The sequence below is a fragment of the Providencia alcalifaciens DSM 30120 genome, assembly GCF_000173415.1.
GTDB lineage: Bacteria > Pseudomonadota > Gammaproteobacteria > Enterobacterales > Enterobacteriaceae > Providencia > Providencia alcalifaciens.
In genome coordinates, this window is the sequence record NZ_ABXW01000047.1 from 1 (window position 1) to 57,671 (window position 57,671).

At 42.5% G+C, this 57,671-nt stretch carries 56 protein-coding genes and 1 pseudogene (1 of these 57 running past the window's edge); 33 read left to right on the plus strand and 24 right to left on the minus strand.

Annotated features, from left to right (window positions below; translation table 11 throughout):
- Positions 1-630: 630 nt before the first annotated feature.
- From PROVALCAL_RS09395 to aspA, 3 genes are all read right to left on the minus strand, one after another.
- On the minus strand, positions 631-969 hold the full coding sequence (locus tag PROVALCAL_RS09395; protein WP_117584513.1) for a helix-turn-helix domain-containing protein: 339 nt from the start codon (positions 967-969) through the stop codon (positions 631-633).
- Positions 970-1,718: 749 nt separating this feature from the next.
- The gene (locus PROVALCAL_RS09400) at positions 1,719-3,041 is read right to left on the minus strand and encodes an anaerobic C4-dicarboxylate transporter (protein ID WP_006658987.1); all 1,323 of its coding nucleotides are present in this window, start codon (positions 3,039-3,041) and stop codon (positions 1,719-1,721) included.
- A gap of 139 nt (positions 3,042-3,180) precedes the next feature.
- Entirely contained in the window at positions 3,181-4,605 is a 1,425-nt protein-coding gene (gene aspA / locus PROVALCAL_RS09405; protein WP_006658988.1) for an aspartate ammonia-lyase, read from the minus strand.
- Between the two features lie 402 nt (positions 4,606-5,007).
- Between aspA and PROVALCAL_RS09410 the strand changes: the two genes are divergently transcribed.
- The 4 genes from PROVALCAL_RS09410 to PROVALCAL_RS09425 all read left to right on the plus strand — a co-directional run bounded on the left by PROVALCAL_RS09410 (position 5,008) and on the right by PROVALCAL_RS09425 (position 8,417).
- Complete coding sequence (locus PROVALCAL_RS09410) at positions 5,008-5,532, plus strand: FxsA family protein (RefSeq protein WP_006662856.1); 525 nt, start codon at positions 5,008-5,010, stop codon at positions 5,530-5,532.
- Positions 5,533-5,691: 159 nt separating this feature from the next.
- A complete protein-coding gene (locus tag PROVALCAL_RS09415) occupies positions 5,692-5,982 on the plus strand; it encodes a co-chaperone GroES (protein ID WP_006658991.1) in 291 nt (96 codons plus the stop codon).
- 53 nt (positions 5,983-6,035) lie between these two features.
- On the plus strand, positions 6,036-7,679 hold the full coding sequence (gene groL, locus PROVALCAL_RS09420) for a chaperonin GroEL (protein ID WP_006658992.1): 1,644 nt from the start codon (positions 6,036-6,038) through the stop codon (positions 7,677-7,679).
- Positions 7,680-8,072: 393 nt separating this feature from the next.
- Entirely contained in the window at positions 8,073-8,417 is a 345-nt protein-coding gene (locus PROVALCAL_RS09425) for a DUF4156 domain-containing protein (RefSeq protein WP_006662858.1), read from the plus strand.
- A 58-nt stretch (positions 8,418-8,475) separates the two neighbouring features.
- Here the strand turns inward: PROVALCAL_RS09425 and epmB are convergent, their stop codons facing one another.
- Positions 8,476-9,504 (minus strand): EF-P beta-lysylation protein EpmB, encoded by a 1,029-nt coding sequence (gene epmB, locus PROVALCAL_RS09430; RefSeq protein ID WP_006658995.1) that lies wholly within the window; start codon positions 9,502-9,504, stop codon positions 8,476-8,478.
- 42 nt (positions 9,505-9,546) lie between these two features.
- Here epmB and efp point away from each other — a divergent pair, with 42 nt between their 5' ends.
- Complete coding sequence (gene efp, locus PROVALCAL_RS09435) at positions 9,547-10,113, plus strand: elongation factor P (RefSeq protein WP_006658996.1); 567 nt, start codon at positions 9,547-9,549, stop codon at positions 10,111-10,113.
- Positions 10,114-10,231: 118 nt separating this feature from the next.
- Here the strand turns inward: efp and PROVALCAL_RS09440 are convergent, their stop codons facing one another.
- The 3 genes from PROVALCAL_RS09440 to PROVALCAL_RS09450 all read right to left on the minus strand — a co-directional run bounded on the left by PROVALCAL_RS09440 (position 10,232) and on the right by PROVALCAL_RS09450 (position 14,048).
- A complete protein-coding gene (locus tag PROVALCAL_RS09440; protein ID WP_006658997.1) occupies positions 10,232-10,435 on the minus strand; it encodes a YbdD/YjiX family protein in 204 nt (67 codons plus the stop codon).
- 265 nt (positions 10,436-10,700) lie between these two features.
- Positions 10,701-12,794, minus strand: coding sequence for a pyruvate/proton symporter CstA (gene cstA, locus PROVALCAL_RS09445; RefSeq protein ID WP_006658998.1), 2,094 nt, complete (start codon positions 12,792-12,794; stop codon positions 10,701-10,703).
- 348 nt (positions 12,795-13,142) lie between these two features.
- The gene (locus PROVALCAL_RS09450) at positions 13,143-14,048 is read right to left on the minus strand and encodes an EamA family transporter (protein WP_006658999.1); all 906 of its coding nucleotides are present in this window, start codon (positions 14,046-14,048) and stop codon (positions 13,143-13,145) included.
- 268 nt (positions 14,049-14,316) lie between these two features.
- Here PROVALCAL_RS09450 and sugE point away from each other — a divergent pair, with 268 nt between their 5' ends.
- Positions 14,317-14,631 carry a quaternary ammonium compound efflux SMR transporter SugE gene (gene sugE / locus PROVALCAL_RS09455; RefSeq protein WP_006659000.1) on the plus strand — a complete coding sequence of 105 codons (315 nt, stop codon included), beginning with the start codon at positions 14,317-14,319 and terminating at the stop codon, positions 14,629-14,631.
- A 116-nt stretch (positions 14,632-14,747) separates the two neighbouring features.
- On the opposite strand, the pseudogene PROVALCAL_RS09460 reads toward sugE, so the two are convergent.
- A pseudogene (locus PROVALCAL_RS09460) lies at positions 14,748-14,891 on the minus strand (helix-turn-helix domain-containing protein); the annotation flags it as partial.
- 220 nt (positions 14,892-15,111) lie between these two features.
- Between PROVALCAL_RS09460 and PROVALCAL_RS19475 the strand changes: the two are divergent.
- From PROVALCAL_RS19475 to PROVALCAL_RS09480, 6 genes are all read left to right on the plus strand, one after another.
- Entirely contained in the window at positions 15,112-15,399 is a 288-nt protein-coding gene (locus tag PROVALCAL_RS19475; protein ID WP_006659002.1) for a hypothetical protein, read from the plus strand.
- Positions 15,400-15,503: 104 nt separating this feature from the next.
- Complete coding sequence (locus tag PROVALCAL_RS19480; RefSeq protein ID WP_006659003.1) at positions 15,504-15,866, plus strand: hypothetical protein; 363 nt, start codon at positions 15,504-15,506, stop codon at positions 15,864-15,866.
- A 44-nt stretch (positions 15,867-15,910) separates the two neighbouring features.
- Entirely contained in the window at positions 15,911-17,086 is a 1,176-nt protein-coding gene (locus PROVALCAL_RS09470) for an MFS transporter (protein ID WP_006659004.1), read from the plus strand.
- 27 nt (positions 17,087-17,113) lie between these two features.
- Complete coding sequence (locus PROVALCAL_RS20205) at positions 17,114-17,395, plus strand: hypothetical protein (RefSeq protein WP_006659005.1); 282 nt, start codon at positions 17,114-17,116, stop codon at positions 17,393-17,395.
- Complete coding sequence (locus PROVALCAL_RS20210) at positions 17,392-17,877, plus strand: hypothetical protein (protein ID WP_006659006.1); 486 nt, start codon at positions 17,392-17,394, stop codon at positions 17,875-17,877. Before PROVALCAL_RS20205 ends, PROVALCAL_RS20210 begins: the two co-directional genes overlap by 4 nt.
- Before the next feature lie 51 nt (positions 17,878-17,928).
- Complete coding sequence (locus PROVALCAL_RS09480; protein WP_006659007.1) at positions 17,929-19,122, plus strand: MFS transporter; 1,194 nt, start codon at positions 17,929-17,931, stop codon at positions 19,120-19,122.
- 39 nt (positions 19,123-19,161) lie between these two features.
- Here the strand turns inward: PROVALCAL_RS09480 and PROVALCAL_RS09485 are convergent, their stop codons facing one another.
- The 5 genes from PROVALCAL_RS09485 to frdA form a co-directional block, all read right to left on the minus strand.
- Positions 19,162-19,362, minus strand: coding sequence for a hypothetical protein (locus PROVALCAL_RS09485; RefSeq protein ID WP_006659008.1), 201 nt, complete (start codon positions 19,360-19,362; stop codon positions 19,162-19,164).
- 169 nt (positions 19,363-19,531) lie between these two features.
- Positions 19,532-19,885, minus strand: coding sequence for a fumarate reductase subunit FrdD (gene frdD, locus PROVALCAL_RS09490; protein WP_006659009.1), 354 nt, complete (start codon positions 19,883-19,885; stop codon positions 19,532-19,534).
- A 15-nt stretch (positions 19,886-19,900) separates the two neighbouring features.
- On the minus strand, positions 19,901-20,296 hold the full coding sequence (frdC, locus tag PROVALCAL_RS09495; protein WP_006659010.1) for a fumarate reductase subunit FrdC: 396 nt from the start codon (positions 20,294-20,296) through the stop codon (positions 19,901-19,903).
- 14 nt (positions 20,297-20,310) lie between these two features.
- Entirely contained in the window at positions 20,311-21,045 is a 735-nt protein-coding gene (locus PROVALCAL_RS09500) for a succinate dehydrogenase/fumarate reductase iron-sulfur subunit (RefSeq protein ID WP_006659011.1), read from the minus strand.
- Complete coding sequence (gene frdA / locus PROVALCAL_RS09505) at positions 21,038-22,834, minus strand: fumarate reductase (quinol) flavoprotein subunit (protein ID WP_006659012.1); 1,797 nt, start codon at positions 22,832-22,834, stop codon at positions 21,038-21,040. The genes PROVALCAL_RS09500 and frdA overlap by 8 nt, the downstream gene beginning before the upstream one ends.
- 784 nt (positions 22,835-23,618) lie before the next feature.
- Between frdA and epmA the strand changes: the two genes are divergently transcribed.
- Both epmA and PROVALCAL_RS19770 read left to right on the plus strand, forming a co-directional pair.
- The gene (gene epmA / locus PROVALCAL_RS09510; protein WP_006659013.1) at positions 23,619-24,596 is read left to right on the plus strand and encodes an elongation factor P--(R)-beta-lysine ligase; all 978 of its coding nucleotides are present in this window, start codon (positions 23,619-23,621) and stop codon (positions 24,594-24,596) included.
- 377 nt (positions 24,597-24,973) lie between these two features.
- Positions 24,974-25,129: a hypothetical protein gene (locus PROVALCAL_RS19770; RefSeq protein ID WP_006659014.1), complete on the plus strand. Its 156-nt coding sequence runs from the start codon at positions 24,974-24,976 to the stop codon at positions 25,127-25,129.
- 85 nt (positions 25,130-25,214) lie between these two features.
- Here PROVALCAL_RS19770 and glpQ read toward each other — a convergent pair whose 3' ends face one another.
- Together glpQ and glpT are read right to left on the minus strand one after the other, a co-directional pair.
- Positions 25,215-26,288 carry a glycerophosphodiester phosphodiesterase gene (gene glpQ / locus PROVALCAL_RS09515; RefSeq protein WP_006659015.1) on the minus strand — a complete coding sequence of 358 codons (1,074 nt, stop codon included), beginning with the start codon at positions 26,286-26,288 and terminating at the stop codon, positions 25,215-25,217.
- Positions 26,289-26,503: 215 nt separating this feature from the next.
- Positions 26,504-27,853, minus strand: coding sequence for a glycerol-3-phosphate transporter (gene glpT / locus PROVALCAL_RS09520; RefSeq protein ID WP_036955981.1), 1,350 nt, complete (start codon positions 27,851-27,853; stop codon positions 26,504-26,506).
- A gap of 434 nt (positions 27,854-28,287) precedes the next feature.
- Between glpT and glpA the strand changes: the two genes are divergently transcribed.
- From glpA to glpC, 3 genes are read left to right on the plus strand one after another with little or no spacing between them, the layout of a single operon-like run.
- Positions 28,288-29,943, plus strand: a complete 1,656-nt coding sequence (glpA, locus tag PROVALCAL_RS09525) for an anaerobic glycerol-3-phosphate dehydrogenase subunit A (protein ID WP_006659017.1) — start codon at positions 28,288-28,290, stop codon at positions 29,941-29,943.
- Positions 29,933-31,228: a glycerol-3-phosphate dehydrogenase subunit GlpB gene (glpB, locus tag PROVALCAL_RS09530; protein ID WP_006659018.1), complete on the plus strand. Its 1,296-nt coding sequence runs from the start codon at positions 29,933-29,935 to the stop codon at positions 31,226-31,228. The genes glpA and glpB overlap by 11 nt, the downstream gene beginning before the upstream one ends.
- A complete protein-coding gene (glpC, locus tag PROVALCAL_RS09535) occupies positions 31,225-32,421 on the plus strand; it encodes an anaerobic glycerol-3-phosphate dehydrogenase subunit GlpC (RefSeq protein WP_006659019.1) in 1,197 nt (398 codons plus the stop codon). The genes glpB and glpC overlap by 4 nt, the downstream gene beginning before the upstream one ends.
- A gap of 93 nt (positions 32,422-32,514) precedes the next feature.
- Here glpC and PROVALCAL_RS09540 read toward each other — a convergent pair whose 3' ends face one another.
- Complete coding sequence (locus tag PROVALCAL_RS09540; protein WP_006659020.1) at positions 32,515-33,183, minus strand: 7-cyano-7-deazaguanine/7-aminomethyl-7-deazaguanine transporter; 669 nt, start codon at positions 33,181-33,183, stop codon at positions 32,515-32,517.
- 161 nt (positions 33,184-33,344) lie between these two features.
- Here PROVALCAL_RS09540 and tusA point away from each other — a divergent pair, with 161 nt between their 5' ends.
- The gene (gene tusA, locus PROVALCAL_RS09545) at positions 33,345-33,599 is read left to right on the plus strand and encodes a sulfurtransferase TusA (protein ID WP_006659021.1); all 255 of its coding nucleotides are present in this window, start codon (positions 33,345-33,347) and stop codon (positions 33,597-33,599) included.
- Positions 33,600-33,663: 64 nt separating this feature from the next.
- On the opposite strand, the gene PROVALCAL_RS09550 is transcribed toward tusA, so the two are convergent.
- From PROVALCAL_RS09550 to PROVALCAL_RS09560, 3 genes are all read right to left on the minus strand, one after another.
- Positions 33,664-34,602: an Rpn family recombination-promoting nuclease/putative transposase gene (locus PROVALCAL_RS09550; protein WP_039861837.1), complete on the minus strand. Its 939-nt coding sequence runs from the start codon at positions 34,600-34,602 to the stop codon at positions 33,664-33,666.
- A gap of 198 nt (positions 34,603-34,800) precedes the next feature.
- Positions 34,801-37,134 (minus strand): zinc/cadmium/mercury/lead-transporting ATPase, encoded by a 2,334-nt coding sequence (locus tag PROVALCAL_RS09555; protein ID WP_039861838.1) that lies wholly within the window; start codon positions 37,132-37,134, stop codon positions 34,801-34,803.
- A gap of 148 nt (positions 37,135-37,282) precedes the next feature.
- The gene (locus PROVALCAL_RS09560) at positions 37,283-37,912 is read right to left on the minus strand and encodes a lysoplasmalogenase (RefSeq protein WP_006659025.1); all 630 of its coding nucleotides are present in this window, start codon (positions 37,910-37,912) and stop codon (positions 37,283-37,285) included.
- Positions 37,913-38,074: 162 nt separating this feature from the next.
- On the opposite strand from PROVALCAL_RS09560, the gene PROVALCAL_RS09565 reads away from it, so the two are divergent.
- On the plus strand, positions 38,075-38,428 hold the full coding sequence (locus PROVALCAL_RS09565; protein ID WP_006659026.1) for a DUF2500 domain-containing protein: 354 nt from the start codon (positions 38,075-38,077) through the stop codon (positions 38,426-38,428).
- 3 nt (positions 38,429-38,431) lie between these two features.
- Here the strand turns inward: PROVALCAL_RS09565 and PROVALCAL_RS09570 are convergent, their stop codons facing one another.
- Together PROVALCAL_RS09570 and rsmD are read right to left on the minus strand one after the other, a co-directional pair.
- A complete protein-coding gene (locus PROVALCAL_RS09570) occupies positions 38,432-38,716 on the minus strand; it encodes a DUF1145 family protein (protein ID WP_006659027.1) in 285 nt (94 codons plus the stop codon).
- Entirely contained in the window at positions 38,706-39,323 is a 618-nt protein-coding gene (gene rsmD, locus PROVALCAL_RS09575) for a 16S rRNA (guanine(966)-N(2))-methyltransferase (RefSeq protein WP_006659028.1), read from the minus strand. Before rsmD ends, PROVALCAL_RS09570 begins: the two co-directional genes overlap by 11 nt.
- A 217-nt stretch (positions 39,324-39,540) precedes the next feature.
- Here rsmD and ftsY point away from each other — a divergent pair, with 217 nt between their 5' ends.
- From ftsY to rpoH, 4 genes are all read left to right on the plus strand, one after another.
- Complete coding sequence (gene ftsY, locus PROVALCAL_RS09580) at positions 39,541-41,346, plus strand: signal recognition particle-docking protein FtsY (RefSeq protein WP_006659029.1); 1,806 nt, start codon at positions 39,541-39,543, stop codon at positions 41,344-41,346.
- Positions 41,347-41,352: 6 nt separating this feature from the next.
- Positions 41,353-42,018, plus strand: a complete 666-nt coding sequence (gene ftsE, locus PROVALCAL_RS09585) for a cell division ATP-binding protein FtsE (RefSeq protein WP_006659030.1) — start codon at positions 41,353-41,355, stop codon at positions 42,016-42,018.
- On the plus strand, positions 42,011-42,988 hold the full coding sequence (ftsX, locus tag PROVALCAL_RS09590; protein WP_006659031.1) for a permease-like cell division protein FtsX: 978 nt from the start codon (positions 42,011-42,013) through the stop codon (positions 42,986-42,988). The genes ftsE and ftsX overlap by 8 nt, the downstream gene beginning before the upstream one ends.
- A 202-nt stretch (positions 42,989-43,190) precedes the next feature.
- Entirely contained in the window at positions 43,191-44,066 is an 876-nt protein-coding gene (gene rpoH / locus PROVALCAL_RS09595) for an RNA polymerase sigma factor RpoH (protein ID WP_006659032.1), read from the plus strand.
- A 109-nt stretch (positions 44,067-44,175) separates the two neighbouring features.
- Here the strand turns inward: rpoH and gloA2 are convergent, their stop codons facing one another.
- Positions 44,176-44,565 carry an SMU1112c/YaeR family gloxylase I-like metalloprotein gene (gene gloA2 / locus PROVALCAL_RS09600; RefSeq protein WP_006659033.1) on the minus strand — a complete coding sequence of 130 codons (390 nt, stop codon included), beginning with the start codon at positions 44,563-44,565 and terminating at the stop codon, positions 44,176-44,178.
- Entirely contained in the window at positions 44,562-44,978 is a 417-nt protein-coding gene (gene panM, locus PROVALCAL_RS09605) for an aspartate 1-decarboxylase autocleavage activator PanM (RefSeq protein ID WP_006659034.1), read from the minus strand. The genes gloA2 and panM overlap by 4 nt, the downstream gene beginning before the upstream one ends.
- Before the next feature lie 391 nt (positions 44,979-45,369).
- On the opposite strand from panM, the gene PROVALCAL_RS09610 reads away from it, so the two are divergent.
- The 5 genes from PROVALCAL_RS09610 (at position 45,370) to livF (ending at position 50,255) form a co-directional block, all read left to right on the plus strand.
- A complete protein-coding gene (locus PROVALCAL_RS09610) occupies positions 45,370-46,479 on the plus strand; it encodes a branched-chain amino acid ABC transporter substrate-binding protein (protein WP_006659035.1) in 1,110 nt (369 codons plus the stop codon).
- A gap of 110 nt (positions 46,480-46,589) precedes the next feature.
- Positions 46,590-47,516, plus strand: coding sequence for a high-affinity branched-chain amino acid ABC transporter permease LivH (gene livH, locus PROVALCAL_RS09615; protein ID WP_006659036.1), 927 nt, complete (start codon positions 46,590-46,592; stop codon positions 47,514-47,516).
- The gene (locus tag PROVALCAL_RS09620) at positions 47,513-48,781 is read left to right on the plus strand and encodes a high-affinity branched-chain amino acid ABC transporter permease LivM (RefSeq protein WP_006659037.1); all 1,269 of its coding nucleotides are present in this window, start codon (positions 47,513-47,515) and stop codon (positions 48,779-48,781) included. The genes livH and PROVALCAL_RS09620 overlap by 4 nt, the downstream gene beginning before the upstream one ends.
- Positions 48,778-49,554, plus strand: a complete 777-nt coding sequence (gene livG, locus PROVALCAL_RS09625) for a high-affinity branched-chain amino acid ABC transporter ATP-binding protein LivG (RefSeq protein ID WP_006659038.1) — start codon at positions 48,778-48,780, stop codon at positions 49,552-49,554. Before PROVALCAL_RS09620 ends, livG begins: the two co-directional genes overlap by 4 nt.
- Positions 49,554-50,255: a high-affinity branched-chain amino acid ABC transporter ATP-binding protein LivF gene (gene livF / locus PROVALCAL_RS09630; protein WP_006659039.1), complete on the plus strand. Its 702-nt coding sequence runs from the start codon at positions 49,554-49,556 to the stop codon at positions 50,253-50,255. The genes livG and livF overlap by 1 nt, the downstream gene beginning before the upstream one ends.
- Positions 50,256-50,327: 72 nt before the next feature.
- Here livF and PROVALCAL_RS09635 read toward each other — a convergent pair whose 3' ends face one another.
- Entirely contained in the window at positions 50,328-51,146 is an 819-nt protein-coding gene (locus tag PROVALCAL_RS09635) for a hypothetical protein (protein ID WP_006659040.1), read from the minus strand.
- A gap of 594 nt (positions 51,147-51,740) precedes the next feature.
- Between PROVALCAL_RS09635 and hutU the strand changes: the two genes are divergently transcribed.
- The 5 genes from hutU to PROVALCAL_RS09660 form a co-directional block, all read left to right on the plus strand.
- Positions 51,741-53,408 carry a urocanate hydratase gene (gene hutU / locus PROVALCAL_RS09640; protein ID WP_006659041.1) on the plus strand — a complete coding sequence of 556 codons (1,668 nt, stop codon included), beginning with the start codon at positions 51,741-51,743 and terminating at the stop codon, positions 53,406-53,408.
- A gap of 57 nt (positions 53,409-53,465) precedes the next feature.
- The gene (locus tag PROVALCAL_RS09645; RefSeq protein ID WP_039861839.1) at positions 53,466-54,647 is read left to right on the plus strand and encodes a CaiB/BaiF CoA transferase family protein; all 1,182 of its coding nucleotides are present in this window, start codon (positions 53,466-53,468) and stop codon (positions 54,645-54,647) included.
- Positions 54,644-55,780 carry an acyl-CoA dehydrogenase family protein gene (locus PROVALCAL_RS09650; RefSeq protein ID WP_006659043.1) on the plus strand — a complete coding sequence of 379 codons (1,137 nt, stop codon included), beginning with the start codon at positions 54,644-54,646 and terminating at the stop codon, positions 55,778-55,780. Before PROVALCAL_RS09645 ends, PROVALCAL_RS09650 begins: the two co-directional genes overlap by 4 nt.
- 267 nt (positions 55,781-56,047) lie before the next feature.
- On the plus strand, positions 56,048-57,487 hold the full coding sequence (locus PROVALCAL_RS09655; RefSeq protein WP_006659044.1) for a purine-cytosine permease family protein: 1,440 nt from the start codon (positions 56,048-56,050) through the stop codon (positions 57,485-57,487).
- 152 nt (positions 57,488-57,639) lie between these two features.
- Positions 57,640-57,671 carry the beginning of an electron transfer flavoprotein subunit beta/FixA family protein gene (locus PROVALCAL_RS09660; RefSeq protein ID WP_006659045.1) on the plus strand. Its footprint extends 724 nt past the window's final position, so only the first 32 of its 756 coding nucleotides appear in the window; its start codon is at positions 57,640-57,642; its stop codon lies beyond the right edge, outside the window.

Below are 57,671 nucleotides of genomic sequence, written 5' to 3' on the forward strand. Positions count from 1 at the left end.
ACCGCAGACAGACCCATAAATAATGCAGTAGAAAGTACCGTTGTTTTAAATGACATAATTAAGATTCCTATTTGTCCAAAGTTAAATAATCAAATTGATGATATAAAGGTCATATTCCATGTCGCAGTTTTACTATAGATATATACGTATAGAGCACGATATTATCTATTTACCTAGACTAAATTCGGGTTACATCAGTTATAAACATTCAATTTAAAGCTAGTTAATTTCCTTTACTCTATTCCTTAGATATAAAGGGGATACTCTCTCTGTTATAAAGAGAATATTACCTTTACCCTAAGTTAATAATTTAGGGTGTTATTAATTTTATTTTTTTGAAAATGTAATCCACCCTATTATTAAATTTAAAGTTTATTAATTTGAATGGATTACATTAGTGTTTTTTATATGAATTTTCGGTTAATATTCATTTGTGGTTCAATAGGTGTAAGTAACTATATTTATAAATCATCTAGATAAGATGAAATATCACCATTATTTTAGATAGTATTAAATATTTTATTTATGTGTGTTTAATATAAAAATCAAGAAAAGTATTTATTTTTTATATTAAATCAATGCACTAGATGCAATTTGAATGTAGTGTGTAATAAATAAAAGGTGTTATTGTTATTTTACAAAGTTATTTTTTAACAATGAGATATCTTTGCTACCAATACTGTTTAGTTTAAATTTCATTATGGAAACTCGAATGATTGCACGGTCTAAAAAATCTTGAATAGGCATTTTTAGTACATTTAAAACCTGTATTAACATATCTATCGTGATGTTACAGATACCGCGTTCATAACGAGAAACTTGTTGTTGAGAAATATTCAGTAAATTAGCTAATTCTTTTCCGCTGAGTAAACGGCGCTTGCGTAATAAGTAAATTTCATAACCAACTGCTTTTGTATAAATAGTTATTCCCTTCTTAGAAGAAGGGTTTTTATCATCTATTTCTATCATTGTATGCATTCCTTCCAAACAGCATCACTTAATAAGAATCGTATTTAGGTGAATACGAAGGATTGAAGAAAACATTGTATGAGAAAATAATTCCCCCCTGTTTTCTTCCAACTAATTTACGTGACGTTGTTTATAAAATCAAATAACGCAAATATAGAGTGATAGACAAAAATATTAATTTAAACTCCCTATGAGAGTAATACAAAATAATAAAGCTAGCAGTGAGCGGGTTTAAGGGGAGTAAGCTCTTTGAGACCATCGTTATTGGTTGGTGATTTATTCTTTTAAAATTAATTATTGATTAGCAAAAAAGAATATAATTCTGAATTTTACATTTATTAACAACTGGTAATCAAGCAGATCACGATTCAGCCTATTGGAGTCATAAAATCATCTTTTTTAATTTATTATGCCTTATTTTTCAGTTTGTTATGAATTGATTTTTAGTGATTTTATTTGATTTTTGGTGTGTCAAAATGTTTCATTTTATTTAAATGAAAATGAACGCTCTATTTTTGATAAGTTTAACTACTTAGTTAAAATTGCTTATTCTCTCTTTATATTACAAATTTATTTCAGATATTATCTATTTTTGACTTTCCAATTAAGTGAGAGTTTTGTTAGATATTTATTTAAAAGGTAATTCATCAGGTTCAGTTTGCCTATAGGGAGTATCAAGATGCAGATAATAAAAAAACCGTGACTCGAAAGCCACGGTTTTTTTGCATTTACTGATTGTAAATTGACGACTACAAGACCATACCGCCGAACAGGAAGCCGAAGGTAACAGCTAATGCGACAGCGATAGTACCCGGAATGAAGAATGGGTGGTTGAAGACGAATTTACCGATGCGAGTTGTACCGGTGTCATCCATTTGTACCGCCGCAACCAGAGTTGGGTAAGTAGGCAGAATGAACAGACCAGATACTGCTGAGAATGAAGCGATAGCGGTTAATGGGCTAACGTTCAGTGCCAGTGCCATTGGCATCAACGCTTTTGCTGTGGCTGCTTGAGAGTACAGAAGTGCAGAACAGAAGAAGAAGATAACCGCTAGCATCCATGAATGTTCGTGGATTAAGTCGCCCGCAGTTTCTTTGATCCAATCAATGTTGTGCTGTACGAAAGTATCACCTAACCAAGCAACACCTAAGATACAGATACAGGCGCTCATACCTGCTTTGAAGGTACTTGAGTTCAGGATTGCATCTGTGTTTACACGGCACAGAACAGTGATTAACGTTGCGACAGTCAGCATGATAATCAGGATAGCGTTCGTGGTGTTCATCAGTGGAGTTGTCACAATGCCTAAACTTGGGCTGTTGATAATTGCGTAGCAAACTACGCCAACAACGCCGAGTAAAAACAGCAGAACAGACGCTTTAGCACCCGGCTTGATCTCTTTAACTTGGCTACCACGTAGTTCAACTAAGCCTTCTGCTAAACGTTTTTGGTAGATTGGGTCATCAGACAATTTAGAGTTAAATGTCCAAGAGATAATGAAAGACATCAGGATGATAGCTAAGAACGTTGCGGGTAATAAAATACCTAACAGCGTGATATAGCTAACGGTGTTACCTGCGCCAACCATGGCTGGGTTTTCCATGACTGATGCCATGTAAACAACCGCCGCAGAAATTGGAGAAGCTGTAATACCTATCTGTGCTGCAACAACCGCCGTAGACAGTGGACGACATGGTTTCACGCCTTGTTCTTTCGCAACTTCTGCGATAACTGGCAGAGTAGCTAATGAGATATTACCTGTACCTGCGAACAGAGTTAGGAAATAGGTCACGATAGGAGCAAGGATAGTGATGTATTTTGGATTGCGGCGCAGTAATTTTTCTGTTTGAGCAACCAAGTAATCTAAACCACCTGCAATTTGCATTGCAGAGATGGCGGCAATAACAGCCATGATGATAGAGATTACGTCAAAAGGAATGGTTCCTGGTTTCACGCCAATTGCAGCAAGTACCAGAACACCTAGGCCACCGGCAAAACCGATACCTATCCCTCCAAGACGGGCCCCTAAAAAAATGGCCAGCAGAACAATGACAAATTCTACGGCTAACATAGTGTTTACTCCTCAAAAAAATGAAAATTATGAAACTGTTATGTTAATTATTTGTGTGTGTATTCATGAAAAAAGGCACGCTATCCGGTGGAAAGTCGTGCCCTTATTCTTAAGAATTATTTATGCTAAACATAAACAATTAGTCGTCAAATCTTTTTGCTTTATATTCTGGATGTTTTAGGTTCTCAACAGAGAAGATATCATCCAGCTCAGCTTCGGTCAGAAGTCCACGTTCTAGGACAACTTCACGTACGCTCTTACCAGTTTCCGCACAGATTTTACCCACGATATCACCGTTATGGTGACCGATGAATGGGTTCAGGTAAGTCACGATACCGATAGAGTTGAATACGAACGCTTCACAGATTTCTTTGTTCACTGTGATGCCGTTTACGCATTTCTCGACTAAGTTACGACATGCATTGCTCATCAGAGAAATGGATTCGAACATAGCTTGACCAATTGCGGGTTCCATTACGTTTAATTGTAATTGACCAGCTTCAGCAGCCATAGTTACACAGATATCATTACCGATAACTTTGAAGCATGCTTGGTTAACAACTTCAGGGATTACTGGGTTAACTTTTGCTGGCATGATAGAAGAACCTGCTTGTAATTCAGGCAGATTAATTTCTTTCAGACCGGCACGAGGACCAGAGGAAAGTAAACGTAAGTCATTACAGATTTTAGACAGTTTCATCGCCAGACGTTTTAGACCAGCGTGAACAGTGATGTAAGCACCACAGTCAGAGGTTGCTTCGATCAAGTCTTCAGCAGGAACACATGCTAAACCTGTCACTTCAGCTAATTTTTTAACTGCCAGTTCTGAATAACCTGGCGCTGTATTCAAACCAGTACCGATAGCAGTTGCACCTAAGTTAACTTCGAGCAGTAAATCGATGCTACGTTTTAAGTTTTTCTCTTCTTCTTTTAAAAGAGTTGCGAAAGCATGGAATTCCTGACCAACAGTCATTGGTACTGCGTCTTGTAACTGAGTACGACCCATTTTCAGGATGTCTTTGTACTCTTCTGCTTTTCTCTCAAAGCCTTCTTTCAGGTAAACAACAGAGTCGATTAATTTGAGGACTGAGTTGTAAACTGCGATACGGAAACCAGTAGGGTATGCATCGTTAGTAGATTGGCTTTTGTTCAGATGGTCATTTGGGTTTAAGAATTCATATTCACCTTTTTTATGACCCATCAGTTCAAGACCGATGTTTGCCAGAACTTCGTTGGTATTCATGTTCAGTGATGTGCCCGCACCACCTTGGAATACGTCAACTGGGAACTGATCCATGCATTTACCTTCGTTCAAAACAACGTCACATGCTTTGATGATGGTGTCTGCAATATTACGAGGGATAGTGTGCAGTTCTTTGTTAGCTAGAGCGGCTGCTTTTTTAACCATTACCATGCCGCGAATAAATTCTGGGACATCGTTAATGGTGCGGTCGCTGATATAAAAGTTTTCAATCGCACGCAGAGTATGAACACCATAATAGGCATCAGCTGGAACTTCTTTTTTACCTAACAGGTCTTCTTCGATACGAGTATTGTTTGACATGAGAACCTTCTTAATTAGATTACAGTTACTGTCCGTTTATGCGCTTTAAAAAATATATCCTAAAACTAAACTTCTAGGTGGTTACCACCTATTACTCCTTTATCAGTATTATGTTCTACTGACTTATGGGGTGATCATATGCCTTTTATCACCCTATACCTTGAACCTAGATCATTTTATGGATTGATTAGTGCAATAGAATTTATATTGTGTGATTTGAATCACAGATAAGCATCGTTAATGATCTTAATCCATGAGTTGAAAATCACGATAAGAGACCCAATTATTATGGCTATACTAATGAAAAAAGCGAATATGAATAGTAGTCTCTTAGAGATAGTTCACAAAGGTTTTCATTTCCCCCCGCAAAATGCAGTAGCTTATTGATATAAAGGAGTACTTGTGCGCTGGTTACCACTAATTCTGATATGTATTTTGGTGTATATAGAGTCGGTCATTTTTGTCCGAGTCGCGGCTGAAATTGGTGTATTAATGACATTAATTTTAGTGGTGCTCACATCCTGTTTAGGGGTTTCTCTTGTGAAGAACCAAGGGATGAAAAATGTCATGCAAATACAACAAAAATTAATGAGTGGTGAAAGTCCTGCCGCTGAAATGATTAAAAGTGTGGCGTTAGTGTTAGCAGGATTTTTACTTATTGTTCCTGGGTTCTTTACGGACTTTATTGGGCTACTTTTATTACTACCACCAGTACAAAAATTATTTGTGATGCGTTTAATTCCACACATTAAATTTTATCAACCAGGAAGTGGTTTTCAGGGGGGAGGTTATCAAAACGGTAATACCTTTGAGGGGGAGTACCAGCGTAAACAAGACGACCCTTCTTATACTATTGATGGTGAAAGCCATCGAGTCCCAGAAGATAAATCTTCAGATTCTGACAAAGATAATCCGCACAAGTCTTAATTCCTTTTAGTTTGTAGGGAGATAAATAATAAAAAAATTTATCTCCCACCCCTTGAAGTCTGACTCACCCACCCCAATCTCCTGAAACATGGTACTGGTGAAGATCACCTTGGTATCGACCTTTTACCCGTATGGACTTTATTTGTAGGAGAACTATTAATGAAAATTCGTCCATTGCATGACCGTGTTATCGTTAAACGTAAAGAAATCGAATCTAAATCTGCTGGTGGTATCGTGTTGACTGGCAGTGCTGCGGGGAAATCAACTCGTGGTGAAGTTATCGCTGTAGGCCAAGGCCGCATCCTAGAAAATGGCGATGTGAAAGCGCTGGATGTGAAAATTGGCGATATCGTAATTTTTAACGACGGTTATGGCGTAAAAGCTGAAAAAATCGACAACGAAGAAGTGCTAATCATGTCCGAAAGCGACATTTTAGCAATCGTTGAATAAGAATTTTCACTTAAAACTTTCATCAAACGAAAAGAATTTAAAGGAAAGAGATAATGGCAGCTAAAGACGTTAGATTTGGTAATGACGCTCGTACAAAAATGCTTCGTGGTGTCAATGTTCTTGCGGATGCAGTTAAAGTAACTTTAGGTCCTAAAGGCCGTAACGTTGTTTTAGACAAATCTTTTGGATCACCAGTTATCACCAAAGACGGTGTTTCTGTTGCGCGTGAAATCGAATTAGAAGATAAATTCGAAAACATGGGTGCACAAATGGTGAAAGAAGTTGCTTCTAAAGCTAACGATGCAGCGGGTGACGGTACAACAACCGCAACCGTTTTAGCTCAAGCAATTATCACTGAAGGTTTGAAAGCCGTTGCTGCTGGTATGAACCCAATGGATCTGAAACGTGGTATCGACAAAGCCGTTGTTGCTGCTGTCGAAGAACTGAAAACTCTGTCAGTTCCATGTTCAGATACTAAATCAATCGCACAGGTTGGTACTATTTCTGCAAACTCCGACGAAACTGTTGGTAAATTAATTGCAGAAGCAATGGAGAAAGTCGGTAAAGAAGGCGTTATCACCGTTGAAGAAGGTACTGGTCTGGAAGACGAATTAGACGTGGTTGAAGGTATGCAGTTTGACCGCGGTTATTTATCTCCTTATTTCATCAACAAACCAGAAACAGGTGTTGTTGAACTGGAAAACCCATTCATTCTGTTAGTCGACAAAAAAGTGTCTAACATTCGTGAATTACTGCCAGTATTAGAAGGCGTTGCGAAAGCGAACAAACCTCTGCTGATCATCGCTGAAGATGTTGAAGGTGAAGCACTGGCAACATTAGTTGTGAACACTATGCGTGGTATCGTGAAAGTGGCTGCGGTTAAAGCACCTGGTTTCGGTGACCGTCGTAAAGCAATGCTGCAAGATATCGCTATCCTGACTAACGGTACTGTTATCTCTGAAGAGATCGGTATGGAGCTGGAAAAAGCAACGTTAGAAGATTTAGGTCAAGCTAAACGTATCGTGATCAACAAAGACACTACTATCATCATCGATGGTATTGGTGACGAAGCGGCTATCGCGGGTCGTGTTTCTCAAATCCGTCAGCAAATCGAAGAATCTTCTTCTGACTACGACCGTGAAAAACTGCAAGAGCGTGTAGCTAAATTAGCTGGCGGTGTTGCAGTAATCAAAGTGGGCGCAGCAACTGAAGTTGAGATGAAAGAAAAACGTGCTCGCGTTGACGATGCTCTGCACGCAACTCGCGCAGCGGTAGAAGAAGGTGTTGTTGCTGGTGGTGGTACTGCGTTAGTTCGCGTTGCGGCTAAACTGGAAGCACTGAAAGGCGATAACGAAGAACAAAACGTAGGTATCCGTGTTGCTCTGCGTGCGATGGAAGCGCCAATGCGTCAAATCGTCACTAACGCAGGTGAAGAAGCTTCTGTTGTTGTAAACAATGTGAAAGCAGCGACAGGCAACGATGGTTACAATGCGGCGACAGATACTTATGGCGACATGATCGAAATGGGTATTCTGGATCCAACTAAAGTAACGCGTTCTGCTCTGCAATTCGCAGCATCAATCGCGGGTCTGATGATCACGACTGAAGCGATGATTACTGACATGCCAAAACAAGATGCGCCTGATTTAGGTGCTGCTGGTATGGGTGGTATGGGCGGAATGGGCGGTATGATGTAAGCCAACAGGCACACATCATGCGCCAGTAGCCGATAATTAACGGCTACCAGCCAAAATAAGACCGGCACCATGCATTATTGAGTGGTGCCGGTTTTTTATTGGTGCTAAAAAACGTTTTTTCGCTTTGAATTTATTAGGTCTATTACTTAGTTTTGCGTTAAGGTGACCCATCGGGTTATATTTAAGCCAAGGTAAAAAATAGTTTAAATAAGTAAAGAACATCACAAGCGTATTGATTATTTTGTGATAAACTCTGAACGATTGGCAATATTTGAAAAGTTTACAGGTATATTGGGTAAGCTAATTTACTGCCATAAAACAGAATTTTGAGTGATTGGAGCGACAAAGGTTCGACGACCAGCTGCAAAAACACAATGAAAAATGAGGGAAAACATGCGAATTAAAGTCTTGCTTGGTGCTGCTGCATTACTAACTTTAGCAGGTTGTACATCAACCAATGATCTGACTGCGGCAGGCTCACAAGTTCGTTTTGTTGAAAATCAACCAGGAAGCGAATGCCAACTTCTTGGTCAAGTCACTGGAACTCAAAGCAACTGGTTGAGCGGCGTTAATAATGAATCTAGCTCTATGCGCGGCGCGGCAAATGATTTACGCAACAAAGCTGCAGCAATGGGTGGTAACGTGATTTTTGGCGCATCAAGCCCAAGCGAAACTGTCCTGTCTAGCTTTGTTCCTGTTGATAGCAAGATGATTGGTCAAGTTTATAAGTGCCAATAATCATATATCAAGAAAACCCGCTTAATTAAGCGGGTTTTTTTATACTGATTCACTTTAGCTAGCTTTGGCGTAAGTTTAAATCAAGCAAGGTTTTGCTGGGTTCCCCACCTATTTCTCTTGCCAGTTTTGGCACTAAATATCCTGAAACTTGGCTTAGTAACTCGCGAATTAATTGCCTAGCTTCCAGATCACTCACTAAGAAATGCGCTGCGCCTTGAACTTTATCAAGCACATGTAAGTAATACGGTAAAATTCCTACATCAAATAACGCATTGCTCAGGTTGGCTAATGCAGTGACATTATCATTAACTTGGCGGAGCAATACGCTTTGGTTGAGTAGGGTGACTCCCGAACGTTTTAATTTCAGCATTGCTTGTGCAAACTCATCATCAATCTCATTCGCGTGATTAACATGGGTGACCATAATCACGTGTAAGCGGGATTGAGTTAAGCGCTGGCAAAGGGTATCTGTAATTCTTTCTGGGATTACCACCGGTAAGCGAGAATGAATTCGCAAGCGTGTAATGTGTGGAATTTCCTCAAGTTGGCTAATTAACCAGTCGAGCTCATGGTCTTTCGCCATTAATGGATCACCACCAGAGAAGATGATTTCATTGAGTTCACTGTGGTTTTTTATATAATCCACAGCCATCAACCAGTTATTTTTATTTCCTTTGTTATCTTCATAAGGAAAATGCCGGCGAAAGCAGTATCGACAGTTCACCGCACAACCGCCTTTAACCAGCATCAATGCTCGGTTGCGGTATTTGTGAAGTAAACTTGGGATCGCATTATCCTGCTCTTCTAGTGGATCAGTAGAAAAACCTGGATGTATATCGAACTCTGCTTTTGCGGTTAATACTTGCAATAACAGGGGGTCTAGTGGATCACCTTTTTTCATTCGCGAAATAAAAGGGTGCGGAACGCGTAAGGGGAATAACTTACGTGCTTCATGACCTTCTCGCGATGGCTGATGGTCTTCTAAGTTTAGTAATTGCAGCAATTCATCCGGATTAGTGACTGCTTCAGCAAGTTGTTGTATCCAGACTTCTCTGGATGAGGTATTTTGAGTTATAATATCGACCATTTTTTGGCTATGCCATTTTTAGTTTATAAATAGAGGATCTCCATGGCTACTTATAGTACCAATGAATTCCGCTCAGGTCTTAAAATCATGTTAGATGGTGAGCCGTGTGCAATTCTTGAAAGTGAATTCGTTAAACCGGGTAAAGGTCAAGCGTTCGCACGCGTTCGTCTGCGTAAACTGATTTCTAACAAACTGTTGGAAAAAACTTTTAAATCTACTGATTCTGTTGAAGGCGCAGATGTCATGGATATGAACTTAACTTACCTGTATAACGACGGTGAGTTCTGGCACTTCATGAACAACGAAACTTTCGAACAACTGGCAGCAGATGCGAAAGCTATCGGTGACAACGAAAAATGGCTGATCGACCAAGCAGATTGTATTTTAACGCTGTGGAACGGTCGTCCAATCGCGGTTACTCCGCCGAACTTCGTTGAGTTAGAAGTTGTTGAAACAGATCCAGGTCTGAAAGGCGATACAGCAGGTACTGGTGGCAAGCCAGCAACATTAAGCACTGGTGCAGTGGTTAAAGTTCCTCTGTTCGTTCAGATTGGCGAAGTGATCAAAGTTGACACTCGTTCAGGCGAATACGTTTCACGTGTGAAATAATTGTCGCACAGATCAAGCCCGTCATTATAGTGAGTGACGAAGTGAGATCAAGAAGAGCCGAATACAGTTTTGTACTGTATTCGGCTTTTTTATTTGTGGAGTTCAGACAGAGCAATGATTAACAACATTTAAACCCGCCTTTACCCTTACCACCGTAGCGAGCATCCTGCCGCTCTTTGAAAAACTCCTCATAAGTCATCGGCGTTTGGTCAGGATGAGTACGTTGCATGTGGGCGACGTAGTTATCGTAGTCGGGGACGCCGACCATCATTTTGGCAGCTTGTCCTAAGTAACGGGCCGCTTTCCCTAAGTTTCCAAACATAAATCCTCGTCATATTTTGCGCTGTAGCTGTGTTGTCTTCGTTAGTTAAACCCAAGTCACATACTTATGTATGCTCCTCGGGTTTATCAAACTCGTCGCCTTGCTACAACACAAACTATTTAGAGGATTGCATCGTAGCTAGCGATTTTGGAGAAAGAGAGTGAGTTTTGAAAAACATCTAAATCAAAAATCTAAAATACAAAACTGAAGTAAAAAGGTTAATAGATTCTCAATTCTCAATTCTCAGCTCTCAATCTCTGGTGTATTAATGATGGCGGGTGTTTGCCACAATCTCTTCGTAGTTGGCTGGCATTGGCTCGTAAGGCACTTCGTTGGCGGTCGGTTCCTTAGATTTCAATGCTTTTAACGCGGTACGGATAGAGAATAGGGCGAGAACCACAACCACAATCATAAAGAAAATCGTTAAGCCAGCATCTAAACGGTTATTGAAAACCAACTGAGTTAACTGTGATTCCGTATATTGCGGTGGCAAGTTGCCGCTATCTAACATCGCTTGAAACTTATTCGCGACGGCTAAGAAACCAACGCGGGCATCTTCACTGAAGGTCTTTTCCCAGCCAGCGGTCATCGTACACACCAATAACCACGAAGTTGGTAATAGCGCGACCCATGCGTAAGCTTGGCGCTTCATCTTGAACAGAACGACCGCACACAGCATCAACGCCATACCTGCTAGCATTTGGTTGGCGATACCAAACAGTGGCCATAAGGTGTTAATACCACCGAGTGGGTCAACGACGCCTTGATGTAAGAAATAACCCCAAGCCAGCACACACAATGCAGTGGCTATCAGGTTAGCGGGCAGAGAATCCGTTCTTTTCAATGATGGTGAAACCACACCCAGCAAATCTTGCAGCATAAAGCGTGCCGCACGGGTTCCGGCATCCACCGCAGTCAGGATAAACAGCGCTTCAAACAGGATGGCAAAGTGGTACCAAAAGGCAACATTCATCAACCCGCCTAGCGCGCCATGAAGAATATATGCCATACCGACTGCCAGTGTTGGAGCACCCCCGGCACGGGAAATAATGCTGGTTTCCCCAACCTCGTTGGCAATTTGCGTCAATTGTTCAGGGGTAATCTGGAAGCCCCAGCTGCTGACAACTTGTGCTGCAGAAGCCACAACATCTGTCGTGCCAGCTGGTGCTAACATCGCCATTGGGCTGTTCATCGCGAAATAAACGCCTGGGTCAATCACACAAGCTGCGACTAACGCCATGATAGCTACGAATGACTCCATCAACATCCCGCCATAACCGATAAAACAAGCTTGGTTTTCGTTGGCGAGCATTTTCGGCGTGGTACCAGAAGAGATTAAGGCGTGGAAACCGGAAACGGCACCACAAGCAATAGTGATAAACAAGAATGGGAATAAATCACCCGCCCAAACAGGACCCGTTCCATCGATATATTTGGTTAACGACGGCATCTGAAGATTTGGATTTAAAATTAAAATACCAATCGCCAGACCAATAATCGTACCGATTTTCAGGAAGGTAGACAGGTAGTCTCGTGGCGCTAACAGTAACCATACTGGCAACACCGCAGCCACAAAACCATACCCAACCAACATCCATGTTAGCTGGACGCCGGTGTAGTCAAAGTAAGGAGCCCAAGTTTCACTCTCTGCGACCCAACCACCAGAAATGATCGCAAAAACTAAGAAAATCAAACCAATAACTGAAACTTCACCAATGCGACCTGGGCGAATATAGCGAGTATAAATTCCCATAAAAATAGCCAGCGGGATGGTGAAGGCAACGGTATAGGTTCCCCACGGGCTGTGTGTTAACGCTTTCACGACAATCATCGCGAGCACAGCAAGGATGATCACCATGATCATAAAGCAAGCAATCAGCGCAATGACCCCAGCAGTATTGCCCATTTCCTCTTTAACCAGTTCACCCAAAGAGCGACCATCGCGGCGAGTGGAAACGAACAGCACCATAAAATCTTGTACCGCCCCTGCCAGTACTACCCCTGCGAGCAGCCAGAGCATTCCGGGCAAATAGCCCATTTGTGCCGCAAGTACAGGACCGACTAAAGGACCAGCACCTGCAATAGCGGCAAAGTGGTGACCAAATAACACTTTTTTGTCGGTTGGAACATAATCCAGACCATCGTTGTGACGAATGGCTGGCGTCATACGTGTAGAGTCCACTTGCAGGACTTTTTTTGCAATAAACAGTCCATAGTAACGATATGCGATCAAATAAATACAGACCGCGGCGACCACGATCCACAGGGCGTTGATCTGTTCACCTCGGTTTAATGCAATATAACCGAGTGAAAATGCGCCGAGCAGAGCGAGAACAATCCAAATCAATTGTTTACCCATAGCCTTTCCCCATCCATTCCGTTAACGAGCTTTATTAGTTATTTATGTAAGTAAAAACTCAGGCAGGTATAGCGAAAGTTAAGTGAAAGAAAAAGTAGCTAAATCGAGACACTTAATTGAAATTGTAGATAAATTGCAATATTGCAATTGGTATCACTAAAATTGAAGCGAATATTGGATTTTATCTTGTTTTGGTCTAGCGATAATCTTTGGTTTGGTTTTATCTATTATGTAGGTGTTGATTGTTGGATTATAATTCTGAATTTTTCTAAGGGTGTTTTTCTTAGGTCTTATGAGGCGCACAAAAAATACCGGAATAAAGTTTCCGGTATTTGAAGGGGTTGGCGATTATGTTCTGATCATTTGGATGATTTTTTTACCGAATAACGTCGTAATAAGTCCGAACATAATTAAAATTAATCCAGCGATTTGTACGCCATTAATATGCTCACCAAGGAATAACGCACTACTACTTAGTCCAAAGACGGGTACCAATAAAGAGAATGGGGCGACTCGCCAAGCCTCATAGCGTCCTAGCAATACTCCCCATAAGCCGTACCCAATGAAAGTAGAAAGGTAGGCAAGATATAAAATAACGCCGAGTACCGACCAGTCAAAACCAGCTAGACCTTGCACAATGGCATCTTCACCTTCAAAAATCCAAGAGCTTAATAAGAAGGGAATTATGGGGATAAGCGCACTCCAACTCACTAAAGAAAGGGCGCTACATTTTTCCTCACCTTGGTGTTGCATAATAATACGGTTAGTGATGTTACCGCATGCCCAAGATAACCCTGCAACCAAAATAAAGATCAAGCCTAACAGAGGGATATCATCGATGCCTCCAGAGGTTGCGCCATTAGCTAAAATCCCCAACCCCGCGATGGCGATAAACATGCCAAGAAAATGGGTTGGCTGTAGGGATTCTTTCAAAATAACCGCGCCGAGTAATAAGGTGAAAAAGGCTTGTGACTGTAAAATAACAGAGGCAATCCCCGCAGGCATACCGACTCGCAACGCACAGAATAGAAACGCAAATTGCCCAAAGCTAATGGTTAAACCATAAATCAATAGTAGCTTTAAAGGGATCTTGGGGCGCTTAAATAGGAAGATGGCAGGGAATGCCACAAACACAAAACGTAAGGCACCGAGGAGTAATGGGGGTAAGGCGGTTACGCCAAGTTTAATGATCACAAAGTTGACGCCCCAAATAATCACGACACACAGGGCAAGTAATATATCTTTGATACGCATGGTGTTTTCTCGGTACAGAATTGGCGGAGGATCTCTACTTTACCTGTGCTTTGGGATTTGTGCGACGAGATTGCATCTCATGACTCAAATTCAGCATGAATAGGATAAATGTGGGTGTTAATTTAGTGTTAATTATTATTTTAAGTGACTTGAGTCTCTTAAATTGAACGTTTATAATACGGTTTCATTTCGCGTATTCAGGACGACCTGAAATCATCACGTTTAAGTAATGGGGACGACCCCGAGAAGTTGACGGAGTACATCCACCATGGCTTGGATCATCTTATTATTCGCAGGTTTATTAGAAGTTGTTTGGGCAGTGGGTTTAAAATATACCCATGGTTTTACGCGCCTGACACCAAGTATCATCACTATCACCGCCATTATCGCCAGTATGGGCTTACTCGCTTATGCGATGCGTGACCTGCCTGCAGGAACCGCTTATGCAATTTGGACAGGAATTGGCGCTATCGGTACTGCAATTTTCGGGATTATTTTCCTTGGTGAGTCTGCCAATATGTTCCGGTTATTAAGCCTTGGCTTGATTGTGATGGGACTAATTGGGTTAAAACTTTCTAGTTAAGTCTCTGAGAATAAGAACGGGTGAGCGATGGCTTACCCGTTTTAGTAATTTCAGCATAATAGAATTCAAATAACATAATAATTATATTATCTTTTTTTCTTAATCAATAGAGCTGGCTTCTCTCCTTTAGGCCAGCGGCGTGACAATGCATTATTCAATGTTGAGGGATTTAATCCGACAGATCTGGATATGGCGGATAATGTGGTTCCTCTTTTTCGAATGGCGGCAATAATGTCCGCAGGATGCCAATCTTCTTTCATGTCATCTCCAATAATTATTAAATAATTAATCTTTAAATTTAATTAAATGCTTTTTAATTAAATTCACTATATGGTTTATTTGAAATGTTAAATTAGAGGGGTAAATTATCTTTTTAAATATCAATTAAATTAATCTTTGAAATAGAAAGTTTCTATGTTAAAGATATGTCGTTAATTTTCTATTGGTATATTTTAAATTTAATTTTTTCAGAGGTATACAATGAATGTAGAAAGCATTGAAATGGAAGTTCTGAGTAGAAATATGAAAAAGGATTTATTTTATTGTTTTGATTGGAATATTTTTGATGTTCATTATACTGTAGTAGATGTTGATAATAAAAAAATATATGCGCTATCAAGTGATTATGAATGGCAACTAACTTATTGGCATGAAGATATGGATTTGAAATTAGATGAAAGATTGCATGCAGGAATTCAATACTGGGAGAATTATTCGGATTCTTATAGAAAAATATTATCAAAGTTGAATTTTAAAAATAAAAAATAGATTTTTGTAGTCGATATAATAATGTATTTGAAATACTTTCAATTAATTCTTTTGATACAGTACCATCCTTGGATTTACTATCATTATGTAAGTGGCGAACAGTAATGGCGAGTTACGCTTATGAAAAATGGAATGCTCATGAGTATACTTCAATACCAATTAGGCAGGAAATAAATATAATTAAAAATGAAAATTCACTTAAAGGCATGAAAGAAATATCTGATTATATTCGATTTGGTAATCTCTCTTTTTCAAATAAAGAGATTTTAACTATTAAATTATTACTTTCTCATAGAAGTATAAAAGAGATCAGTCAAATTCAAGGGTGCACAGAAGCCACTGAAAATCTAAGAGTAGAAAAAATTAAGTGGAAATTGAAATATGAAGGTGAAGTTAATAATAAATTTTTCAATGCAATGGAGGAACACTGTATTACATTGAACAGTCTGGGGGGAATTGAATTGTAATAAATAGATTTAATTGAATCTCTATAGGGAAAAGGAGTTAACTTATGAAATGGAAATTAAGATTTGGTGCAGTGGCAGGTAATGCTTTAGAGTTTTATGACCTTGCTATTTTTGCTGCGATTTCATCATATTTAAGTGCAGAATTGACCCGACTTGGTTATCAACAAGCCACGGAAATGGTTTGGGGAATTTTTGCATTGCGTTTTATTATGCGTCCAATTGGCGGATATGTTATAGGACGATATGCAGATAAAGTAGGCAAAAAATCTGCGTTAATTTTGGTGAGTATTATTACAGGTAGTGCAACACTAACGATGGGTCTACTTCCAATTCATTTACTTGGAACATATGCGCCATTAGTGATTTTAATACTTCAAATGGCATTATCTTTTAGCTATGCAGGTGAGGCCCCATCATTATCGGCTTACTTATATAAAGATTCTCAACCGCATGAGCGAGGGCGCATATCCGGTTTATTGACAGGAAGCGCAGTGGTCGGTGTGATTGGTTCATTAGCGATTGTCTTATTATTAGAACGTATTTTAGATGTCGAATCCATGCAAAAATTTGGCTGGCGAATTCCATTGTTATTAGGATTAGCAAATATACTCATCTGTTTTTGGTTTAGATACTGGCTTCCGAATCAGCCGATAGAAAAAGTGAAAGATAAGATAGACTGGTTTAAAGCACTTAATATTTTTCTGATTGTTATTCCTGGTTCGGTTATTTTCTATACATTAAACTTTTCTTCATCATTTATAATTAAAGAAATAAATATAGAAGGATTTAGAAGTATATATGCGATTATGTCGTCTATATTTTTATTAATATTTATTGCTATTATTGGTTTTTTAACGGATAAATATAGCTATTCTGAGAGAGTTTTTAAATACGGCGTTAAACTGGCGTTTGTATTTTCTACCCCGATCTATTTTTTTATATCTAATCATGGTTTGGTTGCATCAATTCTATCCCAACTAGTTATGCTCATTATTTCCGCAATGGTTTTATGTAATTGGAATTACGCAATGACAAAGCCAGCGGGTGGGCATGTGACCACATTCAGTATGGGATACAATATTGCATCAGTTATTATCGGAGGGGTAACGCCTATGATTATCAGTAATTTGGTGAGTATTCATGTTTCTTTAGTGGGTGTTTTTGTCATGATGAGTACATTGGCCTTGTTTCTTTCTTTCATTCTTTCTAAGAAGAAATAATTTTTTAAAAAACTTAAGGGGTGATATATGGATGTAGAAAACAAAAGTCTTGAATCTTCTTGTACTGAATTTAATCGTAAATTTCTTAATTATTTTGATTGGAATGAGGTGGATGTTAATTATAGCCGAATAGATCTAAGTAATAATATGGTTAAAACCCTTTCAAATCATTATGAATGGGTTTTAATTTGTTGGGATGATGACTTAGATAAAAAGGTTAAGGAAAGGCTGGTGAGCGGTGTTCAATATTGGGATAATTATTCTGATTTTTTCAAAAAACATTATCTAAAAGTCATAAGAGTGAAATGAAAGTGGATTTTTGCACAAAATATGGCAATGTTTATGAAATTATTTCTGTAAATTCAAATAAAAAACTGGAGAGTAAGGATTTGCTAGAGATTTATAAATTAAGAGCCGTAGTCTCTGATTACGCACATAATTTATGGAAGGATAATGAAGAAATTATTTTACCACTTAGAGCGGATCTTAATACATTGATAAAGTCAGAGAATCCTAAAAGAGAAATATTAGATACTCACCAATATATGCGTTTTGGTAATATTCGTTTTACTCGCAAAGAAATGATCACCATTCGTTTATTACTTTCCCACTGCAAAGTAAAAGAAATTAGTTATATCCAAGGTTGTGCAGAAGCCAATGAGCACAAACGAATTCAACGTATTAAAGAAAAATTAGGATGTCCTCATGTTTCTTCCAGTGGTTTATTTACGGTTCTAAAAGAACATGGAATTACATTGGCGTGTTTAGAAACCCTAGTGAGCTATCCGTAATTTCCCGACATTATTTATTTAGGATAAAATTTTTACAACAAGGATGATGCAATGAAATGGAAATATCGCATTGGTGCAGCCGTAGGAAATGCGTTGGAATATTATAATATTGCCATTTTTGCTGCAATATCAGTTTATTTGAGTACAGAGTTGGAAAAATTGGGTTACTCACAGTCCACGATAATGGTATGGGGGATTTTTGCGCTGCGTTTTTTAATTCGACCTATTGGCGGGGTTGTTATCGGGCGTTATGCAGATATTGCAGGGAAAAAAGCGGCGTTAGTCTTGACGAGCTTTATTACTGGCGTTGCAACATTATGCATGGCGTTATTGCCTATCCAATTACTAGGAATTTATACCCCAATCGCTATTTTAATACTTCAGCTTGCTCTTGCTTTTAGCTTTGGCGGTGAGTACCCATCGGTAGTGGCTTACTTATTCTCTGATACGAAAAATAACGAGCAGGCCAGAATTGCGGCGTTAATCTCTGGAAGTGTAGTGGCAGGGGTTATTCTTTCTGTAGGATTAGTCGTGTTTTTACAGAAAGTTCTTGATAAAGAAACGATGCACAGTATTGGTTGGCGGATCCCATTATTTGTAGGTTTGCTTAATATAGGGATCAGTTTTTGGTTTCGTGCGAGATTACCAGAAAAGCAGGAAAATAAAGCAGAAAGGCGAACGTTTAATTGGCAAGGGATCGTTTATCTTTTTTTGTTAACCGCACCTGCCTCAGTGGCTTTTTATTCACAAAACCTTTCTGGAACAATTATTGTTAACCATTTGAAGCATGATGTATTAAAGGATGTTTTTCCATTAATCTCTTCAGGGCTTTTGTTAGTACTGATTATTTTAACTTGCTGGTTAACAACGAAATACAGCACACCATCGAAAGTTTACCGGATGGGGGTTACTGCGCTAGTGCTCTTATCCGTCCCTGTTTATTTTACGCTTCAGCTCGATAGCCTCATGCTAGTTGGTCTTGCTCAATTTGTCATTGCAGGGTGTTCTGCAATGATCCTTGCAAATTTACCGGCCGTTCTGGCAAGTGCGGTACATGGCAATACCGCAATGCTAGGCGCTGGCTATAATGGGGCTTCTGTGTGCATTGGGGGGATAACGCCGCTAGCCATTACCTACTTGAGCGATTTTCATTTAGGTTATGCAGGCTGCTTTATTGCATTTTGCGGGACATTATTTTTCTTGATTCGTTGGTTGCCAAAATCAAAAGCACTAGAATTTAATTAACTGATTAACCCCATAGTCAATCTATGGGGCAATTTTTTTTTAGCCCAGTAATTTTAAAAAACGCCCATACAGCAATCCACCCAAATTGCTTTGGTTGTATTCACTGGTTGTGGCGAGGTTATCCACTGCCGCATGCCAAGCTTGCTGCTGCTCACCGAGAAATAAAATCTGTTTAATTTGCTCAACGGCATGTTGTTCGTGGCTGTTAGTATGCCAGTGATATTCGTCGTGAAATAGCATGTCGTGGAGGGGCTGTTTCTCAACATGTGGTGAGGGCGATAAAACAACAGTAATAACATTATTGTTCTGTTTACCCTCGCTGGTGGTAGAATTTGAAACCCAAAAAAATACCTCATCACGCAGTGCATTGATGAGGTATTTATTAGCAATTTATATTATTAATCAGCAATTACAGAGTGAATACACCGATAATTGCGATAACGCTAATGATTGCAGAGCTGCCGTAGAACACCCATTTTGTTGCAGGGACATGCACTTTAAAATCGTGCAGGGTGTGGTGAATACGGTGCATACCACACCATACTGGCAGAATAATCATCAGTAATAAGAAAATGCGTCCAATAAAGCTTTGGCTAAATGCCATGATGCGCTCATAGCTCAGCATTTCTGGTGCGACACCTAATGGGATTAAAATACCCAGTAAAAGGATGATTGCAGGACCAATAACGGCGCTCCACATACCACCTGCACCAAATAATCCCCAGAAAATCGGCTCATCGGAACGTTTAGGCGTTAGATTCATCAGATTCTCCTTAGATTAAAATAGTAATGCGATTGCTAAAATAGCCGCAGTCACGACTATAGTGAGAGCCCAGAAGCCTTTTACGATAGGCTCATCTGGCAGTTTCTTATCTTTAACAATGATAGCCACAGCTTTTGGTGCTAGCTTGAACCATGTTGTGGTATGCAGCAGCGTTGCCGCTAATGTCACAATGTTAATGATCAGAATAATTGGATTACTTAAGAACCCAACAAAGCCCGCCCAAGATTCAGGGCCATTTTTCAGTGCAAATACGCCGTACAGGACTAAAATGCTGAACCAAACCTGAAGCACAGAAGTACTTTCACGCATGATGTAAAAGCGGTAGAAACCCAGCTTTTGCCACCAGTCGCCTTTCATTTCCCTGACATAGGGTTTACGTTTAGTTGTCATGACTTCAATTCTCCTTATCGTGGCTTCAGCATGGCGATAACAAAGTCTTGCGCACTCGCAACTTTACCTTGTTGGATAGCCGCCGCCGGGTCGACATGCTTAGGACAGACTTCAGAGCAGTAACCTACAAACGTACAGCTCCATACACCGTTGTCACCATTTAATAGTGGCATACGCTCTTTCGCGCCGTGGTCACGGTTATCGAGGTTGTAGCGCTCTGCTAAGGTAATTGCCGCAGGGCCTAAGAACTCAGGGTTCAGACCAAACTGTGGACACGCTGCATAGCACAGACCGCAGTTAATACAGCCAGAGAACTGATGGTATTTCTCCATCTGAGCTGGAGTTTGCTTGTTCGGACCGTCAGAAGGTTTGCGATCATTACCGATAATGTACGGTTTAATCGCTTCTAAACGCTCGATAAAGCTTGTCATATCAACAACAAGGTCACGCTCGATAGGGAAGTTACCCAGTGGCTCGATTTTAATTCCTTGTGGATAGTCACGCAGGAATGTTTTACAAGCCAGTTTAGGTACATTGTCCACCATCATGCCGCAAGAACCGCAGATAGCCATACGGCAAGACCAACGGTAAGACAGGTCTGGCGCGAGGTTATCTTTGATGTAGCCCAAAGCATCTAACAAAGAGGTTTGCTCGTCATAAGGGACATCATAAGTCACTAAATGGGGTTCATTATCCGTTTCTGGATTGAAACGCATGATCTCCATTTTTAAGTGTTTCATATCATCCATTAGCTTGCTCCTTATTCGCCTTATCTTGAGCTGCCCCTTCAGCACCATACACACGTTTCGCTGGTTGTGATTTAGTGATTTTCACATCAGAGTACTCAAGGCGTGGTGCACCTTCTGGGTTATAGAACGCCAGAGTATGTTTCAGGAAGTTGACGTCATCACGCTCAGTGCAACCTTCGTCAAGACGTTGGTGCGCACCGCGAGACTCTTTACGGTTAATCGCCGAGTGAGCCATACATTCCGCCACGTCTAAGCCGAAGCCTAACTCGATGGTGTACAGTAAGTCAGTGTTGAAGACGCTGCTATGGTCAGTGATTTCAACATGCTTGAAGCGCTCTTTCAGCTCTGCCAGTTTATCAACAGTTTTCTGCATTAATTCAGGTGTACGGTAGATACCGCAACCTTCTTCCATCGAAATACCCATTTCATCACGGATTTTAGACCAGCTCTCTTTACCTTTTTGGTTCAGAAGTTTTTGCAGGTCATTTTCGATATCACGAGTACGTGCTTCGATAGCGCTTGCATTTGCAGGGGTAGCTTCAGCAGCATGACGTGCCGCTTCTTCACCCGCTAAACGACCAAATACCACTAATTCTGCCAGTGAGTTAGACCCTAAACGGTTTGCGCCGTGTAAGCCAACAGACGAACATTCGCCTACTGCAAACAGACCTTTAATACGGGTTTCTGTGCGCTGATCCGTTTCAATACCACCCATGGTGTAGTGTGCAGTTGGGCGAACAGGAATTGGTTCGTTCACTGGGTCAACACCCACGTAAGCTTTTGCTAGCTCACAAATAAATGGTAGACGCTCATGCAGTTTTTCAGCACCTAAGTGACGTAAGTCTAGGTACACAACATCACCGCGGTGAGTGCTGATAGTGCGACCTGCGCGCCATTCGTGCCAGAATGCTTGTGAAACTTTGTCACGCGGACCCAGTTCCATATATTTGTTTTCTGGTTTGCCCAGTGGAGTTTCTGGACCCATACCGTAGTCTTGCAGATAGCGATAGCCATCTTTGTTGACCAAGATACCGCCTTCACCACGGCAACCTTCAGTCATCAGAATACCGGAGCCTGGTAGACCTGTTGGGTGATACTGAACGAATTCCATATCACGCAGTGGTACGCCATGGCGCAGCGCCATACCCATACCATCACCTGTTACGATACCGCCGTTGGTGTTATAACGATAAACACGACCTGCACCACCTGTTGCCATAACGATAGCATTAGCACGAATTTGAACTTTCGTACCTTCCATCATGTTCAGAGCAACCAAACCACGTACTTGACCTTCATCCACAATAATATCGAGAACAAAGTGTTCATCGAAACGCTGAATTTGAGGGTATTTTAATGACGTTTGGAACAGGGTATGCAGCATGTGGAAGCCGGTCTTATCGGCTGCAAACCATGTACGTTCAATTTTCATTCCACCGAAACGGCGAACGTTAACTGAACCATCTGGTTTACGGCTCCAAGGGCATCCCCATTGTTCCAGTTGGGTCATTTCTGTTGGGCAGTGTTCGACGAAGTAATCGACGACATCTTGCTCACACAGCCAGTCACCACCAGAAACGGTATCATTAAAATGATAGTCAAAGGAATCATGGGCTTGAGTAACTGCGGCTGATCCCCCCTCTGCGGCCACGGTATGGCTACGCATTGGGTAAACTTTTGAGACCAGAGCAATCTTGATATTGGGATTTGCTTCAGCAGCAGCAATTGCTGCACGTAAGCCTGCGCCCCCGGCCCCGATAATCGCTAAATCGGCATTGAAGGTTTGCACTGCGCTTCTCCATTGTTCAAGTGTAAAGTGTTAAATTAATAAATTCTTTTAAATACTTTTAGTGCTTAGCTATTTCAGTTTCAGCTCACCTTTAGGCAAATCTGCAAAGAATATTTTTTTAATCGTAAATATATAATAGCTAATAACGACTTATTATGTTGGGAATTATAACGAATAGTGCCGAGGATAAATTTGATATAGAAAGGTGTTTTGGGTGATATTACCCCCAAAATGTGATCTGCGTCGTCTTTTTGCAAATTGTTTTTGGGTGCAAAGAAATTCCAGCGAAATTGGAAATAATAAAAAGGAATTTCAAATAATTATCATTAATTTTAACAGAATTATCAGAATTTAAAACCAACTAAAATCGTCAAGTTTTCCTTGCTTACAGTGGATAATCTGGTGTGCCATGAGGAAATTCTAAAATCATATCGAAGATAAAATTGCGAATGAGTTCACTGTTTCTCAGTCTGCTTCATTTTTAATGTCAAAAAAGGATTTGAAATAGCATAAAGAGGATAAGCAAAGAAAGGTAATTTTAACATTTGAATTACAAGCAATAAGAAAAAATCATGTTTCTGTTTTTTTTAACCAAATGTTAAAAGTTAATAAGAAAGCTTTTTGCCTAATCGTATAAAGCAGGAGATAATCACATCATCTTTTTTCGCCTTGAATCATATCCCCTATCGATACTCATATAGAGCATAATTTCCACAATAATCCATTGTGTGTTAGGGGGGAGGTGAGTACACTGCACAACTAAGTTTATTTTGGAGTTATTTTAATGAGTGAAGTAGCGAATTGGCTGCCTACAGCCCCCATCGCTAACCTGTTACAGCGCGCAAAAATTGTTGCGGAAATCAGACGTTTTTTCGCTGATCGCTGTGTACTTGAGGTAGACACACCCGCAATGAGTCAGGCGACAGTGACTGACATTCATCTTGTTCCATTTGAGACACGCTTTGTGGGACCCGGTGCTGCTCAGGGCATTAATTTATATCTAATGACCAGCCCTGAATACCATATGAAGCGCTTATTGGCTGCGGGAAGTGGACCTATCTATCAAATGTGCCGCAGTTTCCGTAATGAAGAAGCGGGAAGACACCATAACCCTGAATTTACGATGCTGGAATGGTACCGTCCACACTTTGATATGTATCGCTTAATCAATGAAGTGGACGACCTTCTGCAACAAGTGCTGGAATGTGAAAGCGCTGAGCTTCTCTCTTACCAACAAGCATTTTTACGTCACTTAGATATCGATCCTTTATCTGCGGAAAAAAGTGAATTACGCGAAGTGGCTGCCCGTTTGGATTTAAGCAATGTTGCGGATCAAGAAGAAGACAGAGATACGTTACTACAATTGCTATTTACGATGGGGGTTGAACCACATATTGGTAAAGAAAAACCTGCGGTGGTGTACCATTTCCCAGCGACTCAAGCGTCATTAGCCGTTATCAGCACGGAAGATCACCGCGTTGCTGAACGTTTTGAGGTTTACTATAAAGGCATGGAGCTGGCAAATGGTTTCCATGAGCTGACCGATGTGAGCGAACAACGCCAACGTTTCGAACAGGATAACCGCAAGCGTGCCGCGATGGGATTACCCGTTCAGCCAATAGATGAAAACTTACTTGCCGCGCTTGAGCATGGTTTACCGGCATGTTCCGGTGTGGCTGTTGGTGTTGACCGCTTAATCATGCTGGCACTGAATGCCGAACGAATTAGCGATGTGATTGCGTTCCCAGTGACGATTGCTTAAAACTCAGTTTCTATCTATGACATTAAAAAGCACCTTGAACGTTGATCATTGATTGACGAAGGTGCTTTTTCTTTCCTGCCCGTTCTACCAAAAACGGATTAAATGCTTTCGGATAATTCTTCTATAAGTCCCATTCTTGAAGATTATGGTTGATTTCAAGTTCATTTGCTGGTCTTCTGTTTGACTTAAGCTAAATAAAATGAATTTAGGTTGGTGACCTTTCTGCCTTTGCTTCTATTACTACTGGTTGACACGGAACAAGCCGAAAAGGAAGGCATTGCATTATCGTCATTACTACCCAATAAAGATAATGTGTTGGCGCTAAGATCTTTAAAATCGCGTTCGTCATAGGAAAAGCAAGAAATAGCGGTGCGAAATTGTCAGTACAACTTTATGATATTGATGCTATTTTAGGTAAGAGCGGAATGGCTCATCATGTAGTCGCGCTGTCGCTTGTGTGTGAATATCCACACCCCAGCCTTATTACTCAGCAAAATGAAGCGCAGCTTTTATTGCATCAAATTCAGGCTTAAAGTCTAAATAAGAGAGTCGTTATTCTGATTAAAAAGACTCTCTCGAGTCATTGACGTGCAATTGACTCGAGAGAGTGAGGGAGAGTTACTTCTGCTTTTGCTGCTCTAGAAACTTAACCCCTAAATCTGGGAAGTCAGTGAAGGCGCCATCAACGTCCGCTTGGTTATAAATAATGTCATATAACTGCTGACCATCTTTCGCGTACTTAGGCAGTTTGTCCACACGGATAGTAAATGGATGTACCGCCATATGGTTAGCGTGAGCTTCTTTTACCATACCGTTTACTTTGATGTTCGTTGGTGTGGAATCTTCGCTAATGAGCATATGATAGTCAGGGCCGATACCGTCTGCGTAGGTTGCAATCTCTTTCATCGCACCCGGCTTCATCATCCAATCATAGTTATAGTTCACCCAAGTACCGTCTGGCTTCTGCTCTTGAGTCTCTTCCCAATCGGTGTAAGCAATCAGTTGGATCAGTTTTAAATCCATCCCCATTTCTGGCATCAGTTTCGTTTTGATGCGTTTTAAGTCAATCGGGTCGAAAGATTGCAGATAAACGTTAGAATCTTTGTTGGTATAGCCATACTCTTTCAGGACTTCTAAGGTTTTCTTGGTGATATCCTTGCCTTCTTGTTGATGGAACCAAGGGGCTTTAATTTCAGGGTAGATACCGATATTTTTACCCGTAGATTTGTTCAAACCTTGAATAAATTCAATCTCTTCTTGGAAGGTGTGAACACGGAAATCAGATTTACCCATAGGGAAACGGTTCGGATAGCTTTGGACTTTTTTGCCATCAACAATGTCAAAGCCTTCCGTGAATTTCAGGGATTTAATTTCTGGCAGCGTAAAGTCGATGGCGTAGTAGCGACCATCTTTACGTGCGCGATTTGGAAACTTATCCGCTACGTCAGTGACGCGATCCAGATAATGGTCATGAAGTACAACCAGCTCATTATCTTTGGTCATCACTAAATCTTGTTCGAGGAAATCCGCGCCTTGCGCATACGCCATCGCTTTCGCTGGAAGGGTATGTTCAGGTAAATAACCACTTGCACCACGATGGGCAATCACCACTTTACCTGCCGTTTCGGCAGCCGCAGAGACTGACATCACTAAGACCATACTTGCGACTAATGTTTTTAATTGAAAATTCATCAGTAAATCTCCTTGGTACTCATTGTTTGTAGGTAAAAAACTTGTAGGTAAAAAGCTTTATAGGTAAACAGTTTTTTAGGTAAATAAATTTATAAGTAAATACTTTTACAGATAAAAAATGGTGCCGATAACAAATTTTGGGTAAAAAAATGGGCTATATCCTTTTCTTGATATAACCCATCAATCTAGCGAATCAACTCAACATAAGCGGTGGCTTATTGGTTTTTAGCGAGTTCGCGTTTATGTTTACTTTCGCTCAGCATAACGATGAACAGTAAAACAACGGCCAGTGCAGAACCACCGATCATCACAGCAAAACCGCCGTTCCAACCGAAGTAGTCCACGGTATAACCGACGATAGCACTTGCGGCAACAGAACCACCAAGATAACCGAATAAACCGGTGAAGCCTGCGGCGGTACCCGCTGCTTTCTTAGGTGCAAGCTCAAGAGCGTGCAGACCAATCAGCATGACAGGGCCATAGATTAAGAAACCGATAATCAACATACATGCCATATCAACGCCTGGGTTACCCGCTGGGTTCATCCAGAAGACGATAGTTGCAATAGTCACTAAGGTCATGAAGAACACGCCTGTCGCACCACGGTTACCACGGAAGACTTTATCCGACATCCAACCGCACAGCAGTGTTCCTGGAATACCCGCATATTCATACAGGAAGTAAGCCCATGAAGATTTATCCATTGTGAAGTGTTTAACTTCGCGCAGGTAAGTTGGTGACCAGTCCAGAACACCGTAACGCAGTAAGTATACGAACACGTTAGCGATAGCAATCATCCACAGAAGTTTGTTAGGGAATACATACTTCATGAAGATAGCTTTAGCTGTTAATTCTTCTTCATCAGAGGCTTTATAGTCTGTTGGATAGTCGTTTTTGTACTCTTCAATTGGTGGCAGACCACAAGATTGCGGAGTATCACGCATTAATGCGAAGGCAATCATTGCCACTAAAATAGCGGCGAATGCTGGCATATACAGCGCAGCTTTCCAGTCGTTAAACCATGCCATACCTAACAGGAACAGTAATGGAGGCAGACCACCGCCGACGTTATGCGCACAGTTCCAAACGGAGACGATACCGCCACGTTCTTTTTGTGACCACCAGTGAACCATGGTACGTCCACAAGGAGGCCAACCCATACCTTGGAACCAACCACATAAGAATAACAACACGAACATAATCATGATGCTAGACGTTGCCCATGGTACGAAGCCCATGAATATCATGACAAGTGAAGCGAGGATCAAACCTGCCGGTAAGAAGTACCGGGGGTTAGCACGGTCAGAAAATGAGCCCATGATAAATTTGGAGAAACCATAGGCGATTGAAATCCCAGATAATGCGAAACCAAGGTCACCTTTAGAGAAACCTTGTTCAACGAGATAAGGCATTGCGAGGGCGAAGTTCTTTCTAACTAAGTAGTATGCTGCGTAACCGAAGAAAATCCCCAGGAAAATCTGCCAACGTAATTTACGATAGACGGGATCTATCTTATCCGCTGGCAGCCTCTCGATATGAGCGGCGGGTTTAAACATGCGTAACATAAAGCCTCCGATGGCATGTCAGTAGTTATATGCTCTTCATTTCACCTATGTTGTGAAGTTGTTGAGCGTTTATTATGGGAGAAGTAACAAAAACGAAAACAATCGAGTTTCTTTAGGCGCTTTTATTTTCTAATTGCGCTAAATCTTAATCGTTAAAAAACATTTTATCTGTAATCTAACGCACAATTATTGATTTTGTTTATCTGGCTGCATAGTTAATGCGATTTGTGAATGGAATGGAACTAAAATTGTGAATTATTTTGTGAAGGTAGTCACGGTTTTGCGCTTTTTCGTACCTGAAATGTAACTATGGCTTTCGTTTTTGTTCCTTATCAAACATTCGACTCATTTTTGAGCTTATATTAACTATAGACTATAAAAATAGAAACTATACTTATCGAATAGTGAAGATTGATTAACGTGAGGAATGCGACATGAATGGCTCATCTGTGACTGAAACGGATGTCATCATTATCGGTGGTGGCGCAACAGGCGCAGGGGTCGCTCGTGACTGCGCTCGCCGTGGATTAAAGGCAGTTTTGCTGGAACGGCATGATATTGCGACAGGTGCAACAGGGCGTAACCATGGCTTATTACACAGCGGTGCTCGCTATGCTGTTACTGACAGTGAATCGGCAAGAGAGTGTATAGAAGAAAATAAAATACTGAAACGTATCGCTCATCATTGTATTGAAAAAACCGATGGGCTTTTTATTACCCTGCCAGAAGATAGTCTTGAATACCAACAGCAATTTATTACTGCATGTCAATCAGCTGGCATTGATGCTCAAGCGATTGATCCCGCGGAAGCTATTCGTTTAGAGCCTTCAGTCAACCCGCGTTTAATTGGTGCGGTTCGCGTACCGGATGGCACCGTCGATCCCTTTCGTTTGACTGCTGCCAATATGTTAGATGCTCGCGAGCACGGCGCTAAAGTTCTGACTTACCATGAAGTGATTGGCTTGATCCGCCAAGGGGATAAAGTGCGTGGTGTCACCGTTTATGATCATCAAGCGAAAAGACAGTACGATATTCATGCGCAAATTGTCGTCAATGCTGGTGGAATTTGGGGACAGAAAATTGCCGAATACGCGGATCTGAAAATCAAAATGTTCCCAGCGAAAGGCGCATTACTTATTTTAGGTCACCGTCTTAACAACATGGTGATCAACCGTTGCCGTAAACCAGCGGATGCGGACATTCTGGTTCCGGGAGATACCATTTCTCTGATTGGTACTACGTCAACGCATATCGAATATGACCAAATCGATAATATGTATGTGACACCAGAAGAAGTGGATATTTTGATCCGCGAAGGTTCTATGTTATCCCCTGCGTTAGCGACAACGCGCATTTTACGCGCATATGCGGGTGTTCGCCCATTAGTGGCGAGTGATGATGACCCTTCTGGCCGTAACGTCAGCCGCGGTATTGTGTTACTCGACCACGCAAAACGCGATGGTTTAGACGGTTTCATTACCATTACGGGCGGCAAGTTAATGACTTATCGCTTAATGGCGGAATGGGCGACCAACAAAGTTTGTGAAAAATTGGGTGTTACAACCCCATGCACGACGGCGGAAGAGCCACTACCAGGATCTCAACACAGCGCAGAAGAAGCGTTGCGTAATGTGGTCTCTATCCCAGCACCTATTCGCGGCTCTGCGGTTTATCGTCATGGTGATAGGGCGTCTGCGATCCTCAGTGCTAACCGTTTAGATAAAAGCTTGGTGTGTGAGTGTGAAGCGGTGACGGCGGGGGAAGTTCGTTATGCAGTGGAATCTTTAACCGTCAACAACTTGCTCGATTTACGCCGTCGTACCCGTGTGGGTATGGGCACGTGCCAAGGTGAGCTTTGTGCTTGCCGCGCGGCTGGATTACTCAATCGTTTTAACGTCACCACACCACATGAAACCGAGCAGCAACTGGGGCACTTCTTAAATGAGCGTTGGAAAGGGGTGAGACCGATTGCTTGGGGGGATGCTTTGCGTGAAAGTGAGTTCACCAGTTGGGTATATCACGGATTATGTGGCATGAATGAAAGTACATTGAGCCAGCCTGCTCAGAAGGAGGCAGAGAATGAAATATGATGCAGTAGTGATGGGCGGAGGCCTTGCCGGTCTTATCTGTGGAATTCGTCTGACTCAATCAGGGCTTTCTTGTGCCATCGTGAGTGCTGGGCAGAACGCACTGCATTTCTCGTCGGGTTCATTGGATTTATTAACACATCTTCCTGATGGTACTCAAGTTGAGCAACCGCTATCGATGTTGGAAGCGCTAAAACAACAAGCTCCGAGTCATCCGTACAGTTTGATTGGGGCAGAAAAAGTGACTGAACTGGCACAATTAGCCCAAACTACTTTGCAGCAAGCTGGGCTACATCTAAAAGGCTCTTGCGAAGAAAACCATTACCGTATTACGCCGTTAGGTCATAAGCGAATGACCTGGCTCAGTCCTGAATCGGTGCCAACAACTGCACTTCATCAACCGATGGAGTTAGGCAAAATTGCGGTTGTGGGCATTGAAGGTTTCCTCGATTTTCAACCGCAAATGGTGGCGGATGAGTTAGACCGTCAAGGACTCGAAGCGGAAGCGTGCTATGTTCACTTACCGTTGCTTGACCGATTAAGAGAAAACCCAAGCGAGTTCCGTGCGATTAACGTGGCGCGCTGGTTAGATAGACCTGAAAATATGGCGCAAATTGTGGAAGAAATTGCACCGTTAGTCGCCAATGCGGACGCGGTGTTTATGCCTGCGTGTATTGGTCTCGACAGTGAAGAGCCAATGTTAGAGTTGCAGAAACGCTTAGGTAAGCCGCTATTTTTACTGCCAACATTACCGCCATCTTTATTAGGTATTCGCCTTCATGAAATGCTATTACGCCAGTTCCGCCGTCAAGGTGGGATCATGATGCCGGGTGATAAAGTCACTTCCGTCAATTTCGTGGGATCACGTATTGAATCTGTGCAAACCCGTAACCACGGTAATATTTCATTGAAAGCTAAACATTTTGTGTTGGCGACAGGAAGTTTCTTTAATAACGGCTTGGTAGCGAAATTTGACCAAGTGTATGAACCCTTGATGCATTTGGATTTAGGCGAAATCGGCGACCGCGCCAAATGGACAAATAAAGAGTTCTTCGCATCTCAGCCATACATGGCGTTTGGTGTGCAAACTGACAGCCATTTACGGGGTAAAAAACACGGTGAGACGATTGAAAATCTGCATATTGCGGGCGCTGTGTTAGGAGGTTTTGACCCACTGACTCAAGGCTGTGGTGCAGGGGTTTCGCTGATCACGGGCTTATATGCTGCGAATGAAATCGCGAATGAATTTGCTAAAGATAAAGCCATGCAGGCGGAGGTGGCGCAATGAGTATTCAAGATGCAAGCTTTGAAAGCTGTATAAAATGCACTGTTTGTACCACCTATTGCCCAGTGGCAAAAGCGAACCCACTATATCCGGGACCAAAACAAGCGGGTCCTGATGGTGAGCGTTTACGCTTAAAAGACCCGATGATGTACGATGATGCATTGAAATTCTGCACTAACTGTAAACGCTGTGAAGTGGCCTGCCCATCGGATGTGAAGATTGGCGACATTATTGCGCGCGCTCGTAATACCTATAGCCAGCAGAAACCGAAACTGCGTGATGCGATTTTAAGCCATACGGACATTATGGGTTCCTTATCGACCCCATTTGCCCCTGTAGTAAATACCATTACTGGCTTAAAACCCGTTCGCCAAATTCTGGATAAAGCTTTAAAAATTGACCATCGTCGTGAGCTGCCTAAATACTCGTTTGGTACTTTCCGTCGTTGGTATGGTAAACAAGCCGCGGAACAAGCGAAGTTTGAAGAGCAAGTGGCTTTTTTCCATGGTTGTTATGTGAATTATAACCATCCACAGTTGGGTAAAGATTTAATCAAAGTTTTTAATGGCATGAATATTGGTGTTCAGCTGCTAAAACGTGAAAAATGTTGTGGTGTGGCACTGATCGCAAACGGATTTATGAAGCAAGCGAAACGCCAAGCGAATGTGAATTTAGAGTCGCTCCAAGAGACAATTTTAGAAAAACACATTCCGGTGGTTGCAACTTCTTCAACTTGCACATTCACCATTCGTGATGAGTATACCCATGTGCTGGATGTTGATACTTCGGAGATGCGCGATAACATTGAATTAGCGACTCGCTATATTTATCGTCTTCTGGAAGAAGGGCGCGAGCTGAAACTGAAACACACACCATTAAAAGTGGCTTATCACACACCATGCCATATGGAAAAAATGGGTTGGACGTCCTACACCCTTGAACTGATCAAGCGTGTGCCAGGCGTGGAGTTGATTGTTTTAGATTCACAATGTTGTGGTATTGCAGGAACTTACGGATTCAAAAAAGAGAACTACGAAGTTTCCCAAGGTATTGGGGCTGGGTTGTTCCGTCAAATTGAAGAGAGCGGTGCGGATATGGTGATTACCGACTGTGAAACCTGTAAATGGCAAATTGAAATGTCCACCAGTAAGAAATGTGAACACCCAATTTCATTGCTGGCTCGCGCGCTCGAATAATCTATTGTTGTGTTGAGTTCTGTGAATAGTAGTTAGGTATTAATCAAGTTAACCCTTTGGGAGATAAGCGAAAACTTATCTCCCTTTTTTATTTTAGTGCTGTGGAGATAACTGCTTCTTGCTGGTGGTATCGAAAAAAGTTTTCAAAATGAAATTCAATAACAGACCATAAGCCGGTAAGAAGAACAGCATACAAATTAACAGCTTGAATACATAGTCAACGAGGGCGATTTCCACCCAATTTGCCGCCATAAATGGATCGCTACTTTGATAAAATGCGATAAAGAAAAACGCAATCGTATCAATCAGGTTACCAAAAAACATGGCGCAGGCAGGTGCCACAAACCAGCGTTTGTTTTGACGCAGGCGGTTAAATACACTGACATCTAAAATTTGCCCAAGAACATAAGCCATAAAACTGGCTGCTGCAATACGCGCAACAAACAGGTTAAATGTCATGGTCGCGGCAAAACCTTGCCACTCACCTTGGAAGAATAGAGCTGAAATGACATACGAAATTAACAAGGCAGGCAGCATGACAGCGCTAATAATACGGCGAGCCAACGGTGCACCATAGATGCGAACGGTTAAGTCCGTAGCAAGGAAGATAAAGGGAAAAGTAAACGCGCCCCACGTGGTATGGAACCCAAAAATATTGATGGGTAACTGCACCAAGTAGTTGCTGGATGTAATGATTAAAATATGGAACAACGATAGCCAAATTAACGCAGTGGCTTTTTGCTGCGGAGTAAACGTAAACATATTGTACCTTTTTAGTCGCAATGGGGTGAGGGAACCCATGAATAACATCCCTAAATTGGGAAGAGCGCATCATACTCTCGTTGCGCAACAAAATCAAAACTGTTCATCTTCAGCGTGCGGCTTTACAATAAGTCTATTGATGACCAAGAGAATGTGGTGCTATGTCTGATTTATTTTCCAATCCAACCAAAACCCTTGATACCTTGGGACTCCGCTGTCCTGAACCGGTAATGCTAGTGCGTAAAACAGTACGTAACATGGCGGATGGCGATACTTTGCTGATTATTGCAGATGACCCTGCAACCACCCGTGATATCCCCGGTTTCTGCCGCTTTATGGAGCACGAGTTGTTGGCGGTTGACGCTGATAATGCGCCGTATCGTTATTTATTGCGCAAAAAAAACAGCGGTTTGTAATGACCCAATTTCGGTATGTTGGATAGCCTCTTTGCTTAGCATGGGGCTATTGTTGATAAATGATTTAATTAAGTGCTTGAATTTCACTGATTGATAAGCCGGTTATTTTGCTGATAACATCGGCGCTGAATCCGAGCTGTAAGCTTTTTAAAGCAATTTGTTGTAGCGTTTCTTCTCTTCCTTCTTCTCTTCCTTCTTCTTTTCCTTCGACTCTACCCTCAATTTTACCTTCAATTTTACCTTCATTTTTTAACCGCTGTGCAATATTCATAATAGCTCCTCGATGATTTTCGGCTTGGTCGATTAATGTCTCGACAATGGAAGTATAATAAGGGGAATCCATGATGATAAATAAGTAATTCAAGATAGTGATCACGTCATTTTTGTCATTATAGTGACTGTTTAAGATTTGAACGAAGTGCTCAGTGACCTTCTGGTGGTCATTTCGTAATTTTTTGTGTTTCATTGCGAGTTCCATCACAGCGATTTTGCGGTGACTAACTATTTCGGTATCCTCAACCACAGTGATATCCACCAACGGGAAAGGGCTGCTATACAGAGCATGGGCTACTTCAGCGTGGGGTAAGCATTGCGTCCATACCTCTTCATAAGGGTAAGGGGATGTTTCCCCGTGATAAAACAAAATGGGGACAACGAGCGGTAAGGTTTTATGCCCTTGCTGTAAATGCTGATTCATCGCCATGAATGCATAGTGCATTAAACGCCAGCCCATGAGTTTGTCAGGTGTTGACTGATGTTCGACTAATAGATAGATATAGCTATCTCCCATTTTTGTTTGTACGGAATAGAGTACATCGGAAAACCGCGTTCTCAGTTTGCTATCAATAAAGGCTGAATTAATGAGGGTTAGCGTATCGAAATCGCACAAGCGTTTAATTTGCTCAGGTAAATGAAGCTCAAAGAAATCTCGGGCATTGCTCTGTTTTGTCATAAAGCCTTTAAAGGCGGCATCATGAGGTATTGAACTTACATTATTAGTCATATCCACACTCATCAAATGTTGTCGATGACCGAGATATTACCCAATATTTTTGTGTGCGGGAGAAAAGTTAGTCCTAAATTCAGTTGGTGAATGTTTTATGTAACTCTTTGCTGTAATTGATTATTTTAAATCTTCCACACATAAGAAAACGCCGTAATAATGATAATTACGGCGTCGAGATATCAAATTAAATAAATACTATTTTTTGATTTCGGGCAGCTTCACGCGCAGTAAGCGAACTGCGTTGGCGGTAACTAATGCCGTTGCGCCAGAATCCGCTAATACGGCAACCCATAATCCAGTGATACCTAACAAGCTGGTCACCAAGAAAACTGCTTTCAAACCCAAGGCGATAGTGATGTTCTCGCGGATGATCTTCCGTGTGGCTCTGGATAATGCGACGATTTCAGGTAATCCAGTCAAACGGTTGTGGGTTAAAGCTGCATCCGCAGTTTCTAAAGCAACGTCAGTACCACCACCCATTGCAACACCAATGCTTGAAGCTTTCATAGCTGGTGCATCATTGATACCGTCACCCACCATCATGGTGTTGTGGTTTCGATTAAGCTCCATGACGGCGGTGACTTTATCTTCAGGTAGTAATCCCGCACGGAATTCCATGCCAAGCTGATTGGCAATAGCGCTGGCCGCACGAGGGTTATCCCCAGTTAACATGACCGCATTGACATTCAGTGATTTCAGCATCGCCATTGCCTCAGCTGCATCGCTACGTAAGGTATCTTGCAGAGCGGTTAAGCCGATAACGTGGTTATCTTCGATAGTCACGACAACCGTCTTACCTTGGGCTTCTAACGCTTCCACTTTTGCTTGCCACTGGCTGTTTAATGGTGGTTCTACCCTCGAGGGTGCGCTGACTAACACTTGTTTGCCATTAAAGGAACCTTCAACTCCTTTACCTGCCAGTGCTTTACGCTCTAACGCTTCTTCAACAGTGATAGATAATTCTTCAGCTTTGTTAACAATCGCTTTAGCGAGCGGATGGTGAGAGCCGACTTCAACCGATGCAGTGATACGAATTAACTCGCTTTCACTCATACCTTCAACTGGGACGACATCCGTAACATGGGGTTTGCCTTCTGTTAATGTACCGGTTTTATCCAGCGCAATCGTAGTGACAGTGCCCAGTTGCTCTAGCGCTGCGCCACCTTTAATAAGGGCGCCACGTCGCGTTGCTGTTGCCAGTGCTGAGGTAATTGCAGCGGGGGTTGAAATCACGAGTGCGCAAGGGCAACCAATTAACAGCAGAGTTAGACCACGATAAATCCATGTGTCCCACGCTGCGCTGAAAAACAGTGGTGGAATGACAATAACCAAGGCTGAAATCAGCATGATAATTGGGGTGTAAATACGGCTAAAGCGGTCGATGAATCGTTCAATCGGTGCGCGACGTTCTTCCGCCTCTTCAATCAGTTGCAAGATGCGGTCGATAGCATTTTGACCTTGTTCTGATACCACTTCCATTTGCACCGCTTTGTCGACAGATAAACAGCCTGCGGCAACTTTTTCACCAGCACTGCGCTCAACAGGCACTGATTCCCCAGTTAATGCGCTTTCATCAAAGCTGGCAAAGCCAGAGACCAGTACTGCATCAGTAGGAAGTCGACCACCTGGAGCGATTTCAATGATATCCCCAGGGCGTAACTGTGCGACAGGAACGGATGTTTTTTGCTCATCTTTGATAAGCACTGCGTCTTCAGGCACTAAGGCCATTAATGCGCTGACTCCACGTCGAGCGCGCCCCGCAGAGTAGGATTCAAGCATTTCACCCAACATAAACAGTAAGATAACCATGGCGGCTTCTTCTGTCGCTTGAATAAAGATTGCCCCAACAGCGGCAACGGTCATCAAGGTTTCAATGGCGAATGGCGAACCGGTGCGAATTAAACGTAGCGATTTACGTGCAATAGGGTATAACCCAAATAACGTTGTTAAGATAAAAGCCACGTTACCGAGTTGCGGATTAACAAACTCTAATCCCCAGCTGATTGCCATTAAGATAGCTAAAATAATGACCGGTTTTGCTTCACTCAGTAAGCTTGGTGGCGTAGATGCGGCGCTATTGCTGCCCACATCATGTAATTCATAACCTGCAGCCTCGACCGTTGAGCGGACGATTGCGGTGACGTCTTTATCCGCATCAACAACCAATTTTTCAGTGGCGAATAGCACTTTTGCTTGAGCGACTTCGCGAATTTGGGTAATCGCATTTTCGATTTTAGCGGCACAACTAGGGCAATCCATTCCCCTCACAATCCAACTAAAACGTTGTTTAGCGGTTTGTGTTGGTTCGACATCATCATTAGCTGCGGGTGCTGAATTGCAGCAGCTACCATGTTGATGGGATGTTTCATCATCATCGTGCGCATGACTTTTATCATCATGACTATGTTCATGGGAAGATGAGTCATGACTGACATTTTTGCTATTCTCTACTGTTGTTGAAGAACAGCTATTGCCAGAGCAGCAAGATGTCTTATGTGCATGGGTATCTTTATGAGAGTGTGAGTGCATAAGCGCCCCCTTTTTCTAAATGCGTTTTTAACCATGTTCTCTAATTAGAGTTAAGTCTACACTCTAGAGTAGACTCTAGAGTCAAATGAAAAAGGGGGAGCCAATTGATAAAATTCTCAAATAGCACGTTTTATCAATTGGCGAAGTGTTATAGGTAAATGGCACGAACAATAAAGAATTGACCAAGGAAATAGAAGGCGGCAACAACGGCTTTAGAGGCTTTGAATGGGAAACGGAAATGCGCAATTAACCAGATACAGTGAGATAAAAACAACATAGAGGCTCCCACCATAATGGAGAAATTAAACTCTCTACCTAAGCCAAAATATTGATCTCCTGCAACCCACATCATAATCATACTCATGATAATAGAAGCAAAAACAACAGGTTGTTGGCTCTCTAGTTTTCCCCAAATGAATATAAAGGTGACCGCAGCGATAGCAATTGGAACAATAAGCCAAGGCAGGTACAAACCAAAGTTAAATTGCATTCCGAAGCTAATGGTATAGACCAAATAGCTTAAGAACATCAGTCCTAAAGATGTAAGCAAGTGTTCACTAGAAAACATTCTCGAAAGGTCAGCAACTAAAGAAAGCACTAAACCACCTAAAATCAGGTAGGTTTGCGCATTTAAGTCGTCGGAACTCCATCCCCAGAATAATAAAAGAAGCAGAGTGATAGGGCGAAATAACCAACGTTGCCACTCAGGACCACGATAGGCTGCATCAACATACAGCCAGCCAGAAAATAAAACAGCGAGGAATGGCCAACTAATCATACACATATCCTTAAAAGCTTCTGGAAAAGAAAAATCACTGATAGCGATTTCAGATGAATCAATAAACTATACCGCGTCTTGCTCAAATTGTATGGCGTTTATCTGCAATTTGAGTGAGAGAGGGTATATACTTATGATTATTCTAAGCTAAATATACAAATTATGAATAAGCCAATTCTCTTAATTATTGTTCTCGCTATTATCGCGGTATTCGCGACAAAACGTTTTTTTGACCAAAAGAAACAGAATGAAATTAACGATAATTCATTGCCTGTCAGCCAGTTAGTTCTTGTTAAAGAGAAAAAAGATTATCCTTATCCCAATATGCGCTCTCGAGAGCGGGATGTGGTGTCCCCTGAAACTTTTCGCTATGAAATTTATTTTCAGACCCAAGCTTCTGGAGAAACCATTAAAGTGATCGTCAGCGAACAGCAATACCAAGATGTTACGTTAGGTACTAAAGGTAAGCTGACGTTACAAGGCACGCGATTTATTCGCTTTGAACCGACTGAATAACCATTATTTTTTCTTAGCGGCCTCGATTGCCGCTTTGGTTTTCTTATGCATGGCGAGCATTTCAAACACACCAAAGAAGAAAATTTTAGTCTGCTGTAAACCTGTTAATTTTTGATCTTTCGGTAAGCTAGCTTTCAGGAAGATTGTCTGCAAGGCATGCATGAAAATCATAAAGACCATTGCGATATCCATAAAATATTTCAATGGCTTAGGGAATGGGTGAACAATATTAAAGATCATGAAACCCCAAACACAAATCATGAGCAGACGTCCAATATTAATCAGCATCTTTTTCTCCCTGCATACTTGATGAATAAACAGATTGACGAATAAATAAACGATAGGCAACCTGACCTGCTACTTTTTCTCGGTGTAGCTGCCAGCTTGCGGGAATGTCAGTAAGTGGTAACTCAGCTTCTGACTCTACATAAATCCAGCTTTCATCTGCGAGCCACTGATTTTGTTCGAGTAGCTCGATAGTTTGGCTGAGTAAACCTTTACGAAATGGCGGGTCGATAAACATGACATCAAAAGGTGTACCCACTTGGCTGAGGACAGTGAGGCTACTGTTATTGAGCACGGTAGCGTTATCCGCATTTAAACGAACTTTATTTTCGCTTAACAGTTTGGCGTTTTGTTTATCCAGCTCAATAAATGTGACGTGCTCGGCAAAGCGAGATAGCGCTTCAAAGCCTAAAGCACCACTGCCGGCGAAACAATCGAGGCAGCGAGCATCTCGGATGACTGGCATTAACCAATTAAAGAGCGTTTCTTTAATGCGGTCAGTAGTAGGACGTAAGCCCTCACTATCACGCACAGGCAGTTTTCGCCCACGCCATTTACCACCAATGACACGTATTTGCCCTAAAGAGGCTGTTTGTGGTTTTTTTGCCATAATATGTATAGTTGTTTAGTTCACTGAGGAATGTATAAATTATTGGGGACTATTGTAGCGCTTCGGTTTCACGGTTTTAACAGAAAAATAAGAATAAATTGTCATGATTTTTCTTTCAGATATGTGTTGCTGCGCGATGAAATGATAGACTGCATGTAATTTTATTGCGATTTAATTTTTAAACGCCATGTTTTTACCGCGAGGAGTGTAGTGGCTGATGGCTAAAGATAAGAAAAAAGGCTTTTTCTCATGGTTGGGATTTGGTCGTAAAAGTGAAGAAGAAACTCAGCAACCGGATGTCGAACACAAAAATGACGTAGCCCATAACGCGAAGCAAGACGAAGCCGCTAGGTTAGAAGCTGAGCGTCAGCATCAAGTGGAAGAAGATGCGATTAAAGCGGCGGAAGATGAAGCTGAGCGTCAATATCAAGCGGAGCAAGCTGCAATTACAGCCGCTGCGGAAGACGCTGAACGTCAGCATCAAGCTCACTTAGATGCGATGCGCATTGTAGCAGAAAAAGCGGAAAAAGAGCGCCAAGCCGCAGCAGATGCCCGTATTGCAGAAGAAAAAGCCGCTCGAGAGGTGTTAGAAGCTCAGGCTTTACGTAAGATTGAGGAAGAGGCTGAGCGCCAATATCAAATCGAACAAGCGGCGATTAAAGCCGCGGAAGAAGCAGCCGAACGTCAGCATCAAGCTGAATTAGAGGCTATCAAAGATGCTGAAGAAAAAGCCGAGCGTGAGTATCAAGCCGCTGAAGCTGCTCGTTTAGCTGAAGAGAAAGCCGAGACTGAGCGTCAAGAAGCGGAAGCTGCGCGTCTCGCGGAAGAAGAAGCCGAACGTCAGCGCCAAGCCGAACTCGCTGCAATTAAAGCCGCCGAAGAAAAAGCGGAGCGTGAGCGTCAAGAAGCTGAAGCTGCGCGTCTCGCGGAAGAAGAAGCCGAACGTCAGCGCCAAGCCGAACTCGCTGCAATTAAAGCCGCCGAAGAAAAAGCAGAGCGTGAGCGTCAAGAAGTGGAAGCGGCACGTCTTGCGGAAGAAGAAGCGCAAAGACAAGCGGAAGAAGCTGCAAATGCCCAGCCAATCGAACAAGAAAAACCAAAGAAAGAAGGTTTTTTTAGTCGCCTGAAAAAAGGCTTATTAAAAACGCGTCAGAATCTTGGTTCGGGTTTTCTCGGTTTATTTAAAGGCAAAAAAATCGATGACGACCTTTTTGATGAGCTGGAAGAGCAGTTATTAATTGCGGATGTTGGTGTCGAAACTACCCGTAAAATTATTGATAATTTAACCCATCATGCTTCCCGTAAAGAACTAAAAGACGCGGAAGCGTTGTATGGCAAGCTGCGTGAAGAAATGTCTGATATTTTATCTACCGTGGATAAACCATTAGTGATCGAAGGTAAAAAACCTTATGTTATTCTTATGGTTGGTGTCAACGGCGTGGGTAAAACCACCACGATTGGTAAATTAGCGCGTCAGTATCAATCTGAAGGCAAATCGGTAATGTTGGCTGCGGGTGATACCTTCCGTGCTGCGGCAGTGGAACAACTGCAAGTATGGGGTGAGCGTAATAAAATTTCCGTTGTCGCTCAACATACTGGGGCAGACCCTGCTTCGGTGATTTATGATGCGATTCAATCAGCCCAAGCAAAAGGCGCGGATGTTTTGATTGCAGACACGGCAGGGCGCTTACAAAATAAAGCTCACTTAATGGAAGAGCTGAAAAAAATCGTTCGTGTGATGAAAAAGCTTGATGAATCAGCACCTCATGAAATCATGCTCACACTTGATGCTAGCACTGGACAAAATGCGGTTAGTCAGGCGAAAATTTTCAATGACGCCGTAGGGTTAACAGGAATTACACTGACAAAGCTCGATGGTACTGCAAAAGGTGGCGTGATCTTCTCAATTGCCGACCAGTTTGGTATTCCAATCCGTTATATTGGTATTGGGGAAGGTATTGAAGATTTACGTCCATTTAAAGCCGATGACTTTATCGAGGCTCTATTTGCCCGAGAGGAATAATTTTCGATGATTCGCTTTGAACATGTTAGTAAAGCTTATCGCGGTGGCCGCCAAGCGCTTCAAGGGGTAGATTTTCATCTACGCCCTGGCGAAATGGCATTTTTAACGGGTCACTCAGGTGCAGGTAAAAGTACATTACTCAAACTGATTTGCGGTATTGAGCGCCCAAGTGCGGGTCATATTCTGTTTAATGGTCACGATATCAGCCGACTAAAAGACAGAGAGATCCCTTTTCTGCGTCGACAGATCGGCATGATTTTCCAAGATCACCATCTGCTCTATGATCGCACTGTCTATGATAACGTGGCGATGCCTTTGATTATTTCAGGTGCGAGTAGCGAAGATATTCGCCGTCGTGTTAGCGCCGCACTCGATAAAGTCGGTCTGTTAGATAAAGCGAAAAACTTTCCAATTCAGCTATCTGGTGGTGAGCAGCAGCGAGTCGGTATTGCACGCGCGGTGGTGAATAAACCAACGATGCTTTTAGCCGATGAGCCAACGGGTAACCTTGATAGCGAATTATCTGAAGGAATTATGCGTTTATTTGAAGAGTTTAACCGTGTCGGCGTGACTGTCTTAATGGCAACGCACGATATTGCGTTGATTGAACGTCGTCACTTACGTGTTTTGACCTTAAGCGAAGGTCGAATGCTTGGAGGTCAACATGGCTAAGAATGTCCGCAAAGCGAAGCCTGAACGTACCATGCAATCGAAAAGCAAAGCACTCAAAGGCGGTTGGCGTGAACAGTGGCGCTACTCTTGGTTAAATGCGTTAGCTGATATGCTAAGGCAGCCTTTGGCTACCTTTTTGACGGTAATGGTGATTGCTATTTCATTAGCGCTGCCAAGTTTGTGTTATATCGTTTGGAAAAACGTTTCCCAAGCGGCGGAGCAATGGTATCCGACACCTCAGTTGACAGTCTATTTGGATAAGTCTCTCGATGAACAAGGGGGACAAAATGTAGTGACTCAGCTGGAAGCTCTGGACGGTGTCGCGCATGTGAATTACTTATCTCGTGATCAAGCGATATCTGAATTCCGTAGCTGGTCTGGCTTTAGTACCGCCTTAGATATGTTAGAAGAAAATCCGCTTCCTGCCGTTGCGATCATTACGCCAAAATTGGACTTTGAAGGATCTAATGCTTTGACAACACTGCGTGACCGCGTAAGTCAAGTTAATGGTATTGAAGAAGTGCGAATGGATGATAGCTGGTTCTCTCGGTTAGCGGCACTAACGAGGTTAGTGGGGCAAGTAGCATCTGTGATTGGCATTTTGATGATTGTTTCATTGTTTTTAGTGATTGGAAACAGCGTACGGTTAAATATCTTTGCTCGTCGCGATACGATTAATGTGATGAAACTCATTGGGGCAACCGATGGTTTTATTATGCGTCCATTCTTAAATGGCGGAGTTGTATTAGGCGCCCTCGGTGCGGTCATTGCCCTTATTATGACGTTTTTGTTAGTGTGGCAGCTATCGGATCTAGTGGCGCAAGTTGCGAGTGTATTCGGGACACAATTCCACATTGAAGGGCTATTGTGGGAAGAATCCTTGCTGATTATCCTAATGTCTGCGATTGTGGGTTGGGTAGCCGCATGGCTGGCAACATTACAACATTTACGTCATTTCAGACCTGAATAATGTTATTTATTCCATCGGTGCCAACGTATTGGCACCGATGGAAAAACTGAAATTCTGCGAACTTCTTTTCTAATTAAGTGTCAGATATTGACCTGCTGTTAACTATTCTTGTATATAATTTATTTAACGGGGCTAAGCTGATAAACTACGGTTTGTCTGTATCGAATCTCTCCCATTTCAGTACAATTCATAGAGGATCTTAATGACCAAAGATATGCAATCATTAGCGCTTGTTCCACAAGGAAGCATTGAAGCTTATATGCGAGCTGCCAATGCTTACCCTATGCTGACCGCAGAGGAAGAAAAGGAACTTGCTGAACGGCTGCATTACGATGGTGACCTCGAAGCTGCTAAGCAACTGATTTTATCTCATTTGCGTTTTGTGATTCACATTGCGCGTAGCTATGCAGGTTATGGTTTGCCACAAGCTGACTTAATTCAGGAAGGCAACATCGGTCTGATGAAGGCTGTGCGTCGTTTTAACCCTGAAGTGGGTGTCCGTTTGGTTTCTTTCGCGGTACATTGGATCAAAGCTGAAATTCATGAATACGTTCTACGTAACTGGCGTATTGTTAAAGTTGCCACGACAAAATCTCAACGTAAGTTATTCTTTAATTTAAGAAAAAATAAAAAACGTCTTGGTTGGTTTAACCAAGATGAAGTCAATATGGTTGCACAAGAACTGGGCGTAAGTACAAAAGATGTACTCGAAATGGAATCCCGTATGGCAGCGCAGGACATGGCATTTGACATGTCCGACGACGATGATAGCGGTGATTTCGGCGGTCCAGTTGCACCTGTGCTTTATTTGCAGGATAAGGCTTCAGACTTTGCAAATACCATTGAAGATGATAACTGGGAAAGTCATGCAACTGACCGCTTAGCGGATGCATTAGCATCGCTCGATGAGCGTAGCCAAGATATTATCCGTGCTCGCTGGTTAGATGATGACAATAAAACCACATTGCAGGAACTTGCTGATAAGTACGGTGTATCTGCTGAGCGTGTTCGTCAACTTGAAAAAAATGCCATGAAGAAACTTCGTCTGGCTATGGAAGATGAAGACGACGAGATGTAATCCTTTCAATAGGATATCTGCATGAAAGATTATCTGCATTTATTTTTGCTGTCATTAGCATGGAATATAAATGCAGATAACTCATTCACCCACTATTCAGTCATAACGTTTATTCGCGGGAATAGAGCTCTAACGGTAGCCCATCAGGGTCTGCAAAGAAGGTAAAACGTTTCTGAGTATAAGGGTCAAGGCGTACCGCCTCACAAATCACCTGATTTTTTGCCAAATAGGCAATCCACTCCTCGATATTATCCACTTCAAACGCTAAATGACGTAAACCTGCGGCTTCTGGATAACTGAGCCTTTTTGGCGGGTTTGCAAAACTAAACAGTTCAATTTGATAATGCTCACCAAAAGCTAAATCTGCTTTCCATGAATCATTTTCTGGGCGGTAATGTTCCGAGAGTAGCTGTAGCCCAAGGATCTGACAATAAAAATGCTTACTCTGAGTGAAGTCAGAACAAATAATAGCAACGTGATGAATTTTATTAAGTTTCATATTAATGGCTCGATATGTCTCTGCCAGTTTTGATCGTTTTCTGTTGGGCGAAAACCACAGGCTGAAAGAAATTGTTCTAGGGCGATTTTGTTTTGTGGTTCGATACCTTGCAAGTTAAAGATCCAAGTGTGAATTTCAGGTAATTGACGGCAAATCTCTTGTAAAAGGTACAAGCCTACACCTCGTCGGCGTGTCACTTCACGAACATTAAAATCATAAATAACCCCTTGTTGTTGATGAATAGACACTTTAGCGGCTGCGAGTAATCTTTCATTAAAACGAGCGCCATAAAATTGCACGCCAGACTCAAGGTTTTGGATAAGCTGTGACCGATTCTGGTCTATCCAGATCTTCGAGAGGTCGATGTACTGTTGCTCAGTAGGATTGACCAGAGGAATGATGGTTAGTCTCATTTATTTTGATCCATTTCATGGTGCATGTTACACGCTATTCTAACAGCAGAGTGATCTGTAACCGATTTTTTAATTTTAAAGAGAAAAATTTGGTCTCTCTGCATTTTCCGAGTTTCACTCGGATTAAGCTAAATTTAACTGGAATATAACACTAGTATTTACAAAAAATACACGTTTTATCATTAGGTTTTTATTCTGTAATTGATGTAAATACCTACTCTATTCATTTGCTATTTAGCATAATTCTCTTGTTTAATGGTCTGAAATATATAGCCTTATTGGCTATGTTTTGAAATATCAGGCATTGAACCTGTCAACGATAATAATTGATTATAAATCAATCACAAACACTCACAATCATACACACAATATTGATGGCGGGGACGCACGAATGAAGAATAGTAATAAAGCATTATTAGCAGGTTGTATCGCAATGGCATTAAGTCCAGCCGGATGGGCGAAAGAGATTAAAATCGCAGTCGTGGGCGCAATGTCGGGTCCTGTGGCACAGTATGGGGATATGGAATTTACGGGCGCTCGCCAAGCAATTGCAGATATCAATGCTAAAGGTGGCATTAATGGGGATACGCTTGTTGCCGTTGAATATGATGATGCGTGTGATCCAAAACAAGCGGTTGCCGTCGCCAACAAAGTGATTAACGATGGCATTAAACACGTTATTGGGCACCTGTGCTCCTCTTCCACTCAGCCAGCTTCAGATATTTATGAAGATGAAGGCGTTCTGATGATTACCCCTGCTGCAACCAATGCTGATTTAACTACGCGAGGTTATCAGTTAATCATGCGTACCACAGGATTGGATTCTGACCAAGGTCCAACGGCAGCAAAATACATTATCGAAAAAATCAAACCGAAACGCATTGCTGTGGTTCATGATAAACAACAATATGGCGAAGGTTTAGCACGTTCAGTGCGTGAAAGTCTGAACAAAGCGGGTGTGAAAGAAGTGATGTTTGAAGGGGTTACCGCGGGAGATAAAGATTTCTCTGCGCTGGTGGCTAAGCTGAAAAAAGAGAACGTAGATTTTGTTTATTTCGGTGGTTACTACCCAGAAATGGGGCAAATTTTACGTCAATCGAAACAATCAGGTTTGAATATTCGTTTTATGGGACCTGAAGGTGTCGGCAACTCTTCACTTTCTAATATTGCGGGTGATGCATCCGAGGGAATGCTGGTGACGTTACCAAAACGTTATGATCAAGTACCTGCTAACCAACCCATCGTCGATGCGATTAAAAACAAAAAAGAAGATCCGACAGGACCGTTTGTTTGGACAACCTATGCGGCAATTCAAGGCTTAACCACGGCAATGCAGCGCACAGGAAGTCAGGAACCCGACGTTCTTGCGAAAGATTTAAAAGCAAACCCAGTGGATACTGTGATGGGGCAATTGAGCTGGCAGCCAAATGGTGACCTGAAAGGTTTCGAATTCGGTGTGTTTGAATGGCACAAAGACGGAACCTCTACTGCACAAGAGTAATTCTCATTTTTGATTGAGAAATTGAGTATTCAGTGATGAGCTGGAGGCTTGGAAACAGGCTTCCAGCTTCTGCTCTCCATAGAGGGACAGTAGTTTGAAAGGATAATCTTATGTCAGACCAAATTCTGTATTTTATTCAGCAATTCCTCAATGGTTTAACGTTAGGAAGCACTTACGCGCTGATTGCTATCGGTTATACCATGGTGTATGGCATCATCGGAATGATCAACTTTGCCCATGGCGAAGTGTATATGATTGGTAGCTACGTTTCGTTCATTGTTATCGCGGGCTTAATGATGCTCGGTATTGATGTGGGCTGGATCCTTGTTGCGGCAGCCTTTGTTGCAGCCATTGTGGTATCGAGTTCCTACGGTTGGAGCATTGAACGAGTTGCTTATCGCCCAGTTCGCCATTCTAAACGCTTGATTGCGCTGATCTCTGCGATCGGGATGTCTATTTTCTTACAAAATTACGTCAGTTTATCTCAAGGATCACGAGATCTGGCATTACCGAGTTTGATCACCGGACAGTGGATCATTGGTGAAAGCGATGGCTTCTCTGCCATTGTGACCAAAATGCAGCTCACTATCTGGATAGTGACTTTCCTTGCCATGCTGGCATTAACCCTGTTTATCCGCTATTCCCGTATGGGGCGTGCGTGCCGTGCTTGCGCGGAAGATTTAAAAATGGCGAGCTTGCTTGGCATTAACACTGACCGTGTGATCTCCCTGACGTTTGTGATCGGTGCAGCGATGGCGGCAGTGGCGGGTGTGTTATTAGGGCAATTTTATGGGGTCATTAACCCATATATTGGTTTCATGGCAGGAATGAAAGCGTTCACTGCGGCGGTGTTAGGCGGAATCGGTAGTATTCCTGGCGCAATGCTAGGCGGCTTGATTCTGGGGGTTGCGGAAGCGATGACCTCTGCATATCTAAGCACGGAATACAAAGATGTCGTTTCATTTGGTTTATTGATTGGTGTTCTGTTGATCATGCCAACTGGCATTCTGGGTCGCCCGGAGGTCGAAAAAGTATGAGAAAAGAAAATTGGATCAGCGCCATTATTGCCTCCGTCACCTTCTTTATTTTAGCGGGATTTATGATGGGGCTAAAATTAGGCCTCGATGGCACTAAGCTGATTGTGGAATCTGGGGGAGACGTTCGTTGGAATTGGATCTTCGTCGGCATCGCCATTATCTTTGTGTATCAATTAATTCGCCCCGCGTTAAGCAAAGTGTGGCAAGGCGTGCCCAAAAAATCGTGGGCGTTACCAGATTTTGACGGCGGCTCGCTCAGACAAAAAATTATCGGCATTGCCATTATTGTTGGTGCCATTATTTGGCCCTTTATGGTTTCTCGTGGTAGCGTCGATATTGCCACACTAACCTTAATCTACGTGATGCTGGGGTTAGGCTTAAACGTGGTTGTTGGGTTATCCGGGTTATTGGTACTCGGCTATGCGGGCTTCTACGCTATCGGCGCCTATACCTTTGGCTTACTTAATCACTATTATGATTTCGGTTTCTGGGAAAGCTTACCGATTGCCGGCTTAACGGCGGCATTAGCTGGGTTGTTATTGGGCTTCCCTGTTCTGAGGCTGCGAGGGGATTATTTAGCAATTGTGACCCTCGGATTTGGGGAGATTGTCCGTATTTTATTATTAAATAATACGGACATCACAGGGGGACCGAATGGGATTAGCCAACTGCCAAAACCCACCTTTTTTGGTTTAGAGTTTAGCCGTACAGCAAAGGATGGCTGGGATACATTTCACCACTTTTTTGGGTTGGATTATAACCCCGGTGACCGGATCATTTTCCTCTATTTTGTCGCGTTACTGTTGGTCGTGCTCACGTTAATCGTGATAAGCCGTTTACTGCGTATGCCATTAGGGCGCGCGTGGGAAGCGCTGCGCGAAGATGAGATTGCGTGTCGATCATTAGGGTTAAGCCCAACGCGTATAAAATTAACCGCCTTTACCATCAGTGCAACATTTGCAGGGTTCGCAGGTGCATTATTTGCTGCACGGCAAGGCTTTATCAGTCCGGAGTCCTTCACATTTGCTGAATCTGCGTTTGTGTTAGCGATCGTGGTACTCGGGGGAATGGGATCGCAAATGTCCGTGATTTTAGCGGCGATCATCTTAGTGGTTTCACGGGAAATGATGCGCGATCTGAACGAATATAGCATGCTGCTGCTGGGTGCATTGATGGTGTTAATGATGATCTGGCGCCCACAAGGCTTATTACCGATGCAGCGCCGCCAAATGAAGCTGAAAAGCGCACAAGGAGGCGGAGCATGATATCAACGACACCTTTATTGCAAGTAAGTGGCTTAACGATGCGTTTCGGTGGTTTATTAGCCGTGAATAATGTAGAGCTCACGCTAAACCAAGGGGAAATTGTCTCGTTGATTGGTCCCAACGGTGCGGGTAAAACCACGATATTTAACTGTTTAACCGGATTTTACAAGCCAACCAGCGGGGCTATTTTGTATCGTGATAAACACCTTGAAGGGCTGCCAGGGCAAGCTATTGCTCGCCTAGGCGTCATCCGTACCTTTCAGCATGTTCGCTTGTTTAAAGAGATGACGGTTATTGAAAATTTACTGGTTGCTCAGCATCAGCATCTTAAAAGTGGCATCTTTTCAGGATTACTAAAAACGCCCGCATTTCGTCGAGCAGAAGCGGATGCATTGGATAACGCGGTGAACTGGTTAGAGCGCGTCAATCTTTCCGAGTTTGCGAATCGTCAAGCTGGTAACTTGGCATATGGTCAGCAGCGCCGCTTGGAAATAGCACGCTGTATGGTGACACGCCCTGAAATTTTGATGTTGGACGAGCCCGCAGCAGGACTGAATCCCAAAGAAACCAACGATCTGGATGAGCTGATTGCCGAATTACGTAGCCACCATAACGTCTCTATTTTATTGATTGAACATGATATGAAATTGGTGATGGGGATCTCTGACCGAATTTATGTGGTAAACCAAGGTACGCCTTTGGCGAATGGTACACCCAATGAAATTCGGCAGCATCCTGATGTCATCAAAGCCTATTTGGGAGAAGCTTATTGATGTTGGAATTTAAACAAGTTTCCACCCATTACGGGAAAATTCAGGCGCTGCATAACGTCAGCTTGAATATACAAAAAGGGGAAATAGTCACCCTGATTGGCGCGAATGGAGCAGGGAAAACGACGCTACTCAGTACTTTATGTGGCGATCCTAGAGCATCATCTGGTCAGGTACTTTATCGTGGGGTGGATATTACTCAGCTACCGACGCCGCAAATTATGCGTAAAGACATTGCATTGGTGCCAGAAGGTCGTCGGGTCTTTTCTCGTATGACCGTCGAAGAGAACCTCGCCATGGGCGGTTTTTTCGCGGATCGCCAGCAGTACCATGAGCGTATCGATCGCGTTTATTCGCTATTTCCTCGGTTGCATGAGCGCCGCAGCCAGCGTTCAGGAACCATGTCGGGTGGTGAGCAACAGATGCTGGCTATTGGGCGAGCCTTGATGAGTCAGCCGGAGTTATTGCTCCTGGATGAGCCATCTCTTGGGTTGGCTCCGATTATTATTATGCAAATTTTCGACACAATTTTGCAGCTACGGGAAGAGGGGATGACCATATTCCTTGTGGAGCAAAATGCTAACCAAGCTTTGAAACTGGCTGATCGAGGTTATGTGCTAGAAAATGGGCATATTGTTCTGGAAGATACTGGAAAATCATTATTAGCAAATGAAGCTGTGCGTAGTGCATATTTAGGTGGATAATCTAATATTATTTGGATAAAAATACCCCATAAAATAGATTAGATATTTATGGGGTATTTTATTTCATAGAGATTAATTATACTTCTGAGTGATTTTTATGGTTAATAAATCATTCTTATTTGGATCTTGAGTTAATTCACCATTATTATGACTGACTAGGTAACTTTTTCTCTCGGTAAAAAGTACCGTATTTTCTAATATTTTCTCTGGTTGTATTTGCTTTAAATAATATTCATTTATAGAAGTGATGATGTAATTATTATCTTCCGTTTTCTCGATATTAATCGTTAATTTATCATTTTCTTTTGACTGAGGAATAATATAGTCACAATTTTTATTTTTCATTGTCAGAGTAATATAAGGCTCTGCAAGATGGCCTTGATGGGCAATTTGGCACAGTTTTTCCGCGTGTGGAAATGTGACAAATTCAATCAAAAATCGCAATCTTTCTTCTTGCGTAAATTGGTTACTAAATTCGGGCATTTCTAAACCTAAACATGTCATGGTGTAGTTTATACGATTGAAATCTTTGAGAAATTGTTCTGGTAGTTTATCTGCATCTCTAGGATTATGAGTTTCAACCCGCTGGTCTGCACTGTTTGGTAGGTAGGGTTCTAGCGTTTCATTCCATTGATAAACGACCGCGCTATCTTTAGTTTCCTTCTCCGCTATTTTAGGAATTTCAAAAGTTTCATTTAAAAATTGCGTAGCTTGGTATTGAGTATTGGATTGCGTTACTGCGGGTATTTCTTTTTTAAAAGAATTTTTAAATTTATCCCAAAAAGAGAGATTGCTTTGATTGGTTTTTTTTATATGGTTATTTTTAATTTTATTTTCTGATTGATTGGCGGAATAAATTGATGGGTTTGAAACTTGATTTAATTTAGACATAATTGTTCCATAGTTTATTAATTAATCATGAATTGATCGTATATTAAACGAGTTAGCTTATTAAATATTGCAAAAAAGAATGATAAGCGAATCTTTTATATCCACTATGTATAGTGATGAGTGTAGTTATATAAAAGTATAATTTATTCGCTACTAATAAGTGGTGGTAAGCATAAAAGGTGTGTATCGGCTGTAACTGCTGCGTAGTTAATGTGAGGTTTCTCTCATTTCTGTTATTTGCTTGTTTCTGCATAAAAATTTAAATGTATATACAAGTTTCTGTGTAGAAACAGCATCCTAGTTATTGTTGTCTAACTTTTCTTCATCTTCCTTTTCCACTGTTGAGACAAAAATTCAAATTTAAATGTATATACTTTGTGAACTAAATGTATATATATTTAATTATCAACTAAGCAAACCAAGCAGAAAGACAGTATCTAGCCATTATTATTTTTATTTAATTTATTGATAATAAAAGTAAGTTTAATATTTTCACTGCCTAGAAACTGTCTGTTCGCCATGATCTCAACAATGATAAATAACCAAAATTGTTAATTTTGCGTTAAACCAAGTGGATGGATAGGGGATAAAACAATGTTAAACCGTACAGATGCAACACGTGTGATCCGTGCCCCGCACGGTAGCCAAAAGAGCTGCAAAAGTTGGCTGACCGAAGCCGTATATCGCATGATCCAAAACAACTTAGATCCTGATGTTGCCGAACATCCACAAAGTCTTGTTGTGTATGGTGGAATTGGTCGTGCCGCCCGCGATTGGGAATGCTACGACAAAATTTTAGACGTATTAAAAAACCTCGAAGATGATCAAACCTTACTGGTGCAATCAGGTAAACCGGTGGGGGTATTCCCAACGCATGTAGATGCTCCGCGAGTGTTAATTGCTAATTCAAACATCGTACCCCATTGGGCTAACTGGGATCATTTCAACGAATTAGATCGTAAAGGCTTGATGATGTACGGGCAGATGACAGCAGGCTCGTGGATCTACATTGGCTCACAAGGGATTGTTCAAGGCACTTACGAAACCTTTGTTTCACTCGCAAAACAGCATTTTAATGGCAACCCTGCGGGTCGTTGGATTCTGACGGGGGGCTTAGGTGGAATGGGGGGCGCGCAGCCATTAGCCGCAACGATGGCAGGCTTTAGCATGATAGCGGTTGAGTGTGATGAAAGCCGTATCGATTTCCGTTTAAGAACGCGTTACGTCGATAAAAAAGCGACGTCTTTGGATGAGGCTCTAGGCTATATCGAAGAAGCGAAAGCGAGCGGTCAGCCAGTGTCAGTCGGCTTATTAGGTAATGCGGCGGATGTGTATAGCGAGTTAGTTAAACGCAATATTACGCCAGATTCAGTCACTGACCAAACCAGTGCCCACGATCCCGTTCATGGTTATCTGCCTCAAGGTTGGACATTAGCTCAGTGGCGTGACAAGCAACAAAGCGCACCCGCTGAAGTGACTAAAGCGGCGAAGAAAAGTATGGCGGTGCAAGTTGATGCCATGCTGCAAATGCAAAAACGTGGCTCAGCAGCATTTGACTACGGCAACAACATTCGTCAAATGGCAAAAGATGAAGGGGTCAGTAACGCCTTTGATTTTCCAGGATTTGTGCCTGCTTATATTCGTCCTCTGTTCTGTGAAGGCATTGGTCCTTTCCGTTGGGTTGCACTGTCTGGTGATCCAGAAGATATCTATAAAACTGACCAGAAAGTGAAAGAGCTGATCCCTGATGATAAGCATCTGCACAATTGGTTAGATATGGCGCGTGAGCGTATTGCTTTCCAAGGTTTGCCAGCTCGTATCTGTTGGGTGGGTCTGAAAGATCGTGAAAGATTAGGGCGTGCATTTAATGAAATGGTGAAAAATGGCGAGCTGAAAGGTCCAGTGGTGATTGGTCGTGACCACTTAGACTCCGGCTCTGTCGCAAGCCCACATCGAGAAACCGAATCGATGAAAGATGGCTCAGATGCCGTATCTGATTGGCCATTACTGAATGCGCTGCTGAACACTGCGGGTGGTGCAACATGGGTTAGCTTACATCACGGTGGTGGTGTGGGTATGGGCTTCTCGCAACATGCTGGTGTGGTGATTGTGTGTGATGGCACTGATGCGGCAGACAAACGCCTTGCTCGCGTACTGCACAATGACCCTGCAACTGGGGTAATGCGTCATGCAGATGCAGGTTATGACATCGCTATTCATTGTGCGAAACAGCAAGGGCTTAACTTGCCGATGGTTAAGTAATGTCGAATGCCGGTTCAATAGAGTCGGCACCTTTTAGCCTCACATAAGGAATTCATGATGAATACGGCAACGACCCAAAAACCACACGGACCTTTGGCGGGGATCAAAGTGATTGATTTAAGCCGTGTACTAGCAGGACCTTATTGTACCGGAATGATGGCAGATTTGGGTGCTGAAGTGATCAAAATTGAAGTCCCTGATCACGGTGATGATAGCCGTCATTTGGGACCTTTTATTGATGGTGAAAGTGTTTATTACGGATTGATCAATCGCGGGAAGCGCAGTATTGAGTTGGATCTTAAAGCGGATGCGGATCGTCAGATTTTATTCCAATTGATCACAGAAAGTGACGTGGTGGTGGAAAACTTCCGTCCTGGTGTGACCAAGCGTCTTGGGATCGATTTCGACAGTGTTAAACAGCTAAATCCTAATATTATCTACGCCAGCATTTCAGGGTTTGGACAAAACAGTCCTCTCGCAAGTTACCCAGCCTATGACATTGTGGCACAAGCAATGTCTGGATTGATGAGTGTGACAGGCTTCCCCGAATCGGGACCGACACGTAGCGGTGAATCCATTGGTGATGTGTGCGCAGGCGTATTTGCCTCATGGGCGATTAGCAGCGCGCTGTTTGCTCGCGAACGTCACGGAGAAGGCGCTCAATATATTGATGTGGCGATGGTGGATGTCTTACTCAGCATGCAGCTTACCGGACTGTCGAATTTATTTGCGAATGGTGAAGCCCCTAGTTTGGTGGGTAATCGCCATCCAGTTTCAACACCATTTGATACTTACCAAGCGAAAGACGGTTTAGTGGTGATAGCGATCGCGAGCGAAAAACTCTTCCAACGTTTATGTGAATGTATGGAGAAACCGGAATTACCCCAAGATTCGCGTTATTTAAATGACCCTGTTCGTACTATTAACCAAGCCGCATTGCGCCAAGAAATTGAAGATTGGACAGGAACAAAAAGCGTCGAGGAAGTGTGCGATTTACTGCTCAATGCGGGAGTACCTGCTTCACCAATCCACAATTTACAGCAAGCCACACAAAGTGAGCATGCTCAAGTACGCCAAGTATTAACCCATTTAAACGATGGCGGTACTCCACTGATTTCTCAGCCAGTTTTCTTTAATGGCGTGAAACCGAAAGTGACCCAAAGAGCCCCAGTTCTTGGGGAAGGCAATGAACGTTATAAGCCAACAACAATGATGAAAAGTGCGGAGACGATGCAATGAGTTTTGAGATTAACGAAACGGAATACGCGATTGTAGATGCCGTGGAAAAAGTGTGCCGTGAGATTCTACAAACGAACGCTCAACGCTATGACGAAGAAGAGATTTTCTGTGCGGAAAGCTTAACTGCATTGGGTGAAATGGGTTGTTGGGGGATTAACTTACCCGAGCAATACGGTGGTTTTGGTATCGGTAGCATTGCGATGAGCATGATCGTTGAAGCGGTGGCGGCAGCGTGCGCTTCAACATCATCAGCACTCACCGCACATTTTTTAGCCACAGACTCAATCTTGATTGGTGGCACTGAAGCGCAAAAAAATGATTGGTTACCGAAAGCAGCGAATGGGGAATTGCTGGGTGCGTTTGGATTGACAGAACCCGCTGCGGGTTCAAACCCCGCCGACATGCGCACAACCGCCACCCGTGAGAATGGTGGTTGGCGAATTCGTGGTAATAAACACTATATTACCAATGCTAAAGAAGCTGATTTCATTGTGCTGTATGCCAAAACAGATGTTGAGGCGGGTGCCCGTGGCATTAGTGCATTTATGATCCCGAAAGGCACTGAAGGTGTGGCGTTTTCTCACCCAGAAAAAACCATGGGCCTGCGTGGTAGCACTATTTATGAGTTAGCACTCAACTGTTGGTTACCTGAATCGGCTTTATTGGGGGAGGAAGGCAAAGGATTTCACACGGCAATGGAAGTCTTGGATAAAGGGCGAGTGGAAGTGGCAGCCACCTCTCTGGGAATTGCTCGCGCAGCGATGGAGAGCACATTAGGTTGGGTGAAAGAGCGCCAAATAGGTAAGAAGCCATTGGCCGCCTACCAAGGAACACAGTGGAAGCTTGCTGATATGCACACACAATTAGAAGCTGCTCGCATGTTGACGTGGAATGCGGCTGAACTGCGTGATTCTGGGCAACGTTTTAGTTTGCAATCAGCAACGGCAAAATTGTTTGCTGCGGAATGTGCGGGTTTTGTTACCGATGCGGCCTTACAGCTACATGGTGGGTATGGTTATATTCGTGATCTACCCCTAGAGCGCTATGTACGAGATGCCCGTATTTTGCGTATCTTTGAAGGGACGTCAGAAATTCAAAAAATCATTATTTCTCGCGCCGTTCTCGACGCTTAATTTTGATAGGTTCGACCCGATAGGTAAGACAGGACTTATCGGGGTTTCTAAGTAATAACAGGAGCACTACCCTGACAACAGGATCATGGACTTAAAAACACAACAACAATCAGGTTTAAGAATGTATTTCAATTATTAATGACGGGTAGATATAACAATAAAATACCTGCATCGCGTCAAATGCCTGTGCCTAACCGCATAGAGAATCCATTGCTGACGGCTAATTGGTCCATTCTTTAAGCCAGCCTTGCTTAAAGAGGAGTTACCATGACAGTTTCCAACGATATCATCGGGCAAAAGCAGTCTCGCCAAGATAACGTTCCACTTATCGAAGCACGTTCCATTGACTATATTCCTGAATCTGAGCGACATGGCACCTTATCGAGCCAGTTTACATTATGGTTTGGTGCGAACTTACAAATCACGGCAATCGTCACCGGGGCGTTAGCGGTCGTGTTGGGTGGGGATGTATTTTGGTCGTTGATCGGTTTGTTTATCGGACAATTACTGGGAGGCGCGGTAATGGCGCTCCACGCAGTGCAGGGGCCGAAGCTAGGTTTACCGCAAATGATCTCCAGCCGTGTTCAGTTCGGGGTTTATGGTGCGGTGATCCCTATTTTATTGGTCTGTATGATGTACGTTGGGTTCTCTGCTAGCGGTACGGTATTAGCAGGGCAAGCCGTTGGGCAATTACTGAACGTTAGCGACTGGATGGGGATCGTGATTTTTGGGATAGTGATCATTGGTATCACTATCTGTGGTTACCGCATTATTCATATTTTAGGTAAAGTGGCGAGTGTCGTTGGTATTATCGCATTCTTCTACCTGTTCTTCCGTTTGTTCTATATGAATGACGTCTCTGTATTATTGGCAAACCGTCACTTTGATTGGACAAATTTCCTGCTAGCAATGTCATTGTCAGCGTCTTGGCAAATTGCTTTCGGTCCTTACGTTGCGGATTATTCCCGCTATTTGCCGACTAAAACTCCCACCATTAAAGCTTTCTTAGCGGTAGGTTCGGGTACAGTAATTGGAACCCAAGCCTCTATGATCCTTGGGGTATTTGCCGCCGCGCTGGCAGGCAATCAATTTGCAGGTCACGAAGTGTCCTACATTGTTGGACTGGGGAGTACCGGTTTAATTGCAGCGCTACTGTATATCAGTATTTTCTTCGGTAAAGTCACTATCACTGCGCTGAACGCTTACGGTAGTTTTATGTCGATGGCGGCGATTTGGTGTGGTTTCCGTGGTAAGCAGCAAATTTCCCGCGGTCAGCGACTGTTCTTTATTATTCTTATGGTGAGTTTCTCGACGATACTTGGGCTTGCAGGACAGCACTCATTCTTAAAATTATTCTCTGCTTTCTTGCTGTTTTTATTGGCATTTTTTACACCATGGAGTGCCATCAACCTGGTGGACTACTACTGGGTAACCAAAGGTCGTTATGACGTACCACAATTATCTAATCCGAACGGCCGCTATGGTCGCTGGAATAAGGTGGGGATCATCACTTATGTGGTAGGTGTGTTGATCCAGATGCCATTTATTGCGACAGGATTCTATACCGGACCGTTGGTGGAAAGCTTAGGCGGCGTGGATATTTCATGGATTGTCGGCTTAGTGGCAACCAGCATTATCTACTATGCAGCTGTTAAAATTTGGCCAATGTCAGTGGCGCCAAGTTTGATATTACCTGAAACCAAATAAGATTTATTTCTTATATAACATCTTAATTTTCCAAATATAAAAATAGTCAGTGATGGCGTCCTAGCAGTGAAAAAATTCACTGCTATGGGCTCCTTCATCCTAAAAAAATTAAATATTCAACAGATGCAACAAAGTGCGTGATAGGAGTGGTTATGAAAATTTTAGTCGCGGTGAAACGAGTGAT

Bases quoted from the DNA above. Each gene is read 5' to 3' on its own strand.
- PROVALCAL_RS09395 (WP_117584513.1), bottom strand. From the start codon at position 969: ATGATAGAAATAGATGATAAAAACCCTTCTTCTAAGAAGGGAATAACT.
- PROVALCAL_RS09400 (WP_006658987.1), bottom strand. From the start codon at position 3,041: ATGTTAGCCGTAGAATTTGTCATTGTTCTGCTGGCCATTTTTTTAGGG.
- aspA (WP_006658988.1), bottom strand. From the start codon at position 4,605: ATGTCAAACAATACTCGTATCGAAGAAGACCTGTTAGGTAAAAAAGAA.
- PROVALCAL_RS09415 (WP_006658991.1), top strand. From the start codon at position 5,692: ATGAAAATTCGTCCATTGCATGACCGTGTTATCGTTAAACGTAAAGAA.
- groL (WP_006658992.1), top strand. From the start codon at position 6,036: ATGGCAGCTAAAGACGTTAGATTTGGTAATGACGCTCGTACAAAAATG.
- PROVALCAL_RS09425 (WP_006662858.1), top strand. From the start codon at position 8,073: ATGCGAATTAAAGTCTTGCTTGGTGCTGCTGCATTACTAACTTTAGCA.
- epmB (WP_006658995.1), bottom strand. From the start codon at position 9,504: ATGGTCGATATTATAACTCAAAATACCTCATCCAGAGAAGTCTGGATA.
- efp (WP_006658996.1), top strand. From the start codon at position 9,547: ATGGCTACTTATAGTACCAATGAATTCCGCTCAGGTCTTAAAATCATG.
- PROVALCAL_RS09440 (WP_006658997.1), bottom strand. From the start codon at position 10,435: ATGTTTGGAAACTTAGGGAAAGCGGCCCGTTACTTAGGACAAGCTGCC.
- cstA (WP_006658998.1), bottom strand. From the start codon at position 12,794: ATGGGTAAACAATTGATTTGGATTGTTCTCGCTCTGCTCGGCGCATTT.
- PROVALCAL_RS09450 (WP_006658999.1), bottom strand. From the start codon at position 14,048: ATGCGTATCAAAGATATATTACTTGCCCTGTGTGTCGTGATTATTTGG.
- sugE (WP_006659000.1), top strand. From the start codon at position 14,317: ATGGCTTGGATCATCTTATTATTCGCAGGTTTATTAGAAGTTGTTTGG.
- PROVALCAL_RS19475 (WP_006659002.1), top strand. From the start codon at position 15,112: ATGAATGTAGAAAGCATTGAAATGGAAGTTCTGAGTAGAAATATGAAA.
- PROVALCAL_RS19480 (WP_006659003.1), top strand. From the start codon at position 15,504: ATGGCGAGTTACGCTTATGAAAAATGGAATGCTCATGAGTATACTTCA.
- PROVALCAL_RS09470 (WP_006659004.1), top strand. From the start codon at position 15,911: ATGAAATGGAAATTAAGATTTGGTGCAGTGGCAGGTAATGCTTTAGAG.
- PROVALCAL_RS20205 (WP_006659005.1), top strand. From the start codon at position 17,114: ATGGATGTAGAAAACAAAAGTCTTGAATCTTCTTGTACTGAATTTAAT.
- PROVALCAL_RS20210 (WP_006659006.1), top strand. From the start codon at position 17,392: ATGAAAGTGGATTTTTGCACAAAATATGGCAATGTTTATGAAATTATT.
- PROVALCAL_RS09480 (WP_006659007.1), top strand. From the start codon at position 17,929: ATGAAATGGAAATATCGCATTGGTGCAGCCGTAGGAAATGCGTTGGAA.
- PROVALCAL_RS09485 (WP_006659008.1), bottom strand. From the start codon at position 19,362: ATGCTATTTCACGACGAATATCACTGGCATACTAACAGCCACGAACAA.
- frdD (WP_006659009.1), bottom strand. From the start codon at position 19,885: ATGAATCTAACGCCTAAACGTTCCGATGAGCCGATTTTCTGGGGATTA.
- frdC (WP_006659010.1), bottom strand. From the start codon at position 20,296: ATGACAACTAAACGTAAACCCTATGTCAGGGAAATGAAAGGCGACTGG.
- PROVALCAL_RS09500 (WP_006659011.1), bottom strand. From the start codon at position 21,045: ATGGATGATATGAAACACTTAAAAATGGAGATCATGCGTTTCAATCCA.
- epmA (WP_006659013.1), top strand. From the start codon at position 23,619: ATGAGTGAAGTAGCGAATTGGCTGCCTACAGCCCCCATCGCTAACCTG.
- glpQ (WP_006659015.1), bottom strand. From the start codon at position 26,288: ATGAATTTTCAATTAAAAACATTAGTCGCAAGTATGGTCTTAGTGATG.
- glpT (WP_036955981.1), bottom strand. From the start codon at position 27,853: ATGTTACGCATGTTTAAACCCGCCGCTCATATCGAGAGGCTGCCAGCG.
- glpA (WP_006659017.1), top strand. From the start codon at position 28,288: ATGAATGGCTCATCTGTGACTGAAACGGATGTCATCATTATCGGTGGT.
- glpB (WP_006659018.1), top strand. From the start codon at position 29,933: ATGAAATATGATGCAGTAGTGATGGGCGGAGGCCTTGCCGGTCTTATC.
- glpC (WP_006659019.1), top strand. From the start codon at position 31,225: ATGAGTATTCAAGATGCAAGCTTTGAAAGCTGTATAAAATGCACTGTT.
- PROVALCAL_RS09540 (WP_006659020.1), bottom strand. From the start codon at position 33,183: ATGTTTACGTTTACTCCGCAGCAAAAAGCCACTGCGTTAATTTGGCTA.
- tusA (WP_006659021.1), top strand. From the start codon at position 33,345: ATGTCTGATTTATTTTCCAATCCAACCAAAACCCTTGATACCTTGGGA.
- PROVALCAL_RS09550 (WP_039861837.1), bottom strand. From the start codon at position 34,602: ATGACTAATAATGTAAGTTCAATACCTCATGATGCCGCCTTTAAAGGC.
- PROVALCAL_RS09555 (WP_039861838.1), bottom strand. From the start codon at position 37,134: ATGCACTCACACTCTCATAAAGATACCCATGCACATAAGACATCTTGC.
- PROVALCAL_RS09560 (WP_006659025.1), bottom strand. From the start codon at position 37,912: ATGATTAGTTGGCCATTCCTCGCTGTTTTATTTTCTGGCTGGCTGTAT.
- PROVALCAL_RS09565 (WP_006659026.1), top strand. From the start codon at position 38,075: ATGAATAAGCCAATTCTCTTAATTATTGTTCTCGCTATTATCGCGGTA.
- PROVALCAL_RS09570 (WP_006659027.1), bottom strand. From the start codon at position 38,716: ATGCTGATTAATATTGGACGTCTGCTCATGATTTGTGTTTGGGGTTTC.
- rsmD (WP_006659028.1), bottom strand. From the start codon at position 39,323: ATGGCAAAAAAACCACAAACAGCCTCTTTAGGGCAAATACGTGTCATT.
- ftsY (WP_006659029.1), top strand. From the start codon at position 39,541: ATGGCTAAAGATAAGAAAAAAGGCTTTTTCTCATGGTTGGGATTTGGT.
- ftsE (WP_006659030.1), top strand. From the start codon at position 41,353: ATGATTCGCTTTGAACATGTTAGTAAAGCTTATCGCGGTGGCCGCCAA.
- ftsX (WP_006659031.1), top strand. From the start codon at position 42,011: ATGGCTAAGAATGTCCGCAAAGCGAAGCCTGAACGTACCATGCAATCG.
- rpoH (WP_006659032.1), top strand. From the start codon at position 43,191: ATGACCAAAGATATGCAATCATTAGCGCTTGTTCCACAAGGAAGCATT.
- gloA2 (WP_006659033.1), bottom strand. From the start codon at position 44,565: ATGAAACTTAATAAAATTCATCACGTTGCTATTATTTGTTCTGACTTC.
- panM (WP_006659034.1), bottom strand. From the start codon at position 44,978: ATGAGACTAACCATCATTCCTCTGGTCAATCCTACTGAGCAACAGTAC.
- PROVALCAL_RS09610 (WP_006659035.1), top strand. From the start codon at position 45,370: ATGAAGAATAGTAATAAAGCATTATTAGCAGGTTGTATCGCAATGGCA.
- livH (WP_006659036.1), top strand. From the start codon at position 46,590: ATGTCAGACCAAATTCTGTATTTTATTCAGCAATTCCTCAATGGTTTA.
- PROVALCAL_RS09620 (WP_006659037.1), top strand. From the start codon at position 47,513: ATGAGAAAAGAAAATTGGATCAGCGCCATTATTGCCTCCGTCACCTTC.
- livG (WP_006659038.1), top strand. From the start codon at position 48,778: ATGATATCAACGACACCTTTATTGCAAGTAAGTGGCTTAACGATGCGT.
- livF (WP_006659039.1), top strand. From the start codon at position 49,554: ATGTTGGAATTTAAACAAGTTTCCACCCATTACGGGAAAATTCAGGCG.
- PROVALCAL_RS09635 (WP_006659040.1), bottom strand. From the start codon at position 51,146: ATGTCTAAATTAAATCAAGTTTCAAACCCATCAATTTATTCCGCCAAT.
- hutU (WP_006659041.1), top strand. From the start codon at position 51,741: ATGTTAAACCGTACAGATGCAACACGTGTGATCCGTGCCCCGCACGGT.
- PROVALCAL_RS09645 (WP_039861839.1), top strand. From the start codon at position 53,466: ATGAATACGGCAACGACCCAAAAACCACACGGACCTTTGGCGGGGATC.
- PROVALCAL_RS09650 (WP_006659043.1), top strand. From the start codon at position 54,644: ATGAGTTTTGAGATTAACGAAACGGAATACGCGATTGTAGATGCCGTG.
- PROVALCAL_RS09655 (WP_006659044.1), top strand. From the start codon at position 56,048: ATGACAGTTTCCAACGATATCATCGGGCAAAAGCAGTCTCGCCAAGAT.